Source organism: Candidatus Pantoea deserta, from assembly GCF_003813865.1.
In the GTDB taxonomy this organism is placed as follows: domain Bacteria; phylum Pseudomonadota; class Gammaproteobacteria; order Enterobacterales; family Enterobacteriaceae; genus Pantoea; species Pantoea deserta.
On sequence record NZ_RMVG01000010.1, the window covers coordinates 1 to 55800 of the forward strand.

The 55800-nt window shown below is 58.4% G+C and carries 59 protein-coding genes, 1 tRNA gene and 2 pseudogenes; 39 read left to right on the forward strand and 23 right to left on the reverse strand.

The genetic code is table 11. The features are described from left to right. Nucleotides 1-81: 81 nt before the first annotated feature. Nucleotides 82-1485, forward strand: a complete 1404-nt coding sequence (locus BBB56_RS13370) for an aminotransferase-like domain-containing protein (RefSeq protein ID WP_123801447.1) — start codon at nt 82-84, stop codon at nt 1483-1485. Here BBB56_RS13370 and BBB56_RS13375 read toward each other — a convergent pair. The 11 genes from BBB56_RS13375 to BBB56_RS13425 all read right to left on the reverse strand — a co-directional run bounded on the left by BBB56_RS13375 (nt 1482) and on the right by BBB56_RS13425 (nt 8891). Continuing rightward, complete coding sequence (locus BBB56_RS13375; protein ID WP_123801448.1) at nt 1482-1964, reverse strand: YlaC family protein; 483 nt, start codon at nt 1962-1964, stop codon at nt 1482-1484. The genes BBB56_RS13370 and BBB56_RS13375 overlap by 4 nt on opposite strands. 131 nt (nt 1965-2095) lie before the next feature. Continuing rightward, entirely contained in the window at nt 2096-3070 is a 975-nt protein-coding gene (locus tag BBB56_RS13380) for a glutathione S-transferase family protein (protein WP_123801449.1), read from the reverse strand. 75 nt (nt 3071-3145) lie between these two features. Then, nucleotides 3146-3559: a DoxX family protein gene (locus tag BBB56_RS13385; protein WP_123801591.1), complete on the reverse strand. Its 414-nt coding sequence runs from the start codon at nt 3557-3559 to the stop codon at nt 3146-3148. A 205-nt stretch (nt 3560-3764) separates the two neighbouring features. Continuing rightward, on the reverse strand, nt 3765-4052 hold the full coding sequence (locus tag BBB56_RS13390; RefSeq protein ID WP_123801450.1) for a YqjK-like family protein: 288 nt from the start codon (nt 4050-4052) through the stop codon (nt 3765-3767). Continuing rightward, on the reverse strand, nt 4049-4447 hold the full coding sequence (locus BBB56_RS13395) for a phage holin family protein (RefSeq protein ID WP_174580918.1): 399 nt from the start codon (nt 4445-4447) through the stop codon (nt 4049-4051). The genes BBB56_RS13390 and BBB56_RS13395 overlap by 4 nt, the downstream gene beginning before the upstream one ends. 2 nt (nt 4448-4449) lie before the next feature. Further along, on the reverse strand, nt 4450-4755 hold the full coding sequence (locus BBB56_RS13400) for an ElaB/YgaM/YqjD family protein (RefSeq protein WP_123801451.1): 306 nt from the start codon (nt 4753-4755) through the stop codon (nt 4450-4452). A gap of 36 nt (nt 4756-4791) precedes the next feature. Then, a complete protein-coding gene (locus tag BBB56_RS13405; RefSeq protein ID WP_123801452.1) occupies nt 4792-5166 on the reverse strand; it encodes a DUF1090 domain-containing protein in 375 nt (124 codons plus the stop codon). 178 nt (nt 5167-5344) lie between these two features. Beyond that, the gene (gene mzrA, locus BBB56_RS13410) at nt 5345-5707 is read right to left on the reverse strand and encodes an EnvZ/OmpR regulon moderator MzrA (protein ID WP_199756242.1); all 363 of its coding nucleotides are present in this window, start codon (nt 5705-5707) and stop codon (nt 5345-5347) included. Then, nucleotides 5704-6381, reverse strand: coding sequence for a DedA family protein (locus tag BBB56_RS13415; RefSeq protein ID WP_123801453.1), 678 nt, complete (start codon nt 6379-6381; stop codon nt 5704-5706). The genes mzrA and BBB56_RS13415 overlap by 4 nt, the downstream gene beginning before the upstream one ends. A 322-nt stretch (nt 6382-6703) precedes the next feature. After that, nucleotides 6704-7477, reverse strand: coding sequence for a transcriptional regulator ExuR (gene exuR, locus BBB56_RS13420; RefSeq protein ID WP_123801454.1), 774 nt, complete (start codon nt 7475-7477; stop codon nt 6704-6706). 109 nt (nt 7478-7586) lie between these two features. Next, on the reverse strand, nt 7587-8891 hold the full coding sequence (locus BBB56_RS13425; RefSeq protein WP_123801593.1) for an MFS transporter: 1305 nt from the start codon (nt 8889-8891) through the stop codon (nt 7587-7589). Nucleotides 8892-9265: 374 nt separating this feature from the next. Here BBB56_RS13425 and uxaC point away from each other — a divergent pair, with 374 nt between their 5' ends. The 3 genes from uxaC to BBB56_RS13440 are packed head-to-tail and all read left to right on the forward strand — an operon-like array spanning nt 9266 to nt 13627. Beyond that, nucleotides 9266-10681 carry a glucuronate isomerase gene (gene uxaC / locus BBB56_RS13430; protein WP_123801455.1) on the forward strand — a complete coding sequence of 472 codons (1416 nt, stop codon included), beginning with the start codon at nt 9266-9268 and terminating at the stop codon, nt 10679-10681. Between the two features lie 2 nt (nt 10682-10683). Further along, on the forward strand, nt 10684-12132 hold the full coding sequence (locus tag BBB56_RS13435; protein ID WP_123801456.1) for a tagaturonate reductase: 1449 nt from the start codon (nt 10684-10686) through the stop codon (nt 12130-12132). Nucleotides 12133-12136: 4 nt separating this feature from the next. Then, a complete protein-coding gene (locus tag BBB56_RS13440) occupies nt 12137-13627 on the forward strand; it encodes a UxaA family hydrolase (RefSeq protein WP_123801457.1) in 1491 nt (496 codons plus the stop codon). 254 nt (nt 13628-13881) lie between these two features. Here the strand turns inward: BBB56_RS13440 and sstT are convergent, their stop codons facing one another. The 3 genes from sstT to BBB56_RS13455 all read right to left on the reverse strand — a co-directional run bounded on the left by sstT (nt 13882) and on the right by BBB56_RS13455 (nt 17562). Further along, nucleotides 13882-15114, reverse strand: coding sequence for a serine/threonine transporter SstT (gene sstT / locus BBB56_RS13445; RefSeq protein ID WP_123801458.1), 1233 nt, complete (start codon nt 15112-15114; stop codon nt 13882-13884). Between the two features lie 235 nt (nt 15115-15349). Then, nucleotides 15350-16321 (reverse strand): TerC family protein, encoded by a 972-nt coding sequence (locus BBB56_RS13450; protein WP_123801459.1) that lies wholly within the window; start codon nt 16319-16321, stop codon nt 15350-15352. Between the two features lie 254 nt (nt 16322-16575). After that, on the reverse strand, nt 16576-17562 hold the full coding sequence (locus BBB56_RS13455; RefSeq protein ID WP_123801460.1) for a Gfo/Idh/MocA family protein: 987 nt from the start codon (nt 17560-17562) through the stop codon (nt 16576-16578). Nucleotides 17563-17709: 147 nt separating this feature from the next. Between BBB56_RS13455 and BBB56_RS13460 the strand changes: the two genes are divergently transcribed. Next, nucleotides 17710-19398, forward strand: coding sequence for a chloride channel protein (locus tag BBB56_RS13460; protein ID WP_123801461.1), 1689 nt, complete (start codon nt 17710-17712; stop codon nt 19396-19398). On the opposite strand, the gene BBB56_RS13465 is transcribed toward BBB56_RS13460, so the two are convergent. Further along, nucleotides 19395-19898: a M48 metallopeptidase family protein gene (locus BBB56_RS13465; protein ID WP_123801462.1), complete on the reverse strand. Its 504-nt coding sequence runs from the start codon at nt 19896-19898 to the stop codon at nt 19395-19397. The two genes, BBB56_RS13460 and BBB56_RS13465, sit on opposite strands and share 4 nt — an antisense overlap. 81 nt (nt 19899-19979) lie before the next feature. Between BBB56_RS13465 and rlmG the strand changes: the two genes are divergently transcribed. Next, a complete protein-coding gene (rlmG, locus tag BBB56_RS13470; protein WP_123801463.1) occupies nt 19980-21098 on the forward strand; it encodes a 23S rRNA (guanine(1835)-N(2))-methyltransferase RlmG in 1119 nt (372 codons plus the stop codon). On the opposite strand, the gene BBB56_RS13475 is transcribed toward rlmG, so the two are convergent. Both BBB56_RS13475 and BBB56_RS13480 read right to left on the reverse strand, forming a co-directional pair. Next, complete coding sequence (locus tag BBB56_RS13475) at nt 21099-23114, reverse strand: NADPH-dependent 2,4-dienoyl-CoA reductase (protein WP_233593035.1); 2016 nt, start codon at nt 23112-23114, stop codon at nt 21099-21101. It abuts the gene before it with no gap. Nucleotides 23115-23213: 99 nt separating this feature from the next. Continuing rightward, entirely contained in the window at nt 23214-23927 is a 714-nt protein-coding gene (locus BBB56_RS13480; protein WP_123801464.1) for a purine nucleoside phosphorylase YfiH/LACC1 family protein, read from the reverse strand. 100 nt (nt 23928-24027) lie between these two features. Here BBB56_RS13480 and BBB56_RS13485 point away from each other — a divergent pair, with 100 nt between their 5' ends. The 4 genes from BBB56_RS13485 (at nt 24028) to BBB56_RS13500 (ending at nt 29423) form a co-directional block, all read left to right on the forward strand. Next, complete coding sequence (locus BBB56_RS13485) at nt 24028-24837, forward strand: 5'-nucleotidase, lipoprotein e(P4) family (RefSeq protein WP_123801465.1); 810 nt, start codon at nt 24028-24030, stop codon at nt 24835-24837. A 575-nt stretch (nt 24838-25412) separates the two neighbouring features. Then, nucleotides 25413-26033, forward strand: a complete 621-nt coding sequence (locus BBB56_RS13490; RefSeq protein WP_123801466.1) for a carbonic anhydrase — start codon at nt 25413-25415, stop codon at nt 26031-26033. 2 nt (nt 26034-26035) lie between these two features. Next, nucleotides 26036-27505 carry a SulP family inorganic anion transporter gene (locus BBB56_RS13495; RefSeq protein ID WP_123801594.1) on the forward strand — a complete coding sequence of 490 codons (1470 nt, stop codon included), beginning with the start codon at nt 26036-26038 and terminating at the stop codon, nt 27503-27505. A 493-nt stretch (nt 27506-27998) separates the two neighbouring features. Continuing rightward, nucleotides 27999-29423, forward strand: coding sequence for a GGDEF domain-containing protein (locus BBB56_RS13500; protein WP_123801467.1), 1425 nt, complete (start codon nt 27999-28001; stop codon nt 29421-29423). Between the two features lie 20 nt (nt 29424-29443). Here BBB56_RS13500 and ddlA read toward each other — a convergent pair whose 3' ends face one another. The 3 genes from ddlA to BBB56_RS13515 form a co-directional block, all read right to left on the reverse strand. After that, the gene (ddlA, locus tag BBB56_RS13505) at nt 29444-30538 is read right to left on the reverse strand and encodes a D-alanine--D-alanine ligase (protein ID WP_123801468.1); all 1095 of its coding nucleotides are present in this window, start codon (nt 30536-30538) and stop codon (nt 29444-29446) included. Nucleotides 30539-30614: 76 nt separating this feature from the next. After that, a complete protein-coding gene (locus tag BBB56_RS13510; RefSeq protein WP_123801469.1) occupies nt 30615-30950 on the reverse strand; it encodes a hypothetical protein in 336 nt (111 codons plus the stop codon). Nucleotides 30951-30988: 38 nt separating this feature from the next. Beyond that, nucleotides 30989-31603, reverse strand: a complete 615-nt coding sequence (locus BBB56_RS13515; RefSeq protein WP_123801470.1) for a phage repressor protein CI — start codon at nt 31601-31603, stop codon at nt 30989-30991. Between the two features lie 329 nt (nt 31604-31932). Here BBB56_RS13515 and BBB56_RS13520 point away from each other — a divergent pair, with 329 nt between their 5' ends. The 26 genes and pseudogenes from BBB56_RS13520 to BBB56_RS13635 all read left to right on the forward strand — a co-directional run bounded on the left by BBB56_RS13520 (nt 31933) and on the right by BBB56_RS13635 (nt 48582). Next, on the forward strand, nt 31933-32253 hold the full coding sequence (locus BBB56_RS13520; RefSeq protein ID WP_233593036.1) for a hypothetical protein: 321 nt from the start codon (nt 31933-31935) through the stop codon (nt 32251-32253). A gap of 70 nt (nt 32254-32323) precedes the next feature. Beyond that, entirely contained in the window at nt 32324-32542 is a 219-nt protein-coding gene (locus tag BBB56_RS13525; protein ID WP_123801471.1) for a DUF2732 family protein, read from the forward strand. Beyond that, nucleotides 32542-32766 (forward strand): TraR/DksA C4-type zinc finger protein, encoded by a 225-nt coding sequence (locus tag BBB56_RS13530; RefSeq protein ID WP_123801472.1) that lies wholly within the window; start codon nt 32542-32544, stop codon nt 32764-32766. The genes BBB56_RS13525 and BBB56_RS13530 overlap by 1 nt, the downstream gene beginning before the upstream one ends. After that, a complete protein-coding gene (locus BBB56_RS13535) occupies nt 32766-34751 on the forward strand; it encodes a replication endonuclease (RefSeq protein WP_123801473.1) in 1986 nt (661 codons plus the stop codon). Before BBB56_RS13530 ends, BBB56_RS13535 begins: the two co-directional genes overlap by 1 nt. Before the next feature lie 166 nt (nt 34752-34917). Continuing rightward, nucleotides 34918-35109: a hypothetical protein gene (locus BBB56_RS13540; protein ID WP_123801474.1), complete on the forward strand. Its 192-nt coding sequence runs from the start codon at nt 34918-34920 to the stop codon at nt 35107-35109. Nucleotides 35110-35462: 353 nt separating this feature from the next. Then, nucleotides 35463-35666, forward strand: a complete 204-nt coding sequence (locus BBB56_RS13545; protein ID WP_123801475.1) for a tail protein X — start codon at nt 35463-35465, stop codon at nt 35664-35666. 2 nt (nt 35667-35668) lie between these two features. After that, nucleotides 35669-35878, forward strand: coding sequence for an HP1 family phage holin (locus tag BBB56_RS13550; RefSeq protein ID WP_123801476.1), 210 nt, complete (start codon nt 35669-35671; stop codon nt 35876-35878). Continuing rightward, nucleotides 35875-36384, forward strand: a complete 510-nt coding sequence (locus BBB56_RS13555; RefSeq protein ID WP_123801477.1) for a lysozyme — start codon at nt 35875-35877, stop codon at nt 36382-36384. The genes BBB56_RS13550 and BBB56_RS13555 overlap by 4 nt, the downstream gene beginning before the upstream one ends. Next, a pseudogene (locus BBB56_RS13560) lies at nt 36384-36731 on the forward strand (Rz-like lysis system protein LysB); the annotation flags it as partial. The gene BBB56_RS13555 and the pseudogene BBB56_RS13560, both read left to right, overlap by 1 nt. Then, the gene (gene lysC / locus BBB56_RS23780; RefSeq protein WP_233593037.1) at nt 36652-36972 is read left to right on the forward strand and encodes an Rz1-like lysis system protein LysC; all 321 of its coding nucleotides are present in this window, start codon (nt 36652-36654) and stop codon (nt 36970-36972) included. The pseudogene BBB56_RS13560 and the gene lysC, both read left to right, overlap by 80 nt. After that, entirely contained in the window at nt 36902-37360 is a 459-nt protein-coding gene (locus tag BBB56_RS13565) for a phage tail protein (RefSeq protein ID WP_233593038.1), read from the forward strand. The genes lysC and BBB56_RS13565 overlap by 71 nt, the downstream gene beginning before the upstream one ends. 71 nt (nt 37361-37431) lie before the next feature. Then, nucleotides 37432-38022, forward strand: a complete 591-nt coding sequence (locus BBB56_RS13570) for a phage baseplate assembly protein V (RefSeq protein WP_123801479.1) — start codon at nt 37432-37434, stop codon at nt 38020-38022. Continuing rightward, the gene (locus BBB56_RS13575; RefSeq protein ID WP_370661861.1) at nt 38022-38369 is read left to right on the forward strand and encodes a GPW/gp25 family protein; all 348 of its coding nucleotides are present in this window, start codon (nt 38022-38024) and stop codon (nt 38367-38369) included. The genes BBB56_RS13570 and BBB56_RS13575 overlap by 1 nt, the downstream gene beginning before the upstream one ends. 4 nt (nt 38370-38373) lie before the next feature. Next, complete coding sequence (locus tag BBB56_RS13580) at nt 38374-39282, forward strand: baseplate assembly protein (protein ID WP_123801481.1); 909 nt, start codon at nt 38374-38376, stop codon at nt 39280-39282. After that, on the forward strand, nt 39275-39883 hold the full coding sequence (locus BBB56_RS13585) for a phage tail protein I (protein WP_123801482.1): 609 nt from the start codon (nt 39275-39277) through the stop codon (nt 39881-39883). The genes BBB56_RS13580 and BBB56_RS13585 overlap by 8 nt, the downstream gene beginning before the upstream one ends. Further along, complete coding sequence (locus tag BBB56_RS24005) at nt 39880-41193, forward strand: phage tail protein (RefSeq protein ID WP_370661862.1); 1314 nt, start codon at nt 39880-39882, stop codon at nt 41191-41193. The genes BBB56_RS13585 and BBB56_RS24005 overlap by 4 nt, the downstream gene beginning before the upstream one ends. Nucleotides 41194-41197: 4 nt before the next feature. Continuing rightward, nucleotides 41198-41458: a hypothetical protein gene (locus BBB56_RS13595; protein ID WP_123801483.1), complete on the forward strand. Its 261-nt coding sequence runs from the start codon at nt 41198-41200 to the stop codon at nt 41456-41458. Nucleotides 41459-41560: 102 nt separating this feature from the next. Continuing rightward, a pseudogene (locus tag BBB56_RS24010) lies at nt 41561-41861 on the forward strand (recombinase family protein); the annotation flags it as partial. Between the two features lie 152 nt (nt 41862-42013). Then, nucleotides 42014-43183: a phage tail sheath protein gene (locus tag BBB56_RS13600; RefSeq protein ID WP_123801484.1), complete on the forward strand. Its 1170-nt coding sequence runs from the start codon at nt 42014-42016 to the stop codon at nt 43181-43183. 12 nt (nt 43184-43195) lie between these two features. Further along, nucleotides 43196-43705 (forward strand): phage major tail tube protein, encoded by a 510-nt coding sequence (locus BBB56_RS13605; protein WP_123801485.1) that lies wholly within the window; start codon nt 43196-43198, stop codon nt 43703-43705. A 55-nt stretch (nt 43706-43760) separates the two neighbouring features. Then, nucleotides 43761-44057, forward strand: coding sequence for a phage tail assembly protein (locus tag BBB56_RS13610; RefSeq protein ID WP_123801486.1), 297 nt, complete (start codon nt 43761-43763; stop codon nt 44055-44057). 14 nt (nt 44058-44071) lie between these two features. Further along, nucleotides 44072-44194 carry a GpE family phage tail protein gene (locus BBB56_RS13615; protein ID WP_123801487.1) on the forward strand — a complete coding sequence of 41 codons (123 nt, stop codon included), beginning with the start codon at nt 44072-44074 and terminating at the stop codon, nt 44192-44194. Next, nucleotides 44187-46649: a phage tail tape measure protein gene (locus tag BBB56_RS13620; RefSeq protein WP_123801488.1), complete on the forward strand. Its 2463-nt coding sequence runs from the start codon at nt 44187-44189 to the stop codon at nt 46647-46649. The genes BBB56_RS13615 and BBB56_RS13620 overlap by 8 nt, the downstream gene beginning before the upstream one ends. Next, nucleotides 46646-47152 (forward strand): phage tail protein, encoded by a 507-nt coding sequence (locus BBB56_RS13625; RefSeq protein ID WP_123801489.1) that lies wholly within the window; start codon nt 46646-46648, stop codon nt 47150-47152. Before BBB56_RS13620 ends, BBB56_RS13625 begins: the two co-directional genes overlap by 4 nt. 53 nt (nt 47153-47205) lie before the next feature. Further along, nucleotides 47206-48291, forward strand: a complete 1086-nt coding sequence (locus BBB56_RS13630; protein WP_123801597.1) for a phage late control D family protein — start codon at nt 47206-47208, stop codon at nt 48289-48291. 75 nt (nt 48292-48366) lie between these two features. After that, nucleotides 48367-48582, forward strand: a complete 216-nt coding sequence (locus BBB56_RS13635) for an ogr/Delta-like zinc finger family protein (protein WP_123801490.1) — start codon at nt 48367-48369, stop codon at nt 48580-48582. A gap of 1713 nt (nt 48583-50295) precedes the next feature. Here the strand turns inward: BBB56_RS13635 and BBB56_RS13640 are convergent. Both BBB56_RS13640 and BBB56_RS13645 read right to left on the reverse strand, forming a co-directional pair. Next, nucleotides 50296-50371, reverse strand: a tRNA-Ile gene (locus BBB56_RS13640). Between the two features lie 208 nt (nt 50372-50579). Beyond that, nucleotides 50580-51392, reverse strand: a complete 813-nt coding sequence (locus tag BBB56_RS13645) for an SDR family NAD(P)-dependent oxidoreductase (RefSeq protein ID WP_123801491.1) — start codon at nt 51390-51392, stop codon at nt 50580-50582. Nucleotides 51393-51524: 132 nt separating this feature from the next. Between BBB56_RS13645 and BBB56_RS13650 the strand changes: the two genes are divergently transcribed. The 3 genes from BBB56_RS13650 to BBB56_RS13660 all read left to right on the forward strand — a co-directional run bounded on the left by BBB56_RS13650 (nt 51525) and on the right by BBB56_RS13660 (nt 53471). Then, nucleotides 51525-52115 carry a TetR/AcrR family transcriptional regulator gene (locus BBB56_RS13650; RefSeq protein WP_123801492.1) on the forward strand — a complete coding sequence of 197 codons (591 nt, stop codon included), beginning with the start codon at nt 51525-51527 and terminating at the stop codon, nt 52113-52115. Further along, entirely contained in the window at nt 52112-52630 is a 519-nt protein-coding gene (mug, locus tag BBB56_RS13655; RefSeq protein ID WP_123801493.1) for a G/U mismatch-specific DNA glycosylase, read from the forward strand. Before BBB56_RS13650 ends, mug begins: the two co-directional genes overlap by 4 nt. Before the next feature lie 91 nt (nt 52631-52721). Further along, complete coding sequence (locus BBB56_RS13660; RefSeq protein WP_123801494.1) at nt 52722-53471, forward strand: substrate-binding domain-containing protein; 750 nt, start codon at nt 52722-52724, stop codon at nt 53469-53471. A 163-nt stretch (nt 53472-53634) separates the two neighbouring features. Here the strand turns inward: BBB56_RS13660 and rpoD are convergent, their stop codons facing one another. Next, nucleotides 53635-55479 carry an RNA polymerase sigma factor RpoD gene (rpoD, locus tag BBB56_RS13665; RefSeq protein WP_123801495.1) on the reverse strand — a complete coding sequence of 615 codons (1845 nt, stop codon included), beginning with the start codon at nt 55477-55479 and terminating at the stop codon, nt 53635-53637. Between the last annotated feature and the right edge of the window lie 321 nt (nt 55480-55800).

Genomic DNA, 55800 nt, shown 5'->3' on the forward strand with positions numbered 1-55800 from the left:
CGGCTTATCGGTCAGTTTCGACTTTTCAGGTAGAGACCCCGCCCATGCTACACTGCGCTCCGGCAATAAAAGGAGCAGCCCGTGGCGAAATACCAGCAACTGACGGATGAAATTCAGCAGCAGATTGAAGCAGGAATCTGGCCGCCCGGCACTAAACTGCCGTCGCTGCGTCAGCAGGTGCAGCAGCAGGGAGTGAGCCTGATGACGGTGATGCACGCCTATGAGGTGCTGGAGAGTCAGGGCTGGATCGTTTCGCGGCCTCAGTCCGGCTATTACGTCGCGCCGCGCGCGCTGCAAACCGCTCCCGCGCAGGTCGCACTCAGCGAGCAGGTCGATATTAATAACTTCGTATTTGATGTGCTCCAGGCGATCCGCGATCCTGGCATCCTGCCTTTCGGTTCCGCCTTCCCCGATCCTGAACTTTTCCCCCAGCGTCAGCTGATGCGCTCGCTGACCAACGTCTCCCATCAGCTCACGCCGCTCGATGCGCTCAGCAATCTTCCCCCCGGCAACGCGGCGCTGCGGCAGATGCTGGCGCAGCGCTATGCGCGGCAGGGCATCACGCTGTCGCCGGATGAAATTGTCATCACCAACGGCGCGCTGGAGGCGCTCAACCTGAGTCTGCAAGCGGTGACAGAGCCAGGCGACTACGTGGTGATTGAACAGCCGACATTTTATGGCGCGCTACAGGCGATCGAACGGCTGAAGCTGAAGGCGCTGGCGGTGCCGAGCGACGCGCAGCAGGGCATTGATATGCAGCAGCTTGAGGAGACGCTTCAGCGCTGGCCGGTTAAAGCCTGCTGGCTGATGACGACGCTGCAAAATCCGCTCGGCGTCACGCTGTCGCCCGCGCGCAAGGCGCAGCTGGTGGCGCTGCTGGCGCGCTATCAGGTGCCGCTAATCGAGGATGACGTCTATGCCGAGCTTTGGGCGGGCGACGAACCGCCTCATCCGGCGAAATACTGGGATCGTCAGGGCAATGTGCTGCACTGCGGCTCGTTTTCCAAGTGCCTGGTGGCCGGTTTTCGCGTCGGCTGGGTCGCGGCAGGGCAGCACGCGCAGCGCATCCAGCGCCTGCAACTGATGAGCACGCTCTCCACCAGCGCGCCGATGCAGCTGGCGCTGGCGGACTTCCTTGCCACGCGTCGATACGATACCCATCTGAAAAAGTTGCGCCAGACGCTGGCGCAGCGCAAAGCCTGGGTTCATCAGGCGCTACGCGGCAGCCTGCCGCGCGGCGCAAGCGTTGAGGATTTGCCTGGCGGCTACTTTTTATGGGTGAGACTGCCGCAGGGCTATGACACTACCCTGCTTTATCAGCAGGCGTTGCAGCAGGGGATCAGTATTGCGCCGGGACGGCTGTTTTCTGCGGGCGAGGAGTTTACCCACTGCTTCCGAATCAACGCCGCCTGGGCGTGGGATACCCGCGCCGCAGCGGCGATAGAGACGCTGGGAAGGCTGATCGCCGACCAGCGGACGGATTAAACCCGCGCCGCCTGCTGATGGCCCCAGGTCAAATAGTAAATATCGTAAAAATCCACTTCGCCTTTCTGCTGTAGCAGGCGGTGAATGCCGCTTTTTACCTGCTCAGGCGCATCAGGCAGGCTGAGGATCTTTTTCACGCCGCCTTCCGACACCGGCTGAACGTAATACCACTCGCCGTTGTAGCAGACGCGCAGATCCAGCGCGTCAATGTCTTCGAAGCGGTACTTTGGATTGATGTCCAGCAGCATCAAAAAACTCATCAGCAGCACAAAAATCGTGGCGAACCAGAAGGCGGGCCAGCCCAGCATCTCCGTCGAGAAGATCAGCGCCACGCACAGCGCGTAGCAGAGATACATGATCGCCCAGAGTCCGGGATGGGTTTTCAGAAAAGAGAAGCTAAAACGCGGCCGATTGTCGCGGCGTTCCTCGCGGTTAAGCGTAGCGATTTCATCGATTAAGATTTGTTTAATGGCGTCCATTGTTCACCTCACCGTCACTTTTCTGCTCAGTAGAACAGATCGCAGCGAGGCAGAGGAGACACAGAAAGGCACAGAATTTTTATAACAGTTGGCAAGCAGGCGCCGTCCCGCACTGCGGGCGGCGCGCAGACTTAACCGCGTCCGTGGGGTTCATCCCAGTTAAACGCCGGACCCAGCGAGATTACGCCGTTCGGGTTGATGGTTTTATGACTGCCGTAATAGTGATGGCGAATATGGGGCAGATTCACCGTATCGGCAACGCCCGGCATCTGATAAATGTCGCGCAGAAAGCCGCTCAGATTGAGGTAGTCGCCTATGCGGTGGCGGTCGCATTTGAAATGGGTTACGTACACCGGATCGAAGCGGATCAACGTGGTCCAGAGACGCAGATCCGCCTCGGTCAGCCGATCGCCGGTCAGATAGCGATGCTGTCCCAGAATCTGCTCCAGCCGCGACAGCGAATGAAACAGCGCGGTAACCGATTCATCATAGGCCGCCTGCGACGTCGCGAAGCCTGACTTGTAGACGCCATTATTGACCGTGTCGTAAATCCAGCCGTTCAGCTCGTCGATTTTCTCGCGCAGCGCTGGCGGGTAGTAATCCCCGGCGCGCGCGCCTACGGCATCAAATGCGCTGTTAAACATGCGGATAATGTCCGCTGATTCGTTGCTGACGATGGTGTTCTGCTGTTTGTCCCACAAGACCGGCACGGTAACGCGCCCGGTATAGTGCGGATCGGCGTGCAGATAGAGCTGATAGAGAAACTCATTCTGATAAAGTTTATCGCCGGTGGCGTCAGGAAACTCATCGTCAAAGGTCCAGCCGTTTTCCAGCATTAACGGATGCACGACCGAGACGTCAATCATCGACTCCAGCCCTTTAAGCTTACGCATCAGCAGGGTGCGATGCGCCCAGGGACAGGCGAGGGAAACATAGAGGTGATAGCGGTCGCGCTCGGCGGTAAAGCCCGCCTTGCCGGTCGGACCGGCGCTGCCGTCCGCCGTCACCCAGTTGCGCCAGACGGCTTCAGTGCGCTTGAAGCGTCCGCCGGTTGATTTGGTATCGTACCAGGTGTCGTGCCAGACACCCTCGATCAATTGGCCCATATCGCCTCCAGTGCAAACAGGGCGAGGAGTATCCTCGCCCTGCTAAGTATATGTGGCATTACGCCAGATGTGTGTTTAGCGCAGTGCGGCGGCAGGCTGCGTTTTCTTGCGCAGCAGACGATCGATGCTGTACGCGCCCGGACCCACCAGGCCCAGCACCAGGAAACCGCCCGCGATAGAGAGGTTTTTCATAAACATCAGCTGGTTAACGCCTTCCGCGAAGTTGCTGTGAAACAGGAACGCCGTCAGAATGGTGAAAGCGGCGGTGAACAGCGCGGTGAAGCGGGTCAGGAAGCCAAACAGAATCGCCAGGCCGCCGCCCAGCTCCAGCAGGATCACCAGCGGCAGCATAAAGCCGGGCACGCCCATGGCTTCCATATACTGCTGCGTACCGGCGTAGCCGGTGAGTTTGCCCCAGCCCGCAGTGATAAACAGGACTGGCATCAGAATACGCGCCAGCAGCAGACCAGCATCTTCGAATTTTTTCATCATTTACTCCAGCTAATTTTTAGGCAGGCAGCAGCGCCCTGGTTTGATAATTCCCGGCGAAAGGCGGCATTGCCGTTCGCTGAGCTGATAGCTGGAGATGATAGTCGCGCAGTGAAAAGGTTGTAAGCGAGATATTCTGTAGGTGTTATTCAGGAAAATTGATAAAGAGAATCCGGCGCTTTCGCGCCGGCTGAAATCAGAGGAATTAGCGCGGCGGCAGGGCCGCTTTGACCATGCGCCAGGTGCTCCAGACGCCGAAGCCGCGCTTAAGCAGGCGCATAAATTTGTTCGGGCTGCGCACTGACCAGATAGCCAGCGCGCTGCTGCCGATAGCCAGATAGCGCCGCATGCTGAGGAACGTCAGCCAGCCGCGGTCGTAATGCGCCGTGCTTTGCAGAAAATCACGGCGGCCTGCGCTGAGATCCAGCCGCTGCTGCTGTATGTCGCTCAGCAGCGCATGAATGCGCGCTTCACGTTCCTGTTTGCTGCTCATGCGCGATCGTCCTCCAGCAGCTTACGGTCGGTCTCCAGCTCTTTGCGCGTATGGTGCAGCAGCGTAGACTGACGCGATTTGCGCAGGCTCCACAGACCAAAAATTATCGCCAGAAGAAAGAGCACCCCAGTCGTAATACCAATCGCCATCAGACGATACTGCGCATCGACGGCCCAGATAATCAGCACCATCAGGCTCATTAGCCCAAATGCGGTAAACAGCATGGTCAGGCCAACCATCAGCAGCAGCTGAATCAGATTCGCCTTTTCCGCTTCCAGCTCGACCACCGCCAGACGTACGCGGGTCTCGACCATGCTGACCAGCGTCGTGACAATGCGCTGACCAATGTTGATGACCCCTTTGCCGGGGCCGTGGCTCTGCTGTGAATCCGCCATAATTAACGCCGTGAAATCAGGATGCCGATCGCCACGCCAATTGCCGCACCGATACCTACGCCATGCCAGGGATTTTCACGCACGTAGCCGTCTGCTTTCTGCGCGGCTTCACGCGTGGTTTGCGCCAGGTACTCGCCGGAATCGCCCAGCTTTTCACGCGAGCTGTCCAGCGCCACGCGCGCTTTCTTACGCAGCTTATCGAGTTCGCCTTTGGACTTGTCCGTTGTGCTGCTCAGCACCTCTTCCAGGGTGTCCGCCAGGTTTTTCAGTTCAGCACGCAAATGTTCTGATGAAGTGTCTTTAGACATGTAATGTTCCTTTTAGCTTCAGTGATTAGGTCCGGATTAATAAGGCTCCGCCTGTAACTTTTTCAGCTCCTGGCGTGCTTCTTCCATTTTACGTTCACGTTTGGCGATTTTGTCCTTGTCGTCGCCTTCCTGACGCTCCTCTTTCAGCTCGCGTTCACGCTCAGCGACTTTTTTCTGCTGCGCTTTGATACGCGCCTGATGGGCGGCTTTCAGTTGGTTATCGCTACAGTTAGCGCGTACTTCGGTTAGCGCGCGCTCCAGGCCGTTAACGCGACGTTGATTGTTATGCTGCTGCGCCATCGCAATTTCATGCTGAATATCCTGCTCTTTTTGCTGACAGAGCGACTCCGCCGCCATCAGTGAGCCCGAAAGAGAAAACAGCGCGAGGCCAAAAAATAAGTGATGTTTCATCAGGCTTGTTACCTTCCTTTGTTGCTGACCTGCCATGACCTGACAGCGTCATCTCCTGGCATATCAGCTCGCTGAGCCATCTGTTAAGCATAGACAGCGACCGTAAAAAGTTCAAAGAACACGAGGGGATACAGATTATTCCGTCGCCGCCTCGTCAGGACGAGAGGGCGACGGGCGATCAGGAGATATTAAGCGTGGCGAGAGAAGCGGAGGCTGAATCAGGCTGCCGGGCGACGACAAAGCCGTCAGGCAGCAGGCGGCGCAGCACTTTTTGCGCGGCGAGGCTCTGCTCTTCGTTTTCGAAATGGATAATCAGCGCATCGCCTGACGGCGTTATGCTTTTGATACGCACACCCTGCGCCGTCAGCTGCTGGTAAAGATAAAACCCATCCGGCAGCGGCCCGCCGGCGTGGGAAACGCGGATCTGCACCACGCTGTCATGGCGCAGCAGCGTCGGCATAATGCAGATCGCCAGCAGCAGCAGCGTGGCGATCGCCAGCCAGGGAAGCATGCGACGCGGCACGGGACTGGAAATTTTCATGATTCGCCCTTGCCGCTTTGATTTGCCTGACGCTTGCGCCACAGCACCAGCAGCGAGCCGAACAGGCCGAATACCAGCAGCACCAGCGGCAGCAGCATCAGGCAGAACATCAGTTCGTCTTCGTAGCGGCGAAAAAGCGGGGTTTTGCCCAGCGCAAAGCCAAGCACGGTCAGAATCAGCACCCAGAGCAACGCGCTTATCCAGTTAAAGAACTGGAAGCGGGCGTTGCTCAGGCCCGACAGCCCGGCTATGGTCGGCAGCAGCGTGCGCACGAAGGCGATAAAGCGCCCAATCAGCAGCGCTGAAAGCCCGTGGCGGTGAAACAGACTGTGGGCGCGCGCATGGTACTGCGCGGGAAGGTGCGAAAGCCACTTTTGCACCGTAGGCGTATTACCGAGCCAGCGACCCTGAATATAGCTTACCCAACAGCCCAGGCTGGCGCCGGTGGTCAGTACCAGAATGGTAAGGGGAAAGCTCATGGTGCCTTTGGCGATCAGCACGCCAACCAAAATCAACAGGCTATCGCCTGGCAGAAACGCCGCGGGAAGCAGGCCATTTTCCAGAAAAAGGATCATGAACAACACGCCATAAATGGCCCACACCAGCGTCGGATCGGAAAGGGTTTCATAATCCTGTTGCCACAGGGCTTGCAGCAACGCATGCAAAATATCCATCAATCATTCCTGAACATCATTGTTTAACGCGTCTCAAAGGACATAAGCGCAGACCGGCATTTGGTTATCATTTTTGGGCGCGCAGTCTGTGCAGGACTTTCCGGATCCTTCCAGAATTGATTGTTAAATCAGCAACTTTTTAAACCCTGTCGCAAAGGGTAAGAAAGGGGCGATAACTGTAACAAAAATCACGGGTGCGAGACAGGAGAATGTGCCCGCCGCACAGGAGTTTTACCTTTTGACACGGCCCGTCAAAAGGAGCTTTACACGACCTGACACTATTGCAGATTAACTGACCTTGCTGCGCAAAAAGGCAGCGGAATCAAGATGAATGGCCTGAACCGTCCGGCAGGATAACGGGGTTTTCAGCAAACATGTAACGATCCACATTAAATTCAAAGTCATCGGCGGTCGCGTTGAACAACATCTGCTTAGTATTTTCCAGATGTTGCCACATCGCCAGTTTACAGGCGGCAGGATCTTTGCGCATAAGCGCCTTGAGGATTTGGTCATGGTCATCGCACCAGCTGAGGATACTGCGCTGGTCGATATGCTCGTGAAGTTTGAGCCAGTAGGGGTTATGCAGGCGATGAAGCCACATCTTTTCGACAATCGCGGCCAGCGCGCTGTTTTGCGTGGACTGGGCGATGCGGACATGAAACTGCATGTCCCACTGCGAGTCGCGGAAGTGGTCTTCCTGACGCGCTTTTTCCTGAATGGCCATCAGGTCAATAATATCCTGACGCGTCACCTGGGTGGCGGCAAACTCGGCGACGTTACTTTCAATCAGCTGGCGCGCCTGAAGCAGCTCAAAAGGCCCAAAGCTGGCGAACTCCAGCTGGCTGGAGGTGGTGACGCGGTTTTGCTGCTGACTGGCGATAACGTGGATACCGGACCCTTTGCGCACCTCAACGTAACCCTCGACTTCCAGCATAATGATCGCTTCACGCACCACCGTGCGGCTCACGTTCATCTCTTCGGCGATCAGGCGCTCCGCAGGCAGCTTATCGCCCACAGGATAAAGCCCTGTTTCAATCCGATTTTTCAGATCGCTGGCCAGCTGCTGGTAGAGTCGACGAGGTTCGGTCAGTTCCATAGCGCATTCTCGTATCATAAATAAAGTTGTTATACCACTTTGCGCCGGTGGAAGAAACGATCCGCCGCCTTAATGACGCCGGATCGTTGAGGTAAAACAAAAAGCTGGCCTAGCTGCGCGCTGTTGCCGCCTGCGGCACCGTGACCTCTTTTTCCAGTTCGGCAACCGGCTTATTGCGCAGCACCGTCCAGATCACCACCGCGCCCAGCAGATCAAACACGGCCAGCGCCGCGAACAGCGGGCTAAAGCCCAGCGTATCGGCCAGCGCGCCGACCACCAGCGCGAACATGGTGCTGGCGGTCCAGGCCGCCATGCCGGTCAGGCCGTTGGCCGTCGCCACTTCGTTACGACCAAACACATCGGAAGAAAGGGTGATCAGCGCGCCGGACAGCGCCTGGTGAGCGAAGCCGCCAACGCACAGCAGCGCGATAGCCACATACGGGCTGGTAAACAGACCGATGGTGCCGGGACCAATCATCAGTACCGCGCCCATGGTCACCACCAGCTTGCGGGAAACAATCAGATTCACGCCAAACCAGCGCTGAAACAGCGGCGGCAGATAACCGCCCAGGATACAGCCGAGATCGGCGAACAGCATCGGCATCCAGGCGAACAGCGCAATCTCTTTCAGGTTAAAGCCGTACACCTTAAACATAAACAGCGGGATCCAGGCGTTAAAGGTGCCCCACGCCGGCTCAGCGAGGAAACGCGGCAGCGCGATGCCCCAGAACTGGCGGTTGCGCAGGATCTGGCGCGCGGACATTTTCCTGGTGTTGCCGGTCTGATGCTGCGCTTCCTGACCAGAAATAATGTAGTGGCGCTCTTCGTCGCTGAGTTTGGTCTGCTGTTTCGGATGCTTATAGAAAATAAGCCAGCAGATCGCCCACATCAGGCTCAACACGCCGGTAATAATAAACGCCATCTGCCAGCTGTGCGCCACAATGGCCCATACCACCAGCGGCGGCGCCAGCATCGCGCCGATAGAGGAGCCGACGTTGAAGTAGCCGACGGCCACGGAGCGTTCCTTCGCCGGGAACCATTCGCTGCTGGCTTTCAGGCCGGCCGGGATCATCGCCGCTTCCGCTGCGCCCACCGCGCCGCGCGCCAGCGCAAAGCCGCCCCAGCTGCCCGCCATTGCCGTTGCGGCGCAGAAAATCGCCCACAGCACGGCAAATACCGCATAGCCGATTTTGGTGCCGAGCAGATCCAGCACATAACCGGCGACCGGTTGCATCACGGTATAGCAGGCGGAGTAGGCCGCCACGATGTAGGAGTACTGTTGGGTGGTGATATGTAAATCGGTTTGTAGCGTCGGGGCGGCGACGGCGATGGTATTGCGGGTGAGATAACCCAGCACGGTGCCCAGCGTCACCAGCCCGATCATATACCAGCGTAGCCCTTTAATCTTACGCATCATTAACCTCTTCCAGTTCTGTCTGCGGTCTTGCCGCTGTTGTTATCTGGAGCGGGACCACCGTGATTCGACTCGCCTCACGCCCGCAGGCCGCCAAAAGCGACCTTTGTGTTTACCTTGCCATTACGGGTCGAGAGCGTAACTTGTTATACAACTTTAAAAGTTGAGAGCCATCACAAAAGCCCCTTTTGCAATGTGGGATACTTTAAATCTGCGTCAGGACAGCCATTTAGCACGCTACAGAGAGTGAAAAGTCCATAGCTGACAGTAATTGCTGCCAGTTATGTGAGCGGGATCTCAAAGAATTATGTGGTTGGCTAAAATTGGTATGATAACTTTGAGCGCATTAAGGCTCTATCCAAGAGGAAGCACGTATGTCGCGTTTTATGACCGAGGATTTTTTGCTGGATACGGAATTTGCCCGCCGCCTGTATCACGACTATGCGAAGGATCAGCCGATTTTCGACTATCACTGTCATCTTCCCCCGCAGCAGATTGCCGAAAATTACCGCTTTACCAATCTCTATGACATCTGGCTGAAAGGCGATCACTATAAATGGCGCGCCATGCGCGCTAACGGCGTGCCGGAAGCCTTCTGCACCGGCGACGCCAGCGACCGCGACAAATTCAACGCCTGGGCGCGCACTGTGCCGCATACCATCGGCAATCCGCTCTATCACTGGACGCACCTTGAGCTGCGTCGCCCGTTCGGCATCACCGACACCTTGCTCTCTGAGAAAACCGCCGACGCTATCTGGGAGCGCTGCAACGCGCTGCTGGCGCAGGATGACTTTACCGCGCGCGGCATTATGCAGCAGATGAACGTGAAGATGGTCGGCACCACCGACGATCCGCTGGATGACCTGCAACATCACCGCGCGCTGGCGCAAGACACCAGCTTTAGCGTCAGGGTGCTGCCCAGCTGGCGACCGGATAAAGCCTTTAATATCGAAGCGGAAAGCTTTCTGCCGTGGATTGAGAAGCTGGAGTCGCTGACCGACATCAGCGTGCGCCGCTTTGATGACCTGCGCAGCGCGCTCAGCAAACGTCTCGACTACTTTGCCGATCACGGCTGTAAGGTGTCGGATCACGCGCTGGACGTGGTGCTCTACGCCGAAGCGGACGACGCGACGCTCGATGCGATTCTGGCCAGGCGTCGCGCGGGCGGCGCGCCGGACGCGCAGGCTGTCGCGCAGTTTAAAACCGCCGTGCTGGTGTGGCTCGGCAGTGAATACGCTCGTCGCGGCTGGGTGCAGCAGTACCATATCGGCGCGCTGCGCAATACCAACCGCCGCCAGTTCGAGCTGCTAGGCCCGGACGTCGGCTTCGACTCTATCAACGATCAGCCGCTGGCGGAACCGCTGGCGAAGCTGCTGGGCGCGCAGAATCTGCATAACGCGCTGCCGAAAACCATTCTTTACTGCCTGAACCCGCGTGACAACGAAGTGCTGGCCACCATGGCGGGCAATTTCCAGGGCGAGGGCGAGGCGGGCAAAATGCAGTTCGGCTCTGCCTGGTGGTTTAACGATCAGCTTGACGGGATGCAGCGTCAGATGACTCAGCTGGCGCAGATCGGCCTGCTCAGCCGCTTTGTCGGCATGCTGACCGACAGCCGCAGCTTCCTCTCCTACACGCGCCACGAATATTTTCGTCGTCTGCTGTGTCAGATGATGGGCCGCTGGGTAGAGAACGGCGAAGCGCCGGGGGATGAGGCGCTGCTGGGGCAGATGGTGCAAAACATCTGCTTCAACAATGCGCGCGACTACTTCGGCATCGAGCTGGGAGCCTGATAATGCAGCGGCTAAACCGTCACGACTTTCCCGGCGCGATCTACAGCGAGCGCGTGATCCAGTTCGGCGAAGGCAACTTTCTGCGCGCCTTTATCGACTGGCAGCTCGACTGGCTGAACCAACACCAGGGTACCGACGCGGGCGTCGTCGTGGTACGGCCGCGCAATCGCGCCGTCAGTGACAGTCTGAATCAGCAGGACGGACTGTACACCACGCTGATCCGCGGTCTGAACGAGCAGGGCGAGCGCGTCAGCGAAACGCGCCTGATCCGCAGCCTGAACCGTGAGATCCAGCCGTATACCCAGCATGAAGACTTTCTGGCGCTGGCGCGCGCGCCGCAGATGCGTTTTGTCTTCTCCAATACCACCGAGGCGGGCATCGCCTTTGCTGAAGGCGATCGACTTGAGGATGCTCCCGCTTCCAGCTTTCCCGGCAAACTGACGCAGCTGTTATGGGCGCGCTTTACGCATTTCAGCGGGGCCAGCGACAAAGGCTGGCTGATCGTGCCCTGCGAGCTGATCGACCATAACGGCGAGGCGCTGCGTGAGCTGGTGCTGCGCTATGCGCAACACTGGCGGCTGCCGGACGCGTTTGCCGCCTGGGTGACGCAGCACTGCGCGTTCTACAACACGCTGGTGGATCGCATCGTGACCGGCTTTCCGCAGGAGAGCGAGGCGCTAACGGCCCAGCTCGGCTACGACGACCATTTTCTGGTGGCGGGCGAGGTTTACTATCAGTTTATCCTGCAAGGGCCGCGCGCGCTGTTTGACGAGCTGAAGCTGGACGCGCTGGCGCCGCAGGTGCGTCAGGTGGATGACATTGCGCCCTGGAAGGCGCAGAAAGTGGCCATCCTCAACGGCGCGCATACCGCAATGGTGCCGGTGGCGTTCCAGGCAGGTCTGGAGAGCGTCGGCGAGGCGATGGAGGACAAGGCCATTGCCGGTTTTGTCGATCGGCTGCTGCGCGAGGAGATTATTCCCACGCTGGACCTGCCGCGCAGCGAGCTGCACGCCTTTGCCGATGCGGTACAGCGCCGTTTCCGCAACCCCTTTATTCGCCACGCGCTGCTCTCTATCGCGCTCAACGGCATGACCAAGTTTCGTACCCGTCTGTTAACGCCGCTGCTGGCCGCTCACGCGCAGAACGGCGTCTGGCCGCCGCGCCTGACCTTTGCGCTGGCGGCGCTGATCGCCTTCTATCGCGGCGCAGAGGCGGAGAAAAGCTGGCCGCTACAGGATGATGCGCACTGGCTGACGCGCTTTGACAAAAACTGGCAGGCGCTTAATGCCGACCAGATTACGCCGCAGCAGCTGGTGCACGACGTATTAAGCGACGCGCCGCACTGGGGCGAAGATTTGACCCGGCAGCCGCAGCTGGTGGCCGAGGTCAGCCGACACCTGCAAAACATTCTCGCCCACGGTATGCGTGAGGCGTTGAGCACACTGGGATAACGCTATGCAAGACGCGATTCGAATTCACTCTCTGGATAATGTCGCCGTGGCGCTGCGCGATTTAGATGCCGGGCACACTGTCGATTTGCAACAGGTGGCGGTGCCGCTGCAGCAGGCGGTCACGCGCGGCCATAAGTTCGCGCTGCGCCCCCTCGCCGAGGGCGAACTGGTGATTAAGTACGGACTGCCGATCGGCCACGCGACTCAGCCGATCGCCGCAGGAGAGGTGATTCACTCCAGCAACGCCCGCACCAACCTGAGCGATCTGGACGAATATGATTATCAGCCGGAATTTGTCGAGGTGCCGCCGCAGGCGGGCGATCGCGAGATCCAGATTTATCGCCGCGCCAGTGGCGAGGTCGGTATCCGCAACGAGCTGTGGATCCTGCCGACCGTCGGCTGCGTTAACGGCATTGCGCGTCAGATCCTGCAACGCTTTCTGAAAGAGACCGATAACGCGGCGGGCACCGACGGCGCGTTTCTTTTTAGCCACACCTTTGGCTGTTCGCAGCTAGGACAGGACCATGAAAACACCCGCACCATGCTGCAAAATATGGTGCGTCATCCCAACGCAGGCGCGGTGCTGGTTATCGGACTCGGCTGCGAAAATAATCAGGTCGATGCCTTTCGGGAAACCCTGGGGCTGCCGGAGAGCGACCGTATCCAGTTTATGGTTTGCCAGCAGCACGACGACGAAGTCGAGGCGGGGCTGGAGCATCTGCGCGCCCTGTACGAGGCGATGCGCCATGACCAGCGCCAGCCCGGCAAACTAAGCGAGCTGAAGTTTGGTCTGGAGTGCGGCGGTTCCGACGGTTTTTCCGGGATCACCGCTAACCCGCTGCTGGGCCGTTTTTCCGATCAGATGATCGCTAACGGCGGCACGACGGTGCTGACCGAAGTGCCGGAGATGTTTGGCGCAGAGCGCATCCTGATGAGCCGCTGCCGCGATGAGGCGACCTTCGACAAAACCGTGGCAATGATTAATGACTTTAAACGCTATTTTATCGACCACCAGCAGCCGATCTATGAGAACCCGTCGCCGGGCAACAAGGCCGGGGGCATTACCACGCTGGAAGAGAAGTCGCTGGGCTGTACGCAGAAAGCCGGCTCCAGCCAGGTGGTAGACGTGCTCAGGTATGGCGAGCGGCTGAAAACGCCGGGGCTGAATCTGCTGAGCGCGCCGGGTAACGACGCGGTCGCCACCAGCGCGCTGGCGGGGGCGGGCTGCCATATGGTGCTGTTCAGCACCGGACGCGGCACCCCTTACGGCGGCTTTGTGCCGACGGTGAAGCTGGCAACCAACTCGCCGCTGGCGGAGAAGAAGCCGCACTGGATCGACTTCAACGCCGGTCGCCTGCTGGAGGGGATGAGCATGGAGGCGCTGCTGGCGGATTTTGTCGACACTATCGTGGCGATTGCTAACGGCGAACTCACCAACAACGAGAAGAATGATTTCCGCGAGCTGGCGATCTTTAAAAGCGGCGTAACGTTATAGCTCTAAGAATAACAATGGCGACCCGGAGGTCGCCATTGTTGTCTGCTAGCGTTGTGCCACTTCGCGAGTGGCAGAGTCCGATCGCAGGTCGCTTAACGCCTCTCAGCCCGGCCAGCCCGCGCCTCATTCCTGAGGGGGGCCGGATCCGGGCAACGCTGTGCGTGGTTCAACACGCCTCGGCGTTTCCCGGCGCGGGCCGCCTTGCTCTTCAGACGCTGCCGCCTGCTCGCCGGGCTATTAAGCCGGCTGAAAGATCACGCCCGGCTGGTTTCGCGCTCGGCTTCCGCCTGGCAAACCGCGGCGGTAAACAGAATATCGGTTGAGGAGTTGAGCGCCGTTTCGGCGGAGTCCTGCAACACGCTGATAATAAAACCGGCTGCCACCACCTGCATCGCCAGATCGTTAGGAATACCGAACATATTGCAGGCAACCGGGATCAGCAGCAGCGAACCGCCCGCCACGCCCGATGCGCCGCAGGCGCACAGCGACGCCACCAGACTCAGCAGAATCGCGGTCGACACGTCAACGTGAATGCCAAGCGTATTCACCGCCGCCAGCGTCAGCACGGTAATGGTAATGGAGGCGCCCGCCATGCTGATGGTCGCGCCCAGCGGAATCGACACGGAATAGGTGTCTTCGTCCAGGTTCAGGCGTTTCGCCAGCGCCATATTCACGGGAATATTGGCGGCTGAACTGCGGGTAAAGAAGGCGGTCACGCCGCTCTCGCGCAGGCAGGTAAACACCAGCGGATAGGGATTGCGGCGAATTTTGCTGTACACCAGCAGCGGGTTGACCACCAGCGCCATCAGCGCCATACAGCCCAGCAGCAGCGCCAGCAAATGCGCGTACTGCCACAGCGCGCCGAAGCCGGTTGACGCCAGGATCGAGGCCACCAGACCAAAAATACCCACTGGCGCGCAGCGGATCACGCAGCGCACCAGCCAGGTGACGGCGTTTGAGGCGTCATTCAGCAGGTCGCGCGTCCCCTGCGAGCTGTGACGGAACGCGAGACCCAGACCAATGGCCCATACCAGAATGCCGATATAGTTTGCTTCCATCAGCGCCGTGACGGGATTCGCCACCATCTTCATCAGCAGGCCGCGCATCACCTCGGTAATGCCTGATGGCGGCGTGATTTCCGTGGCGCCAATCGCCAGCGTCAGCGTCTGCGGCATCAGATGGCTAAATACCACGGCGATTACCGCAGCGAAAAAGGTACTCAGCAGATAGAGCGCGATAATCGGTTTGATACTGGTCTTTTGCCCCTGCTGGTGGTTAGCGATCGAGGCGATCACCAGCACGAGCACCAGCAGCGGGGCGACGGCCTTCAGCGCGCTGACAAAGAGTTCGCCCAGCAGGCCGACGGCCAGCGCGGCATCTTTTGAGACCCACGCCAGCGCCACACCGGCCACCAGCCCTACCATGATTTGTTTTACCAGGCTGCCTGCAAGTAGCGCGCCCAGACGACCGGAAAGAGAGTTCTGCATAGTTGTTCTTTACGTTGTAGCGGGATGTGGCTTCAGAGGGCGTCGATTAACGCGCCTGAAGCGGTTTGCCTGGCGGAGTATAAGGAAAAGATCGGACGAGGAAAGAGATAATTCTGACTGCGCAAAACGCATCGCCTTTCAGTTATGCTGCATGAAGGAAATGTGACAGAGCGATGAAATGTCGCACCCCCGACTGGCAAAATAAAACAGGGGCATTGTCTGCCCCTGTAGCGGATTATTGTGAGATCTTTTTCTGGTCGCTTTTGCGGTTTACCCAGGCGTTGATCAACAGCGTAGAGCCAAGAATCGCACCCACCACGCTCAGCGAGATCGCCACGGGGATATGGTAAAACTCGACGATCAGCATCTTAATGCCGATAAACACCAGCACGATCGCCAGGCCATATTTGAGCATGGAAAAGCGCTCGGCGACGTTGGCCAGCAGGAAGTACATGGCGCGCAGGCCGAGGATGGCAAACAGGTTAGACGTCAGCACAATAAAGGGATCGGTAGTGACGGCGAAGATAGCCGGAATACTGTCGACCGCGAAGATGACGTCGCTCAGCTCGACCATGATCAGCACCAGCAGCAGCGGCGTAGCAAACAACACGCCGTTTTTACGGGTAAAGAACTTCTCGCCATCCAGATCGTCGGTCATGCGCAGGTGCTTGCGCAGCCAGCGCACCACCGGCTTATCGCCAACCGCATTTTCATCGTCCTCTTTGGCAAACGCCATTTTCAGGCCGGTCAGCAGCAGGAAGGCGCCGAACAGATAGAGGATCCAGCTAAACTGCGTGACCAGCCAGCTGCCCGCGAAGATCATAATGGTACGCAGCACAATAGCGCCCAGCACGCCGTAAATCAGCACGCGGCGCTGCAACGCAGCGGGAATAGAGAAGTAGCTGAACAGCATCAGCCAGACGAAGACGTTATCGACCGCCAGTGCTTTCTCCAGCACATAACCGGTTAAAAACGCCAGGGTTTGCGACGTGGCGACCTCGCGCCCGGCGCTGCCGTCGAGATACCACCAGAAAGCGGCGCTGAACAGCAGCGACACCGACACCCAAATCAACGACCAGACGGCCGCCTGTTTAAAACTCATGGTCTGCGCGCCGCGACGTCCCTGTAAAAACAGATCGATCGCCAGCATGATCAGTACCACTACCGCAAAGCTGCCCCAGAGAAGAGGCGTTCCTACAGTCTGCATAGCGTTTCCTGCCCTGAAATAAAAAAACGGCTGAAATCAGAAGACGTCAGCCGCTTTACAGGGTGTAAGCAAACCTCGCCTTCCGGCAAGGTCTCACTTACAACGCAGAATCAGATTCCGGGTTGCCTGACGACCGGATGCTTACGCATCGTAATGACGATCGTGCAGCTTACAAGTTACTCCCCTTTGCTGGCAGCTAACATACGGGTTGTGCCAGCAAGAGGCAAGAGCGAGCCATTCATATTTAGACATATTTACACAGCCTGCGCGTCAGCCGGGAACACCACGCCGGTCTGACGCCGGATGTCAGTCAACAGCGCCGCGGTGATGCGCGAAATCTCCAGTCCCGGATGTTCGACCTGGCGCTGGCGCACCAGCTGCACGAAGGTCTGGGCTTCATACAGCATGGTATTGATATGCTGCGGCTGACTGAGATCCTGGCTGCCGCCGTCGCGCGGCATCAGGGTGACCGACTGCATCTCCGCCAGTTTCTCGATGGTTAATGAACCGGCTTCGCCCTGAATTTCGCTGGGAATGCGCGAGTCGCTGACTTTGGAATGCAGCAGGGTAACGTCGAAATCGCCGTAGTCGAGCAGCACGCTGCCGTGGCCGTCAACGCCGCTGGGCAGCAGCGTCGCGCTGGCTTTCACCCCCTGCGGCGCGCCCCATAACGCCACCGCCGTCGCCAGACAGTAGTAGCCGATGTCCATGACAGAGCCGTTTGACCAGCGCGGATTAAAGGTGTTGGGATTTTCGCCGTCGAGGTAGCGCTGATAGCGCGACGAGTACTGGCAATAGCTAAACAGCGCCTTGCGCAGCGGGCCGATGGCGGGCAGCGCCTGCTGGAGTCGGGCAAAGTTGGGCAGGCTGGCGGTTTTAAAGGCTTCGAACAGGATCACCTGGTGCTGCCGGGCGCAGGCGATCATTTTTTCAGCCTCGCGCAGATGCGAGGCGAGCGGCTTTTCGCAGATCACATGCTTGCCGTGCGACATAAACAGCAGCGCCTGCTCGCAGTGCAGGGCATTGGGGCTGGCGAGATAGACGGCGTCAATGTCGTCACTGGCCGCCAGCGCCTCCAGCGAGGTGAAGAGGTGATGACAGGGATAGTCGCTGGCGAAGGCTTCCGCCTGCTGCTGCGAACGCGAATAGATGGCGTTCAGGCGCAGATGGCCGGTTTCGTGCGCGGCATCGATAAACTGGCGCGTTATCCAGTTGGTTCCCACAATAGCAAAACGGATCACGTCGGCTCTCCTGCGGCAAATAAGCGGCAGAGTAGCATGCCGGGCAGGGGGCGCAAGCAGCACAGCGGCAGGGAAATTTGATCCTGCGATCCGCCTTCCAATATAGTGATGGCGCAACGGCGTCGGATTAAAAAGTGGGGAAAGCGCTTGAAAGGAAGTAAACACGCTCTGAACTGGACGACGCTGCTGGTCGCGATTCCGGTAGGCCTGGCGGCCTCGCTGGTGACGCTGGCGTTTCGCGGCGTCATCGATCTGATTAACCGCCTGCTGTTCAGCAGCGACAGTGAAATCACCGTGGCGATGCACGCCTGGCCGTGGATCTTCTGGCCGCTGCTGGTGGGGGCAGGCGGCGTGCTGGCGGGATTTTTCCTGCGCTACGCGGTCAGTATTGAAAAACAGCAGACGGTAAAGACCGACTATCTGGAGGTCATCAACGCGCGGCTCGACGCGGTGCCTACCCGCACCTCGCTGTTTCGCGCGCTCTCGTCCATCGCCAGCATCGGTTCAGGCGCCTCTATTGGTAAAGAGGGACCGATGGTGCAGCTCTCCGCGCTGTGCGGCAGCGTGCTGGGCCGCTGGATGCCCGCCTCGCTCAATCTCAAAAACAGCGACGTGGTGGCGATGGCCGCGGCCGCGGGCCTGTCGTCGGTCTATCACGCGCCGCTGGCGTCCGCCATTTTCGTCGCGGAGATCGCCTTTGGCATTTCGGCGCTACAGCGCCTGATCCCGCTGGTGATCTCATCGTCGGTGGCGGTGATGACCATGTGGTCGCTCGGCTTCCGCAATGCGCTTTATCCGCTGGCGGACGCCAGCTTTCAGATGGACGTCAGCAGCTTGCTGGCCACCGTCGTCATCGGCCTGGCTGCCGGGCTGGCCGGCTGGCTGCTGATTAAGCTGATCGCGCGCAGCAAGGCGCTGTTCAGCCATATCTCTTCGCTGCCGCTGCGGCTGGGGGCCGGCGGCCTGGCGGTCGGGCTGCTGGCGCTGATCTCTACCGACATCCTGGGTAACGGCTACGAAGTGATCGTGAAAATCATGGCGGGCGACTACCTGCTGCCGGGCCTGCTGCTGCTGCTGCTGCTGAAAACCCTGGCGACGACGCTGTCGGTGGGATCGAATGCGGTAGGCGGCCTGTTTACGCCGTCGCTGCTGACCGGCGCGCTGCTCGGCGTGGCGCTGGCGACGCTGGGCGCAGCGCTGCATCTGCCGCTCGGCAACGTGCTGCTGTATGCGGCCATCGGCATGGCAGCAATGCTGGCGGCGGTCAGCCAGGCCCCGCTGATGGCGATACTGATGGTGCTGGAGATGACCCTTAACAGCTCGCTGCTGTTTCCGGTGACGATCGCGGCGGTGCTGGCGTCGATGGTGGTCTACCGGTTGCAGTCCGCCAGCACCTATCCGGTGGTCGGCAATCACTTTAACCGCTCAGAAGCCAAATACGATTTCGACAATATGCGCGTGGCGGAGCTGATTATTCCTGGCGCGGCGCTACAGCCGCAGGAGACGGTGGGGCAGGCGCTGGCGGTCAGCTCGCTGAAGCGCGAGCGCTATGTGTACGTCATCAATGCGGCGGGCGCGTTTCTCGGCGTGGTCTCCATCCACGATATTGCGCGCAAGGTGCTGGCGCAGGAGATTACGCTGCACTCGCCGGTCGCCGCCGTGATGGATGACAACTTCCCGTTTGTCTATCAGAACCAGAGCATGCGCGAAGGCTGGGAAGCCTTTGCCCGCGTAACGCTGGAGCGTCTGCCGGTGCTGAATAATCCGCAGGAGAAACGCTTCCTCGGCGCGCTGACTAAAACCAGCCTGATCCAGAAGGCGCAGGAGTTTCTCTAGGCCGCGTTGCCGCGCATCGCCTGGTCTGTCATCCACAGCCGGGCGTCAAACTCCAGCTGATGATAGTCCGGCTCCATATGGCAGCAGAGCTGATAAAAGGCTTTGTCGTGCTCTTTCTCTTTGAGATGCGCCAGCTCGTGCACCACAATCATGCGCAGAAAAGGCTCCGGGGCGAGGCGGAAAAAGGTTGAAACGCGGATCTCCGCTTTGGCCTTGAGGTTGCCGCCCTGAACGCGCGAAATGGCCGTATGCAGGCCAAGCGCATGCTTCATCACCTTGATTTTATTATCCCAGATCACTTTGCTGATCGGCGGCGCGTTGCGCATATAGCGGTTTTTCAGCGCCAGGGTGTAATCGTAGAGCGCTTTATCGCTGACAATATCGTGCGTATCGGGATAGCGCTCCTGCAAGAACGCGCCGAGCTTTTCATGGTCAATCAGCGTCTGAACCTGCTGAAGGATGTTCTCAGGATAACCCTGTAGATAGATGAGTGAGGACATTAGGGATTCCCGGCGAAAGACAGTATACTGCGCCCCCCTTTTGGGGCGTAAAACAGCCAGATTGTACCAGCCGGAGATTTCATGAGCCAACTTGAACTAGTCGATCGCACCCTGATCCTGCATCGTTTCCCGCAAATGCGTGAAGAGAGTCCGCTTCAGGCATGGGATGCCGCTGATGAGTATCTGCTGCAACAGACGCTGCCGGAAGGGCCGGTTCTGGTGTTCAACGACAGCTTCGGCGCGCTGACCTGCGCGCTTAATCCGCGCCCGGTATGGCACGTCAGCGACTCCTGGCTGAGCCAGCAGGCTACGCAGCAGAACCTGCGGCTCAATGCGCTGGACGACGGCGAAGTGCGCTTTCTCAGCAGCCTGGATGCGCTGCCTGCCGCCCCCGCCGCCGTGCTGATCAAAGTGCCGAAAACGCTGGCGTTGCTGGAGCAGCAGCTGCGCGCCCTGCGCGAGGTAGTCACCGCCGATACGGTGATTCTGGCGGCGGCGCGCGCCAAAGAGATCCATAACTCCACGCTTCAACTGTTTGAGAAGATCCTTGGCGAAACCCGTACCTCGCTGGCGTGGAAAAAAGCGCGGCTGATCTATACCCACTTCAGCGCGCCCGCGCTGGCGCCGCAGGCGCAGACCACCGTCTGGCCGCTGGATGACACCCCATATCAGATCCATAACCATGCCAACGTTTTTTCTCGCACCTCGCTGGATATTGGCGCGCGCTTTTTTATGCAGCACCTGCCGGAAAATATTGAGGGCGAGATCGTCGACCTCGGCTGCGGCAATGGCGTCAGTGGACTGATGGCGCTGGAGAGCAATCCGCAGGCGGAAGTGCACTTCCTTGACGAATCTTATATGGCGGTGGCGTCGAGCCAGCTTAACGTTGAGGTGAACCGTCCGCAGGATCTGGCACGCTGTCAGTTTCGCGTCAACAACGTGCTGAGCGGTTATCCTTCAGATCGCCTGCACGCCGTGCTGTGCAACCCGCCGTTCCATCAGCAGCACGCGGTCACCGATCACCTGGCGTGGCAGATGTTCCGCGATGCCAAACGCTGTCTGCAATATGGCGGCGAGCTGCGCATCGTCGGCAACCGCCATCTCGACTATCACCATAAGCTGAAAAAGCTGTTCGGCAACTGCACGCTGGTGGCCTCAAATCAGAAGTTTGTGGTGCTGCGCGCGGTGAAGATGCGCTAATCACAGTGTAAGCGCCAGCTGCGTGGCCTGCGCGATAGCGCGCCGCGCATCCAGCTCCAGCGCAACATCGGCGCCGCCGATCAGCCTCACAGACTTGCCGCGCGCCCGCAGCGCGGCTTCCAGCTCCCGCTGCGGCTCCTGCCCGGCGCAGATAACCACATTATCTACCGGCAAAACCTCTACAGCGCCGTCGCGACGCAGATGTAATCCCTCATCATCAATCGCCAGATACTCCACGCCGCCCCACATCCGTACGCCGCGCGACTGCAAGGTGGCGCGATGGATCCAGCCGGTAGTTTTACCCAGCGCCGCGCCCGGTTTGCCCGGCTTGCGCTGTAGCAGCCAGATCGCGCGCGCGGCCAGCAAGGGCTGGGCGGGCTGAAGGCCGCCGCGCTGCGACAGCGTCAGGTCAATGCCCCACTCGCGGCAAAAACTTTCAATGTCACTGGCTTCCGCTGGCTGCGACAGGTACATGGCGGTGTCAAAGCCAATGCCGCCCGCGCCGATAATCGCCACGCGCCTGCCGACCGCTTTTTTGTCGCGTAGAACGTCGAGATAGCTAAGCACGCTGGGATGGTCGATGCCCGGAATAGCCGGCGTGCGCGGCTGGATGCCGGTTGCCAGCACCACCTCGTCTGCCTCATCCAGCATCTGCGGCGTGACGCGACAGCCGGTGCGAATCACCACGCCGGCGGCGGCGAGCTGGTGGTTAAAATAGCGCAGGGTTTCGCTGAACTCCGCTTTGCCTGGGATCTGACGGGCAATGTTAAACTGGCCGCCTGTGACGTCATCCGCTTCATAAAGCGTGACCCGATGGCCGCGCTGCGCAGCCTGAAGCGCGCACGCCATGCCCGCCGGACCGGCGCCCACCACGGCAATCCGCTTTGGCGTCGCGCACGGCGTGACCGGCATCAGGGTTTCGTGGCAGGCGCGCGGATTGACCAGGCAGGAGGTGACTTTGCCGACAAAGATCCGATCCAGACAGGCCTGGTTGCAGGCGATACAGGTGTTGATGCTCTCCGGCGCGCCGCGCCGCGCTTTACTGACGAAGGCGGCATCCGCAAGAAAGGGGCGCGCCAGCGACACCATATCTGCGCAGCCGCTCTGCAACAGCTGTTCAGCGACCTGCGGATGGTTAATGCGGTTGGTGGCGATCACCGGGGTGGTGACATGCTGACGCAGCCGCCGGGCAACCCAGCCAAAAGCGGCGCGCGGCACCGACGTGGCAATGGTGGGGATACGCGCTTCGTGCCAGCCGATGCCGGTATTAAACAGGGTCACGCCGCACGCCTCTAATTCCGCAGCCAGCGCCAGCGTCTCGTCGAGCGAGCTGCCGCCCTCGACCAGATCGAGCATCGACAGACGAAAAATAACGATAAAGTCGCGGCCCACCGCCTGACGCACCGCGCGCGTGACCGCGACGGCGAAGGCGCGGCGGCGCGGCGCGTCGCCGCCCCAGCGATCGCTGCGCTGATTGGTGCGCGCCGCCAGAAACTGATTAATCAGATAGCCTTCAGAACCCATAATCTCAACGCCGTCATAGCCGGACAGCTGCGCCAGCCGCGCACAGCGGGCAAAATTGTCGATGGTTTGCCTGATCATCTGCTCATCCATCGCCTGCGGCTGAAAAGGATTTATGGGCGCCTGAATCGCGGAGGGCGCGACCAGATCTTTCTGGTAGCTGTAGCGGCCGGTATGCAGAATTTGCAGCGCGATTTTACCGCCTTCGGCGTGGACAGCGTCGGTAATCTGACGGTGCCAGCCGCACTGGTCGGGCGACGTCAGCATGGCGCCATGCGCCATCGCCACGCCCTGCGCGTCAGGCGCAACGCCGCCGGTGACAATCAGCGCCACCCCTTCGCGCGCGCGTTCGCCATAAAAAGCGGCGAGACGCTGAGCGCCATCGGGATGCTCTTCCAGCCCGGTGTGCATCGAACCCATCAAAAAACGGTTGCGCAGCCGGGTAAATCCCAGATCGAGCGGAGCAAACAGGGCAGGGTAGGCATAACTGTTCAAGGCGGCATCACTTAGCTGAAGTGGTCGGATGAGTGTAATGTAGCCGCCGTGATGTTAAACAAAAGTGAAAATTTGTCGGGCTGTGAGGCGCATCAACTTTCAGCTGCCGCGACGGCGTATCCATGAGTAGCGCGACTGATAGCCGCTGTTGAAATGGGTGTTGCGCCGATAGCTGGAGCCGGGTTCCGCCATACAGTAGGTGCAGTAGCCGACATTTTCGATGCTGGCCGACGGCACCCCTGCCTGAATCAGCTTCTCTGTCGCCAGCTGCGGCAGATTGAACCAGATACCATTTTGCGTAGCGTTCGCCTGCGGCCTGACGGCCAGCGAATTGCGCGGCTGCTCACGGTGCCAGCAGTGCGTCAGCGAGCCAGACAGGCTCTGCGCGATCGGCGTCAGCATCTCCTCGCTCAGCTCATAACAGCAGGGCGCGATGGCCGGACCGATAGCGACACAGAGATGCGCTGGCGTGGTTCCGGTTTCGCATAGCCGTTCAACGGCACGCTCCAGCACGCCAGCCAGCGTGCCTTTCAGGCCCGCATGGACGGCGGCCACGCGGCGATGCTGTCTGTCCGCGATCAGCACCGGCAGACAGTCAGCGGTGTAGACCGCTACCGGACGCACGCCCAGGCCGATCACGCCGTCTGACTCGCAGCGCTTTGGCGGCACATTAGAGTCGTCATGCACCACCGTCGCGCTGTGGCGCTGATGGCCGTAAGCGGCATCATCGGGCGGCGCTTCGCCCGCAGGCTGAAAGGCATACTCAACCCACTCCAGCGCATCAAGCAACGTAGAACGTACGCGGATACCCATATGAAACTCCTGTGAGACCTTTGGCTGATGACAGCTTACGTTAACTGCTACATTTTGACAGTGCTACCGCTTATCACTTCCCGGCCTTGAGGATAACAGAATGAAAATGACCGTAACGCTGCTCAGCAGCGGCCTGCTGGCGCTGGCGCTGACCGGCTGCGCCTCTCAGCCCGCGCGCGAGGCGCAGCAGCAGCTTGGGCAGCAGTCGGTGCTGGCCGTTAACTGGTTTCAGCAGTCCGGCGAATACCAGGCGCTGACCTGGCAGGCGTTTAACGCCGCGCAGCTCGCCTTTGATGCCGCCCCGTCGCTGACCGGCAAGCCGAAGGCGGTAATCGTCGATCTGGATGAAACCATGCTCGACAACAGCGCCTACAGCGCCTGGCAGGCGAAAAACGGCCAGCCGTTTAGCGCGCAGAGCTGGTCAGCCTGGACACGGGCGCAGCAGGCGCTGGCCGTACCGGGCGCAGTGGACTTCGCACACTATGTTACGTCGCACGGCGGCACGCTGTTTTACGTCTCGAACCGCGATCAAAAGGACTATGAGGCCACGGCTGCCAATATGAAGCAGCTTGGTTTTCCGCAGGTGACGCCGCAGACCATGCGTCTCAGCACCGACAGCTCAAACAAGCAGGCGCGCTTCGACGCTATTCAGGCTGCAGGCTATAACGTGGTGCTCTACGTAGGCGACAACCTGAATGATTTTGGCGGCGCAACCTGGCATCAGGGCAATGCGCAGCGTCGCGCCTTTGTCAGTCAGAACCATCAGCGCTTCGGCACCCGCTTTATTGTGCTGCCCAATCCGCTTTACGGCGACTGGGAGAGCGGAATGGCAGAAAATTACAATAAGCTGACGCCGCAGCAGCAGCTCTCCACGCGTGAGGCGCAGCTACGGGCCTGGAGCGGAAAGTAATTTATTCACTGAAAGAGCCTCTGACGAGGCTCTTTTTTTATGCGGGTTATTTACGTTTATAAGTAATTATTTTGCTGCGAACTAATTTTATTATCTCTTACTTTTAAATACGCGGTTATTAAGCCGGATACACTGCCTTTTTTCCTGCCAGCCAGTTTTTCTCACTATTGATTAACGAAGCAATTCGGAATTTTCCGCATAAAAGTGCCGGTAATGAATAAGGGTGGCCGAAAAGAGATAAAAGGCAAATTGTCATTTTTTGTCAGTCTTTATGGCGCATAAAAAAGATGGTTATTTTAAGTTATTGATTATTAATGTTTACAATCTAAACTTATTTATCGTAAGACAAAGCGGGAATAAGATAAGTTTACGCGAAATTTACCTGGGTTGAATAATCTCTTACAAATAACGGGCGGGACTGGCGGGAAATAAAATTACGGGTGCGCAATGACTCATAAACGTCTATAACCATTTTCTGTGAGCAGTCGCGTTATTTTGCTGATCGTTAACGCCTGACCGTGAGCCGGTTCACTGTCTGCTGCGCATCAATACGCCACTCCCGGTTTTTGAGAGAGATGATTGTGACGACACTGAAACCTTTATTAGCGAAAAATCGTAGCTGGGCGCTCCAGCGTCGCGAACGTAATCCTGACTATTTTGAAAAATATCTCTATCAACAAAAGCCGCATTCACTCTGGATTGGCTGTTCGGACAGCCGCGTGCCGGCGGAAGTGCTGACCGGCTCGCATCCCGGCGAACTCTTTGTGCATCGCAATATCGCCAATATGGTGGTCGAGGGTGACGATAACCTGATGAGCGTGTTGCAGTACGCGATCTTTTATCTGGGCGTCAGGCGCATCGTGCTGTGCGGCCACTACGGCTGCGGCGGCGTTCAGGCGGCGCTCAGCCTGCCGCAAAGCCCACTGGCTCAGGAAGAGTCGGCGCTGGCGCGCCGTATTGCCGCGCTGCGTCAGGCGCTGGGCGCGGATCTGCCTGACGCGCAGGCGGATAACGCGCTCAACCGGATGGTGGAAGTCAATGTCCTGGCGCAGTTCTCTCATCTGGTCGCCACCGCGCCGGTACGCGACGCCTGGCGCGCGGGTCAGGCGCTGGATCTTTTCGGCTGCGTTTACGATCTTCAGTCCGGCCACCTCAAAGAGTTAATCCAGCAAACAGCAGAGGAAGTTTCGTCATGAATGTGAAAACGCTTCGTCAGGATATTCCCGCCGGTCTGGTGGTTTTTCTGGTGGCGCTGCCGCTCTGTCTGGGCATTGCGCAGGCGAGCGGGCTGCCGCCTTTCGCCGGACTGCTGACCGGCGTGATCGGCGGCCTGTTGGTCACGGCCTTAAGTCCGTCTCGCTTTGCCGTCAGCGGACCGGCTGCCGGACTGGTTACTATTGTCGTGGCCTCGATTGAGACGCTTGGCAGCTTTAGCGCCTTTCTGACCGCGCTGGTGCTGGCCGGCCTGATGCAGTGTGGCCTCGGTCTGATGCGCGCCGGGCGGTTTATTTCTCTGGTGCCCGGCAGCGTGATTAAGGGGATGCTGGCGGCCATCGGCATTCTGCTGATCATCCAGCAAATTCCGGTAGCCTTTGGTATTGAGGGCGACGCCGGGCTGGCCGGATTCGCCAGCGGCGCAACCGCCTTCTCTTTGCCTGCAATACTGGTGGCCGCCGCCAGCCTGCTGATTTTGTGGCTATGGACCACGCCGCTGGTGAAAAAAATAAGCGCGCTGGCCTGGATTCCAGGTCCGCTGATTGCGGTGCTGTTCGGCTGCGCGGCGACGGTAGCCGGCGGACGTCTGATGCCGGAGACGGCCAGCGAGCTGACGCGCATTGCGCTGCCGGCGTTCGACAGCCTCTCCGCGCTGGCGGCGGAGCTGGAAAGCCCGGCATGGACGGCGTGGCAAAACCCCTCTGTCTGGATGGTGGCGGTGACGCTGGCGCTGGTCGCCAGTCTGGAGACGCTGCTAAGCCAGGAGGCGCTGAAAAAACTGCGTCCGCAAAACCCGCCGCCGTCGCCTGACCGCGAGATGTTCGCGCAGGGGATCGGCAATCTCAGCGCGGGTCTGCTGGGCGCGATGCCCATTACCGCAGTGATTGTGCGTAGCTCCGTCAACGTCAGCACCGGCGCGCAGACCAAACTCTCTATTCTCATCCACGGCGTGCTGCTGCTGATTTGCGGGCTGTGGTTTAGCGACCTGCTGAACGCCATTCCGCTGGCCAGCCTGGCTGCAGTGCTGCTGTATACCGGCTATAAGCTGGCCACGCCGCAGTTGTTTGTTGAGCAGTTCCGCATGGGCGCGCAACAGTTTGTGCCGTTTCTGGCTACTATCGGCGGCATCATTGTGTTCGGGATGCTGGCGGGTATCGGTATCGGTCTGGTCACGCAGGTTGTTTTCAGTCTCTATAAAAGTCATCGCAACGCGCTGCGGCTGACGCGTTATGACGATCACTATGTGCTGCGCTTCCAGCAAAATCTGACCTTTATGCACAACCCTAAATTGCAGGGACTGCTGGCAGAGATCCCGGAAAACAGCGTCGTGATTGTGGATCACGACAATGCGGAGTATCTGGATCCAGACGTGAAGGCGGTGCTAAAAGATTTTGGCGACAATGCCGACAAGCGCGGTATTCGCCTGAGCCAGTGGCCGGTCGCGGTGAAGTAAAGAGGATTCGCCTGCCGGTCAGAATAGAGGCAGGCGGCAGGGCGGCGGTTACCGCGGCAAACGCAGACAGCCTGGCTGGCGCAGGCGGCGCGTCCGGCGAGTTGACCTGTAAGCCGGGAACCTTGCCCGCGCCAGGGGCGCGATTTCACCGCTGGCCACTCCGGTTCAGGGTTCCCAGACATCCTTGCTCGCGCACGGCCGCGCCTTATCGCGGAGCCAGCGCTGCTGCTGATTTATGCTGGTTGCCTGACGCTTTGTTCGTCACTCCCGCTTACCCGCCGCCTGAAATCGGATATCTCGGATAGCCGATTTTTTTATTTAAGGCATAATTGCCGCGCCAAAAGCCAGGCGAGGCGGCTCAGCTCGCGAGTAGAGCTGCACACTCCCCTTTATTCGCCGGATTGTCCGGGTCGCGAACAGGCTTTAATAACTGGCGGCGATCGTCCGGGACGGGCAGGGAGCGAAGAATTTTCAGGCTACAGGGTTCACACCTATGCGCGTTAAGCTATTTGCAGAGTATCAGACTAAAACCAATGCTCTCTCGCTGTTTTTAATCACGCTGCTGTTCTGCTTTTTAGGCAGCCATTTGCGCATTCCCGCCGAGCTTTCGCTGTTCTGGCCGGTGAACGCCATTGTCGCCGCCGTTATCGTCCGCCATCCCTGGCTTCATCGTATCCGCTACTATCTTGCCTGTTTCGCCGCCATGGTGGTGAACGATACGGTTTTCTCCGGCTGGGCCTGGCCTGCCGTCACGCTGAATATCGCTAACCTGCTGTTTATCATCATTTCCGTTTCTATGCTGGTAAAGCACTACCTGCGGGATTCGGATCGCAGGCAGATCAACAATGCGCTGCGCATCTTTCCGGCCTGCCTGCTGGCCGCCTTTGCCTGCGCCAGCTGGGGCGCGCTGGCGCAGGACGTCGGCTTCAACGCCAGCTTTGCGACGGCATGGGCCGACTGGTTCAGCGAACAGTTCTCGACCGGCCTGATGCTGCTGCCGTTTTTACTGACGCGCAACTGGCGCAGCTTCTCGTTCGGCGAGCTGCTGTCGCCGGGCAAATGGGTGCCGCTGCTGAGCGTCGGGGTGTCGCTGGTGGTGGGGGCCATGATCGGCGGCGCGGGCAGTCTGACATTCCCGGTTCCGGCGCTGATCTGGTGCGCTATCGTGCTGCCGATACCGGTCACCAGCCTGGCGATCCTGCTGACCGGTATTACGGAAATTGTGCTGGTGTCGCACGGGGTAATGAACATCCAGGGCAATGACAATTTGCTGTCGCTGAGCCATCTCACCTCGGCGCGGCTTGGCGTGGCCACTATCGCCATCAGCCCGCTGATTGTCGCGGTCAGTATGGATGCGGTGCGCCAGCTTAATCAGCGGCTGGCGCTGCGTGCGAACTACGATTTCCTGACCCAGCTGCTGTCACGCTCCGGACTGTATGAGAGCCTGAAAGACGAACCTTTTTCCTCTCAGCGCAGCGTTGGCGTGATCCTGCTGGACGTCGATTACTTCAAAACCATCAACGACAACTTCGGCCATGACGCGGGTGACGGCGTACTGGAGGAGATCGCGCTGCGGATGAAAAAAGTGGCAGGCAAGCAGGGACGTATTTGCCGCTTCGGCGGCGAAGAGTTCGCCATCGTGCTGTTTGACGCCCGCCCTGAGCAGCTGTATCAGCTGGCCGAAGCGGTGCGTCAGTCGATAGCGAAAGAGAAGTTCTGGCTACAGGGCAATACCGTTACGGTAACCGTCAGTTCAGGGCTGGCGCAGGGGACGGCGGGAGAAGAGCGCGACTGGCACAGCGTTATCAACCAGCTGATCTCCGCTGCGGATAAAAATCTCTATCTTTCCAAGCGCAACGGCCGCAATCAGACATCGCCCAGCTTTCGGACGCTGAGGCTGGCCAGCGACGTGGCGTAGCCGCCACGTCGCTCCGGCGGTTACACGCTGCTTTTTAGCTGACTGGCCTGCTGATGGCGCTCCAGCGCCAGCTCGATCAGGCGGGTAATCAGATCCTGATAGCTTAAGCCTGCTGCCTGCCACAGCTTGGGGTACATGCTGATATTGGTAAAGCCCGGCAGCGTATTGACTTCATTAACGATGATTTCGCCTGCGTCCGTCAGGAAGACGTCCACGCGCGCCATGCCGGCGCACTCCAGCGCCTGAAACGCCGCGATCGCCACGGCACGGATCGCCTCGCTGGTCGCCGCGTCAATCGCCGCTGGCACCTGCGTCTGCGCGCCGGTTTCGCTGATATATTTGGTCTCGTACGAATAGAAGCTGTCATGCACCACGACTTCACCGCACGGGCTGGCCTGCGGCTCGTCGTTGCCCAGCACCGCGCATTCGATTTCCCGGCCCTTAATACCTTTTTCAATCAGCACCTTGCGATCAAAAGTAAAGGCCAGATCCAGCGCACGGTCGAATGCCTCTGCGCTCTCGACTTTGCTGACGCCTACGGAAGAGCCTTGATTGGCGGGCTTGATAAACAGCGGCAGGCCCAGCTGCGCAATAACCTCCGACGCCTCTATCTGCGACCGCTGCGCCTGGGTGACGCTAAGCCAGGGCGCAACCTGCAATCCGGCATCGCGCAGCAGACGCTTGGTGATGTCTTTATCCATGCTCACCGCAGAACCGAGCACGCCGGAGCCGACAAAGGGCAGCGCCGCCATGCGCAGCAGCCCTTGCAGCGAGCCATCTTCGCCGAGCGTGCCGTGCACGATAGGGAAAATAACGTCGAGCTGCGACAGCGCATGGCCGCTCTGGCGGGCAATGACCTGCCGCTGCGTCTCGCCCGGTACCAGCGCCACGCTTTCGCCCGCCTGATTCAGCGCGATGCGCGACGGGTCCTGCGCATTGATCAAAAAGTCAGACGCGTTATTAAGATGCCACTGACCCTGTTTATCAATACCTAACAGCACCGGCTCGAAACGTGTTTTATCGATCGCATCCAGGATGTTTTTAGCTGACTGTAACGATACTTCGTGCTCGGCCGATTTGCCGCCGAACACAATGCCTACCCGCAGTTTTGTCATTAGAACTTGCCCGAAAGATGTTGCGAAACCCACAAGATAACACGCGGATTTCGCGCTGTAACGGCATCGCGTATGCTCAGTCGAGCGCGGCGGAGAGAAGGCTGCGACAGTGGGCGGCGTCGGCGCTGACCTGCGCTTTTTGTTCGGCGCTCAGGCTTTGCCAGGCGTCAGCCACATGCTCGCCGAGACGCGGCTGAAAGTGGATTTTTTGTAGCGCATAGTCAGAGTTGCCGCCTTCGATCACGGTGCGCATATCGGCCACGAAGCGGCTGCTGTCGTCATGGTGAATAGAGCAGAATACTGAGACGTAGTAGGCCTCGTCCTCTTTGCTGTAGTGCGGCGCAAGCCAGTACCAGGCGGCGGCGGCAAGGACGATAAGCAGAGGGAAAATAATTTTAAGTCTGGAAGTCATAGCGGTTAAATCAACTCGCGGAGGCAGCATCGCTGCTTTTAGATTAACGTCATTACGACGATGCCCGTGGCTGAAATCTCATTCAGCGCACATTCAAACTCAGCGTCGCTGCCGCTGACCCTGACGCGACCGCCAGGCAGGCGAGACAGATTGCGCAGGCTGGCCATACCCTCAATATCCAGCAGCCATTTGCCGTCTACCACAGCCTTGTAGCTGCGGTTGATGATGTACTGCTGTTCGCCTTCAATCACCGCCAGCAGATGACTGTTGGGCGCGACCTTGTCCAGAAACAGTTTGCTTTCCAGAGTCACAAAATCGACAGGTCTGAGTTCACCATTTGTTAATTTTACCCGTTCAATCTCGGCGAGGTTCTTCATCGAGTGACTTTCGCCGCCTTTTTCGGCCGCCATCGCCTGCACCGCGCTGGGCGGATTGCCCTGGCCATAAAGGATCCAGTTGAGTTCAGCATCGGTGTCGATAAGGCACTGCACCACCAGATCGGCGGGGAAAGCGTCTCTTTTATAACGCATTGCCAGATTACTGGAGGAGAGACCGACGTGCTCAGCGTACTGCGATTTCTGTTTAAACCCATAGGCCTGAATCAGCCTGTCGAGGATAGCTCCGCCGCTCCCTTTAAAATTAGTGACTAACATTTTTGAGCTTCCTCTTGTGTTACTAACATATTTGAATTAGCATCACTGCGTAGTGAATGTCATCGCATATGACTGACATTAGGTTAACTGGAGATGATGCCCTATGAGACCCGATATTACAAATGTCATAGCTGCACGCCTTTTATTGCGAGCAGGCGACCAGCCTGCCGTTCTGGCGCTTTTTTTCAGGGCGCGCGGGGCCTTACAGGCTTGCCGCGCCGCCTGGGCCGCGCAGGCCAGACCGCAAAACCCAAGGCTTCTCAGGCCGGTCGGCGCGGCAGGCTGGCGCGCTTCGGTTTCTGTTAATTTATGTCGAGTCTGATTCACTTATGATGAAGTGCCACTCTGAACCCATCGCCGCTATGACCTTTGATGAATTTCGCAGAAGCTGGCGGCAGCTGCGCAGCAATAGCCGTAATCCGGCGCTGATTGCCTTCAACCGGCAAAGCGACGAATTTAAGTTTTGCGTGCTGACGCTGGCGAACCGGGAACAACCCGGCAGCTTCCGACTTCAGGAGGTCGGCAATCCGTTTGAATCCTTTGATGAGGCACGGCGCAAGCTGATTATTGCCGCCATGAACAAAATGGTGCGCTGGGGCAGGCTGTTACCTCGGCCCTTTTCCGACGCAGACCGCTACCTGTCTGAATAACTGATATTCATTGCAAATCAATGACGTAAACCCGTCGGGCTTCTCTTTGCCCAAATTCAGGAGAGATGAAATGAAACACCTTGATGTTGATAGTGAAAATGATGCGCTGAACGTGCTGGTAGCCGCGGTGCGCAACGACGAGCGTAAAGACCGCGCGCGGGCGGTGGCCGACCGTCTGACCGCCATTGCCTGCTGTATCCGCCGCCAGGAGCTTAACGGCGTGGAGTCCGCCGAACTGATTCGCCGCGAAGCAGAGCGCTACCGCGACGAGTCGCAGGAGCTGCACTGATGGTCGATATCATGGACAGAGAGCAGCAGCGTCAGGCCGAGCAGCTGGCGCTGGACATTGCCGCCGTGACGCAGCGGCCCAAATGCGTCAGCGCTTTTTTCTGCCAGGAGTGTGACAGCGCGATTCCAGAGGCGCGCCGTCGCGCGCTTAGCGGCGTGTCCCGCTGCGTCGCCTGTCAGGAGATCGCCGAGCTGCGCGCCCGCCACTATCAGAGCGGCAGATAATGCCGCGCTACTTCTGGCCGTGGAATGCGCCGCGTCAGGCCATCGCTTCCCCTTATCCCACCTGGGCTGAAATGCAGCAGCACAGCCGCCGGATGGCGGCGGTGTCGCAGGCGTGGACGGCGCTGGCGCAGCAGCCTGCGCTGGTGCAGCGCGCCATCCGGCAGCGCCACGCCCGGCTGGAGAGTCAGCGAGGCGCGGCCAGCGCCGCGAGCTATCTGACGACAACCTTTGCCGGGCGCCTGCTGCCGCGCATTGAGCGGGTCAGCGCGCAGTATCGGCTGGGCGCGATGCGGCGCGGCACTGCGGCGTGGCTGAGCGGCCAGGCCGAACAGGAAAGAGGCGCGGCGGCGGCGGCAGGCACGCTGTGGGAGCTAATGCGGCGTTTTAATCAACTGCCGGATATGTCGCGCGCCGACGTTGATATGCTGGCGGGAGACATCGCCAGTTTTATCTTTGCCGAACTGGTGCAGCTGCACGCGCAGAACAGCGGCGAATCAGACTGGCGCTATAGCCATCGCCTCTACCTGACCGCCGCAACCATTACCAGAGAATTTCGCCAGACGCCGCCGCTGTGGCAGACGGTCACCACGCGTCTCTTCGCGCCGGAAGATGTCACGCCCGCCATTATGCGTATGCAGGCAGAAACATGGTGGAAAGGGCGGCTGCGCCGTATCGCCGCCGAGTGGCGCGAGCATGTGCAGATTGCATTAATACACGTCAGTAAAAACAACTCGCCTTACGCCAGCCGCGCGGCCCTTGCCGAGTGGCGCGAGCAGAAGCGCCGCACCCGTGATTTTTTACAGAGCATGGAGCTGGAGGACGAAGAGGGCAACCGCATCAGCCTGATCGACAAGCATGACGGCAGCGTCGCTAACCCCGCCATTCGCCGCTGCGAGCTAATGACGCGCATTCGCGGTTTTGAAACTATCTGCAACGAGATGGGATATGTCGGCGAGTTTTGCACGCTGACTGCCCCGGCGCGCTATCACGCCACGCTCAGCAGCGGTCAGCCCAACCCGAAATGGGACGGTGCCAGCCCGGCTGAGACGCAGCGCTATCTCTGCCGACTCTGGCAGAAGGTGCGCGCCAGACTGCATCGCGAGCAGATCCGCCTGTTCGGCATCCGCGTCGCTGAACCACACCATGACGGCACGCCGCACTGGCATCTGCTGCTTTTTATGCGTCCACAGCAGGCCGCGCGGGTGCGCCAGATCCTGACGGAATACGCCTGCCAGCAAGACAGCGAAGAGCTGACCAGCGAAAAAGCGCGCAAGGCTCGCTTTCACACCACCGCGATTGACCCGCAAAAGGGCAGCGCCACTGGCTATATCGCCAAATACATTGCCAAAAATATTGACGGCTACGCGCTGGACGGCGAGCAAGACCATGAGAGCGGCGCAAACCTGCGCGACTGCGCGGCTGCGGTCTCTGCCTGGGCGGGACGCTGGCATATCCGTCAGTTTCAGTTTGTCGGCGGCGCGCCGGTCACCGTCTGGCGCGAACTCCGCCGTCTCACCGAGGCGCAAGAGGCGCGCAAGCTAAGCAGAGAGCTAACCGAGGCGCGCGAGGCGGCAGACAATGGCGACTGGGCTGCCTACATTAACGCGCAGGGCGGTCCGTTCGTTCGTCGGGATGAGCTGGCAGTGCGCATCTGGTATCAGGATGCGGAGGAGTGCAATCGCTGGGGCGAAGAGATTACCCGCATTAAAGGCGTTTACCTTCCGGACGCAGGTAAAGAGAAACCGCTGCTGACCCGCCTGGTGGCCTGGAAAGTCGTGCCGAAGCGTAAAGCCGAGGCTGAGGAGGCTAAACAGAGCGCCGCCTCTTGGAGTTCTGTCATTAACTGTACGCCGTTGACAGAGGCGCAGCCAGCGGGTTCGCCAGGCGTATTAGCGCGGTTAACTCATTGTGTCGATCGGCTGGCTAAAAAAAACGCAAAAGCACTTTTCCAGGGCCATTCGCACCGGCAAAACGCGCCGCCCTGAAGGGTTTTTTCCGTCATTATTACTGATTTGGCTTAAGGCAGGGCTCGGTAAAAAATCCGCTATATCAATAGCCTAAACGGTCGGCATTCGACGCGTAATTTTCTTTATATCAGATTGCATGCTGTGCTACTGTATAGATATACAGTTATAAGATGGGGGAGGGAAAGTGGATAGTGACTTACAAGAACAGGTAATGCTTGAGCGCGTAGAGCTTATTGCACGTCTGACCACTGAAGGGGTGTGCAGGGAGCGCGACCGGGAAGTGGCCCTCGCTTTAATCGCCGAGATAGCCGGTGACAGGATGATAAAAAACAAGGAATTTGCCGTTTCGTTTTCTGCGATACCCACCAATAAATAACAATGCAGGTATGGCAATGCGAAGCGATTGTCTGACTGATAACAAACAGCAGATTCCAGACCTTCCTCTTTGATGTTGATGCCGTCTGATCACGGCGTCCTGAGCAAAAACGGCACCCTTCGGGGTGCCGTTTTTTTTGCGCTTCCCTTTCTCTGTTTGCCCATATTCCAGCGGGCGAGCGCGCGTTGAGCCGCGACGCCGCAGCAAGGAGACTGGCTGGGTCGGATGAGGCCCAGGCGGCACCGAATTCCGCCGCGAAGCAGGCTCCATCCGGCGTCTGCCGACACCGGCTCCAACGGAGGAAAAACAACAGTGACGCACTATTTAAGCGGATGTGACGCGGGGTTATCGCCATGAACATCTACGCGCTCCAGGGCGATACGGTCGATGAGATCTGCTATCGCTACTACGGCCGCACGCAGCAGGCGGTCGAACAGGTTTACGCCGCCAATCCCGGACTTGCCGATCGCGGCGCCGTTCTGCCGCACGGCTATGCCGTGACGCTGCCCGATCTGCCGGACGCGGCAACAGGCGAAACCCTGAATCTGTGGGACTGACGATGGAGAAAACCAGCTCGCTGATTAACTACCTGGTCAGCCTGTTTCTGATGTGGCTGGGCCGTCACACCATCCAGGACATCGCCTTTCTGGTGGGTTCCGGCGTGGCGGTCATCACCCTGATGGTCAACGTGGCGACCTTTTTCATCAACTGGCACTACCGCCGCAAAACCTACGAGCTTCAGCGCCAGCATTCGGGGAGGCAGACGTGAGTCAGACCGCTAAACGCTGCGCGGTGGTCGCCGTGCTGGCGCTCGCCGCGCTGCTGCCGCAGTTTCATACGCTGAAAATTTCCTCCGCCGGTCTGCAACTGCTGGCCGACGCCGAGGGCTGCCGCACCTCGCCTTATCAATGCAGCGCCGGCGTCTGGACCAACGGCATAGGCCATACGGCGGGCGTAACGCCGCAGAGCAGGGTCAGCGAGCGCCAGGCGGCGGTGAATCTGGTCGACGATCTGATCCGCGTCGAACGCGAGCTTTCCGCCTGCGTGCCGGTGGCGATGCCTTCGCCGATCTGGGACGCGCTGGCGAGCTTCGCCTTTAACGTCGGCACTGGCGCCGCCTGCCGCTCAACGCTGGCGAACTACCTCAATCAACAGCGCTGGCGCGCCGCCTGCGACCAGCTGCCGCGCTGGATTTACGTTAACGGCGTGAAAAACGCCGGGCTGATACAGCGGCGCGAGCGGGAGCGCGCCTGGTGCCTGCGAGGCGTCCCATGATGCGCCTCTGCGTCGCGCTGCTGACGTTGCTGCTGCTGGCGCTCGGCGTTAGCTGCTGGCGCGGCGCGCAGGCTCGCGAGCAACTGCGCGAGGCGCAGCGCGCCAACGCCGCGCTCATCGCCGATCTCGCCAGCCGCGAGCGGATTATTGCCCGTCTGAACCAGCAGGCGCAGGAAAACAGCGCGCGTGAGGCGCGGCTGCGTCAGCAACAGAGCGAGGCCAGCCGCCTCGCCCTCAACCGTGAAGCACAGATAGCGAGAGAAACCCATGACAGTCAGTCGTTACGCGCGTGGTCTGCCGCCGCTCTGCCTGATGATCTTATCCGGCTGCACCGCCGTCCCGCCTTCGACAACGCCCGTGATTATCTGGACTGGCTGTCCGCGCGTGAACAGCTGTCCGCTGCCGGGCAACCGCCTGCAAACGCAGGGGGATCTGGCGGCTGATAACCGTCAGTTAGAGGCTGCGCTCGCGTCCTGCGGGTTGCAGATTGAAATGATTAAAGCGTGTCAGGAGCAACATGATGCAGAAACCTCAACAGCTACGCGCGGCGCTGCTTGGCAGCGTGCCGCTGCTACAGCAAAACCCTGAACGGCTCACCATGGTCATCGCCGCCGGAACCGTGGTCGCGACCAGTGCGCCGTCGCTCTCTTATGAGTATCGCTACCGGCTTGAACTTACCCTGGCCGATATTCAGCAGGAGATTGAGACCGTTATCGTGCCGCTGCTTGCCTGGCTGCGCGACAACCAGCCGGAAATGATGGGCAACGTTGACAAGCGACGCAGCGATTTTACCTTCGCGTCCGACGCCTCCGGCGCGCTCAGCATCGGCCTGCAACTGAGCGAGCGCGTACTGGTTGCCCAGACGGACGACGCCCTGCAGGTCACTTTTCCCGGCGAGCCGACGCCGCCCGCCAGCGACTACGCGCCGCTACAGCTCTGGGTGCACGGCGAGCTGGTCAGCGAGTGGCGGCGCTAAAGCTGTCCTGTCATCCCTCAGCGGACGGCATCGCGTTGCTGGCCGCATGCACCAGAGGTAACACTAGCGACATGAACGAACATATCAGCGAAATCCTGCGTCTGCTGCGCAACCTTATCCGCATTGGCACCGTCTCGGCGGTGGACCTTCAGCGTGGGCGCTGCCGCGTACGCAGCGGCGATAACGAAACCGGCTGGCTGTCGTGGCTCAGCGCCCGCGCCGGTCGAAGCCGCGTCTGGAGCGCGCCGTCGGTGGGCGAACAGGTGCTGGTGCTGAGCCTGGGCGGCGAGCTGAACACCGGCTTTATCCTGCCGGGTATTTTTTCCGACAGCCATCCCGCGCCGTCTTCTTCGGCTGACGCGCTGCACTGGTCCTTTCCTGACGGCGCGGTTGTCGAGTATGAACCGCAGAACGGCGCGCTGAAGGCGAGCGGCATTCAAACCGCCACCATTCAGGCGGCGTCCAGCATCCTGTTTGACGCGCCGCTGGTGGAGTGCACCACGAAGCTGAAAACCGCCACGCTGGAGGTAACCGGCGGCGGCGCGCTACAGGGCGATGTGACCCACAGCGGCGGCCGCTTTAGCTCGAACGGCATTGTGGTGGATGCGCATCAGCATGGCGGGGTGAAATCGGGTGGCGATCTGTCAGGAGGACCGCAGTGATGAGCGAGAAGTATACAGGTATGAACCGCGACAGCGGGACGGCGCTGACGGACCTTGAGCATATCCGCCAGTCGGTGCGCGATATTTTGACCACGCCGCTCGGCTCCCGCGTGATGCGCCGCCGTTACGGCTCGCTGCTGTCGGCGCTGATCGATCAGCCGCAGAACCCGGCGCTGCGCCTGCAAATTATGTCCGCCTGCTACATGGCGCTTTTGCAGTGGGAACCGCGCATCCAGCTGAGCGCTATCCGCTATGAAGCATCGTATGACGGCGGTATGACGGTAGAGCTTACCGGCAGCCGCAGCGATACGACGCAAGAATTTTCCCTGACCATTCCCGTGAGCTGAACCTATGGCAACCATTGACCTGAGCCAGCTGCCTGCGCCCGACGTGGTGGAGGCGCTGGATTATGAAACCTTGCTGGCCGAGCGCAAGGCGACGCTGATCTCTCTTTATCCGGCCGAGCAGCAGGCGGCCATTACCCGCACGCTGGCGCTGGAGTCGGAGCCGCTGGTGAAGCTGCTTCAGGAGAACGCCTATCGCGAACTGATTCTCCGGCAGCGCATCAACGAGGCGGCAAAAGCCACTATGGTGGCCTGGGCGACCGGTAGCGATCTCGACCAGCTGGGCGCCAACAATGGCGTAACCCGACTGACGCTGAGCGCGGCGGATAACAGCACCTTGCCGCCGACAGCGGCGCTGATGGAGAGCGACGATAACTTCCGCATGCGCATCGCTGCCGCCTTTGAAGGGCTGAGCGTGGCGGGGCCGAGCGGCGCCTATGAGTATCACGCCAAAAGCGCCGACGGGCGCGTGGCTGACGTCTCCGCAACCAGTCCGGCGCCGGCAGAGGTGGTGATTACCGTCCTGAGCCGCGACGGCGACGGCAGCGCGCCGGCCGATCTGCTGACGATCGTGGCTGACGCGCTCAACGATGAAGATGTGCGTCCGGTCGCCGATCGCGTCCGGGTACAGACCGCGACGATCGTCCCTTATCGCGTCGACGCGACGCTCTTTCTCTATCCCGGCCCGGAAGCGGAGCCGATCCGCGCCGCGGCCGAAGCGAAGCTGCTCGCCTTTATCAACGCCCAGTCCCGCCTGGGACGCGATATTCGCCAGTCGGCGCTGTACGCCGCGCTGCATGTGGAAGGCGTGCAGCGCGTTGAACTGGCGCAGCCGACGGAAGACGTGGTGCTGGATAAAACCCAGGCCGCGTACTGTAGCGGCTACAGCATAACGGTGGGAGGTTCCGATGAGTGATCGGCTGCTGCCGACCGGCTCTTCGCCATTGGAGGTCGCCGCCGCCCAGGCATGCGCCGACATCGAGACGATGCCGGTCCCGCTGCGCCAGCTGTGGAACGCCCAGACCTGCCCGGTCGCGCTGCTGCCTTATCTCGCCTGGGCCTGGTCGGTCGACCGCTGGGATTCCGGCTGGAGTGAGGCGACCAAACGCAACGTTGTGGCGTCCTCAGAGTATGTGCACCGGCATAAAGGCACCCTGGGTTCGCTGCGGCGCATCGTAGAGCCGCTCGGCTATCTGATCCGCATTACCGAGTGGTGGCAAACCGGCGAAACGCCCGGCACGTTCCGCCTCGACGTCGGGGTGCTGGATACCGGCATTACCGAGGCGATGTACAACGAGCTGGAGCGGCTGATTGCCGATGCAAAGCCGTGCAGCCGCCATTTGACGGGACTCTCTGTCAACCTGGACTCCAGCGGCACGCTGCCGGTAGCGGCGGCCAGCTACAGCGGCGACGAGCTAACGGTTTATCCCTATACCCCTGAAATCATCACCGTGAACGGGCCGGGCTATACCGGCACAGCGGTACATTTAATTGACCTGACGGAAGTGCGCACATGACAACCAAATACTATGCCCTGCTGACCAATCAGGGCGCGGCAAAGCTGGCCAACGCCACGGCGCTCGGCACTAAGCTGCAAATCACGGAAATGGCGGTAGGCGACGGCGGCGGCGCGCTGCCGACGCCGGATGCCTCGCAGACAAAGCTTATCGGCGAGAAACGCCGCGCGGCGCTTAATTCCTTAAGCATCGACGCAGCCAACAGCAGCCAGATTATCGCCGAGCAGATTATTCCTGAGAATGAAGGCGGCTTCTGGATCCGCGAGATCGGCCTGTTTGACGCCGACGGCGTGATGATTGCCGTCGCCAACTGCGCGGAGACCTACAAGCCGCAGTTGCAGGAGGGCAGCGGCCGCACGCAGACGGTGCGCATGATTATTATCGTCAACAGCGCGGCGGCCGTGACGCTGAAAATCGACCCGTCGGTGGTGCTGGCGACGCGTCAGTATGTGGACGATGGGGTGATTGAGGCAAAGCAGTATGCGGATAAAGCGCTGGCTGACCACGTCGCGGCGGCGAATCCTCATCAGCAGTATCTGCAAATCGCCAATGCGCTGGCGGAGATTAAGAGTGCGGGGAAGGCGGCGGAGGTTCTACAAAACCTTGGTTTTGAAGATGCTGCCACAAGTCTTGTCAATACCATCAAAGGAATCTCACGATTTACAGCCAGCGGCTCATTCACTGTACCGGCTGGCATTACTACTGTGTGGTTATCAGGTTGTGGCGGCGGTGGCGGCGGCGGTGGCGGTGGCGGCGGCTATTCAGGATCGGCATCCAGTGGCGGCGGTGGCGGTTCTGGAGGAAATGCCGGGCAATCAGTATTTCGATATCCAGTAACGGTAACTCCCGGTGCAACTTACGCCATTACGATTGGCGCAGGAGGCACAGCCGGTACTTACGGCGCGGTAAATACTGATGGTATAGCAGGAGGATCTGGTGGTTCGACTACTTTTGGTTCTCTTCTGACTTTAACTGGCGGCTCTTACGGAAACAGTGGGAAAAGTTCCAGCAACTCTTTTGCCGGTGGCATTTCACCTTCTGGCGGTGGGGCTATAGGAAGTGACGGCGGTGATGGCAGCTCATCTGTGTCGACAGGCGGCAATGGCGGGGCAGGCGGAAGCGGGCCTTTCGGCGGCGGAGGCGGCGGCGGTCGAGCTGGTAAGAATGCAGGATCGTTGGCTGGTGCAGGCCACCCCGGATATGGTTACGGTACGGGCGGCGGTGGCGGTGGCGGCGGATACGGAAACGTAGCGGCTGTGGGTGGTAATGCTGGTGCTGGTTCAGCTGGCTTTATGCTTGTGGAGTGGTAATTAAATGTCCAAATCAACTTTTGCTCTTATTCCAGCTGGAAAAACGGTGGTTGAAAACCTTATTGTAGCGTCCAGGGATTATACCCGGGATGGCTATGACCTGGTCGAAATTAAATCGGGTGTTTATTGTTCCCCCGGTATGTTTTACGACTCATCGACGGGATTATTTTTTCAGGATGATGGCTTCTCAACTATCTATCCGACTGACAGTAGCTTGTTATTGGATCAAGGCATTGCCTCGGCTGACGCAGAGTTAACCAGCTAAGTCGAATTTCAGTTACGGAATAAATAAAGCCGCTTCTGCGGCTTTATTTATTAATGCGTTGTGAGAAATTAACTAAATTCATACGCAACCACAAAGCCGTCCCTGTTTAAGCTGTTGCTTGAGCCATTTGATGCTTCCGCCGACACCACGTTTAATGTCTGTGCGGATTGTGACCAAATTTTTAGAAGGCTATATGATCGGAAAAGTGGCAAGCCGGTCTGGCCTCAGTCAGGCCCTTGAATGCACTAATAAAGGCGATACGCTGGTTGTTTGAAAACTAAATCGGCCAGGCCACAGCATAAAGTATCTCAGTGCGCTGATTTCCGAACTGCACGATCGTGGCGCGCATTTCAGTTCACTAACGGACAATGGCGATACCAGCAGCACAAAGAGGCGCTTATTTGCTCTCCTGACGGTTATGGCAGTCGCTGAAAAAGCCTCAAATCCTTCCCTGCGCAAAGCCGCTGTCCGCTCAGCCCCCAGCAAACGCCAACCGCATGATTTCTCTCAGCTGACCTGACAATCTGAGCGCACCCTCAACACGGAGTGCATCAGATGTCTGATTATCATCACGGTGTACGCGTTGTCGAAATCAATGACGGCACGCGCACCATTTCTACTGTATCCACCGCCGTCGTCGGCCTGGTCTGCACCGCAGACGACGCAGACGCAACGGCTTTCCCACTCAACACCCCGGTGTTGCTGACTAACGTGCAGGCCGCTATCGCTAAAGCCGGCAGCAAAGGCACGCTGGCGGCGTCGCTCCAGGCTATTGCCGACCAGTCGAAGCCTGTGACCGTCGTGGTTCGCGTTGCCGAAGGCGAGACGCCTGAAGAAACCATCTCCAACCTCATCGGCACCACCGATGAAAACGGCCAGTACACCGGCATGAAGGCGCTGCTGACCGCGCAGACGCAGCTTGACGTTAAGCCGCGTATCCTCGGCGTGCCGGGACTGGACTCGCAGGAAGTGGCCACCGCGCTGGCGAGCATCGCTCAGCAGCTGCGCGCCTTCGCTTACGTCTCGGCCTGGGACTGTAAAACCATTAGCGATGCCATGAAATATCGCAAAAATTTCAGCCAGCGCGAGCTAATGGTGATCTGGCCTGACTTTATCGCCTGGAACACCGCGACCAACGCTGCCGAAACTGCTTACGCCACGGCGCGCGCGCTCGGCCTGCGCGCCAAAATCGACAACGACACCGGCTGGCATAAAACCCTGTCGAACGTTGGCGTCAACGGCGTCACCGGGATCTCTTCATCCGTCTTCTGGGATCTGCAACAGAGCGGCACCGACGCGGATCTGCTGAACGAAGCCTGTGTCACCACGCTGATCCGTAAAGACGGCTTCCGCTTCTGGGGTAACCGCACCTGTAGCGACGATCCGCTGTTTGTGTTTGAAAACTATACCCGTACCGCGCAGGTGCTGGCCGACACCATGGCCGAAGCGCACATGTGGGCGAACGACAAGCCGCTGACGCCGGTGCTGGTACGCGAAATCGTGGCGGGCATTAACGCCAAATTCCGCGAACTGGTGAATGCCGGTTATCTGCTGGGCGCATCCTGCTGGTATGACGAAAGCGCTAATGATGTCGCCAGTCTGAAGGCGGGCAAGCTCGCCATCGACTACGACTACACGCCTGTGCCGCCGCTGGAAGATCTGACCCTGCGCCAGCGCATCACCGATACCTATCTGGCGAACTTCGCCGCATCCGTTAACAGCTGAGGAGCCGGATAAATGGCACTACCCCGTAAACTGAAAGGGCTGAACCTTTTCAATGATTCAAACAGCTATCAGGGCGTCGTCTCTTCCGTCACCCTGCCGAAACTCTCCCGTAAGCTGGACGCCTATCGCGGCGGCGGCATGAACGGCGCCGCCTTTATCGACCACGGTCTGGATGACGATGCGCTCGATATGGAGTGGACCATCGCCGGCATGGACGATCTGGTGCTGGCGCAGTGGGGCGGTTCTGCCGTACCGCTGCGTTTTACCGGCTCTTACCAGCGTGACGATACCGGCGAAGAGATCGCGGTGGAGATTGAGGTGCGAGGCCGTCATCAGGCATTCGACTTTGGCGAAGCCAAACAGGGCGAAGACACCGAAACCAAAATCACCACTAAAAACACCTACTTCAAACTCACCTGGAACGGTAAAGAGCTGATTGAAATCGATACCGTCAACATGGTGGAGAAGGTAAACGGCACCGATCGACTTGAACAGCGCCGCAAAAACCTCGGCCTGGCCTGACCCTGATGCCAGCGCGCGGCGCTGGCTTTTTACCCTCTGAAACGCGGAGAGAAATATGGAACAGAATGAAAATGTCGTTGAGCTTGAAACCCCGCTGAAGCGAGGTGACGCAGAGATCGCGCAGGTTGAGCTGATTAAGCCGAGCGCTGGCTCGCTGCGCGGCGTGCGCCTCGCCGATCTCGCCTCTTCCGACGTGGATGCGCTGCTGACGGTGCTGCCGCGTATCACGCTGCCTGCGCTGACCAAAGCGGAATGCAACAGCCTCGACCCGGTGGATCTGATTGCGCTGGGCGGCAAGGTGATTGGTTTTTTGCAATCGAAGTCGGCAGCGTCGAATGGCCTGGCGGACTAACAGTCAACGATTTGATGGCTGACATCGCCGCCATTTTTCACTGGCCCCCTTCTGAAATGAACGATCTGCCGCTGGCCGAGCTCCTCGACTGGCGGCATAAAGCCCTGATCCGCAGCGGAGCAAAGACGGATGAGTGAAGACCTCAAACTACAGGCGCTGCTGAAAGCGGTTAATCAGGCGCTGCGCCCGCTACAGCGCCTCCAGAACGAAACGCAATCAGTCAGCGATTCTCTTGCCGACATGCGCCGTAACCTGGCGGCGTTACAGGCGCAGTCGGCGAAAATCGACGCTTTTCGCGTGACCAGTCGCCAGCTGAACGACACGCAGCAGAAGCTAAAAGAGGCGAAAACGGCCACGGCGGCGCTGGCGCAGACAATGCGCAGCAGCGGCCAGCCAACCGCGGCGCAGAGCCGCGCGCTGGAGAAGGCGCGCCAGTACAGCGTCGCGTTGCAGAGCCAGACGCAAAGCCTGCGTCTTTCCATGCAGCAGCAGCGCGCGAGCCTGAACGATGCGGGCATCTCTACGCGTAATCTGAGCAGCGAGCAGCGGCGCCTGAAAACCACGGCGGCACAGACCAGCCAGAATCTTGACGGCCAGCAACAGCGGTTGCAGCGGCTTAATCAGCAGCAGGAACGCCAGCAGCAGATGACGGAGCGCTATCGTAAAGGTCAGGCGCTGGCGGGTAAAATTCGCAGCGCTGGCGCAGCCGGTCTTAACGTGGCGAAAAGCAGTTTTGCCGCCGGCGCGGCGCTGCTGCGTCCCGGTTACGATCTGGCGCGCACCGATGCCGTTTTGCGGGCCAGAACCGGCCTGAAGGCCGATTCGCCGCAGGCGGTTGCGCTGGAGAAGCAGGCGCGCAGCCTCAGCGTGCAGACGGGCATCTCTGCGCCGGATATTGCCCAGACGCAGCTCGACATCGCCCGCGCCGGCGGGTCGGTTGACGACATCCGCGCCGCGACGCCGGTCGCGCTCAATATGGCGCAGGTTAATCATCAGTCAGCGGAAGATAATGCAGGTCTGCTGATGGACACCAAAGAGGCATTTGGTCTTAACAGCGGCGACATCGCACATCTGGGCGATGTGCTGAACGCCACGCTCGACCGGACCGGCATGAAGTTTGAAGCGCTGAGCAGCGCGATGAATAGCGTTGCTCCGGAGGCTAAACGCGCAGGCGTCAGCGTTGAGCAGACCTCTGCCATGCTGGGACTGCTGGCGAAAAAACATATCACCGGCGCAGCGGCGGGCGAAGACGTCGGCGCGATCGTCACGCGGCTGAGGATGCCTGACGCCGAACGCCGCCTCGCTGCGCTTGGCGTACAGACCCGCGATAAAAACGGCGACACGCGGGAGATATTGCCGCTGTTGCAGGATATGCAGGCCGCGTTCGCTAAAAAGGGAATGGGCGCTGCGGAGCAGGCCGACGTGCTGAAAAAAATCGTTGGTGATAAGGCGGCTGTGTCGGCCTCGCTGCTGACGCAGGGCGCGGCCAGCGGCGAGCTGGGCAGCCTGACTACGTCAGTTCAAGGGTCCGACGGCGGCACGGCGCGTATGGCGCTGGCGCAGCAGGATAGCCTTAGCGGGGATATGCAGAAGCTGGACGCTGCAAAGGCGGCTATCGGCGTCGATCTCTACGCGCCGCTCGACGCCACGCTGCGCACGCTGACTCAGGATGTGACGCAGTTCCTACAGGTGATGGATGGGTGGTTGCAGGCTAACCCGGCGCTGGCCAGCGGTATCGCCACGGCGGCAGCGGTCGCGCTGACTTTTGTCGGCGTGCTGGGCGCTATTGGCGCGACAGTCTGGCCGGTGGTCAGCGGCATCAGCGCCATTATGGCTGGGGTTGAGATACTCGGCGGACTGTTCACCCTGGCAGGCGGCGCTATCGTGAGCGCCATCGGCGCCATTAGTTTGCCGGTAGTGGCTGTCGTTGCGGCCATCGTTGCCGGCGCGCTGTTAATCCGTCAGTACTGGGAGCCGATCAGCGCCTTTATCAGCGGCGTTGCGGAGGGATTTTCTGCCGCAATGGGACCGATAAGCGCAGCCTTTGCCCCGCTGCAGCCGGTATTCGCCTGGGTCACAGATAAAATCAAGGCCGTATGGAACGGCTTTACGCAGCTGCTGGCGCCGATCACATGGACGCAGGAGCAGCTGGGGGCCGCCGGGGATATGGGGAAAAACTTCGGCAATATGCTGGCCGCAGCGCTAAAACTCCCCAGTCATGCGCTCGATCAGCTGATCAACGGCATCGACTGGGTACTGAAAAAACTCGGCATCGTCAGTAATAAAAGCAACGAGCTGAAAGCCGATTTACCTTCGGACACCGCCTCTGACGGAAGCGGCGCCGCGATCGCCGCCAGCGGACTGCAAGCTAAGGTATCGACCGGCAACGGGTCTTACCAGCCGGTATTGGTTTCAGCCGCAGGCGGCGGCGCGGTGCAGCAAAACGCTTACACCAACAATATCACCGTGAATGCGTCGTCCGGTATGGATGCCCACGAGATGGGGCGGGTCATTCAGCAACATTTAGCGCAGCAGCAGTTTGAGAAGCAAAACCGGCAGCGCAGCGCCATGAGGGGAGGGTTTAATCCATGATGATGATTTACGGCATGCTGCCGTTTATGCGGCAAACGCTGCCTTATAATAAGCTGGAGCATAGCAGCGGCTGGAAATGGGCCAGCAGCAACCGCGTCGGCAGGCGCGCGGCCGTGCAGTTTACCGGTAAAGACTCTGAAAACATTACTCTGAGCGGCGAGCTGCGCCCGGAAATTACCGGCGGCCCGCTCAAGGTGCTGGCGTTTCAGCTGCTGGCCGACGAAGGGCGCGCCTGGCCGCTCATTGGCGGCGATGGCACTATCTATGGCATGTATGTCATCAACAAATTTACAACCACACACACCGACTTCTACGCTGACGGCAGCGCGCGCATGATTGCTTTTAACCTCAGCCTGCTGCGTGTTGACGAGTCGCTGGTTTCAATGTTCGGCGATCTTGCCGCCCAGGGCGACGCGCTATGGGCGAAGGCGAAAACCGTGGCGGGTAATGTCGCGTCGGGTATTAACAGCGCGATTTCAACGGCGGGAGGCTTATCTCAGTGAGCGATGCTGGCACCTTAGCGATTAAGGCGGGAAGCCGGGCGGCACCCGATTTTATGCTGTGGATCGGCAGCAAAGACGTTACTCCTAATCTGCGCGACAGGCTGATTTCCCTGACGCTCACCGATAACCGCGGTTTCGAAGCCGACACGCTGGATATAACCCTGGATGACAGCGACGGCCTGTTGCAGTTGCCGCAGCGCGGGACCGTGGTGTCGCTGTTTCTGGGGTGGGTTAGCCAGTTGCATAATAAAGGGGACTATACGGTCGATCAGGTGCGTCACAGCGGCGCGCCCGATGTACTGAATATCGTCGCGCGCAGCGTCGATTTTCGCGGTGAGATAAACAAAGCGCGTGACGTCTCTTACCACAACGTCACGTTGGGCAGCATCGTGACGCAGATAGCCCAGCGCTGCGGCCTGATTTTGCAGATGGCGGAGGGGTTTGCGGACATCAAGGTTGATCATATCGACCAGACTCATGAAACAGACCCCGCCTTTGTTACCCGGCTGGCTACCGACTATGGCGCGGTTGCCGTAATCAAAGCGGGACGTCTGCTGTTTTTGCGGCCCGGCAGCGGCGAGTTAGCCAGCGGCCAGGCAATCCCTGCCGTAATGCTGACGCGCAAGGATGGCGATCAACACAGTTTTACCCTCGCCGATCGCACCTTCTATACAGGGGTACAGGCGAAATGGCACTCAAACCAGGAGGCAAAAACGCATGTTGTGCAGATGCAGCGCAAGGCAAAGGCAACCAACGCCGATGCTGTTCCCCATCCTGATGCGAAAAGCGCGCCGCAGTTAACGGATCAGCAGCAAGAGGATTATCTGTCCGGTGAGGAAAGTAATCTGCTGGTGCTGCCGGATATTTTCAGCAGTAAAGAGGCGGCAATTCAGGCGGCGCAGGCGAAATGGAGTGAGATACAGCGCGGCGCGGTTCACTTTACCTTTCAGCTGGCGGCAGGACGCGCCGATCTCTATCCTGAAACGCCGGTCAGGGTCAGCGGCTTTAAGGCTGTGATTGACGCCAGCGCCTGGTTGATCAGCAAGGTTACGCATAACCTGGATGCTAAGGGAGGGTTTACGACCAGGCTGGAGTTAGAGAATGACATCACAGACGTCGAGTGTGAGCTTGTTGACTAACTAATAGTTAATTAATTTGCTTTTTGTGAGTTTATGGCGCGATAATGAGTCGGTCAATTACGGAGGAACTCACAAATGATGCATTGCCCATTGTGTCAGAGCGCTGCCCATACGCGCAGTAGCCGTTACATCTCAAACGAAACCAAAGAGCGTTATAACCAGTGTCAGAACATTAATTGCAGCTGTACTTTCAAGACGCACGAGAGCGTGACCGGCATGATTGTGACGCCGGGTAAAATCGAGAAGGTTGCGATAGCGAAAAAGTCGTCTGAGGCTGGCGCCCGTGCCTGAGCCTGAGCGCCTGTAAGTAGTGAAGCCCGCGTCAGCGGGTTTTTTTATGGCGGCAGCGCCGCCTCTTGGAGTTCTGTCATTAACTGTACGTTAGCTATTGATTGAAAAGCTGGTTATTGATTGAACTGATACAGCGTTATAGCCTCGTCTTCATACAACTGGACATCATGCAGTAACAATTTATTGATTATTTTTAGAACCTCGCGTGCCTCATCTATCCAGCAGCCTTAACACTCCCAGGCAGGCTGATCTGGTCATATCTGGAATACTTTCTGTTAAGCGGACACAGATTGAATATGCTCTAAAGTATTGGCAGGCCTGCTTGCATTATTTCATCACTTTCAATAGCCAGTCTGGAAAAATAAGCATGCAAATACGCCGGGGTAAGTTGCTATTTGCGTATTAAAGTAAAAAATTCAGATGCGATGATACAATCATGCTCAAAATGCTTAGCTTGTATGCTGGTAATTCTTTACATGCTACTCTGACCGACCCATAGTAAGTAGGGGCAGCTATTTCAATGTTATCTTTTGAAGCTTAAGGATTAAGCAAATGTTAATAAATGGAAAGTTTGTAATTAGCAACGCAGATTATTCACCCTCTGACTTTCCCAGAGCAAGGACCTTTCGGATTTCCTCAGCTGAGAGAGCATTCTAAAAAATGCCGCTTGTAGAGCATGACTAAGCAAGGGAACGATGCCGCCGAGGCGCTACCTGATGGTCGGCCGGTCATTATGAGGATCGCTTTCCAGACTGAATACTTCCGGCAGAGATGTTATTACCGCGTTTTTTCGGTGCTCCGTTTAATCAGGATGGATAGTTAGCCTTATTGTCTGGTAGCTGTGGGTGGTTCCATAATAGCGTATGGGTAAATACCTGTGTGGAAGAATGTCAGGCGGCATTCAGGAAGAATAATCAGGGGGCATATAATCATTGCATATTATTCAGAATGAAAGTCCATGCGTAACGCATTAATTATACTTCAAACACCCTTGAGACAGGTATGAAAATATACTTGCATATGGTCAGATGAGGTTATAGAAATGATTAAGATTTTAGTGAAGTTTGTTAAGGTGATTTACTTCTGTATTCTACTGTTGGCAGCCGGTAGGTTAATCAGGTATTTTTATTACGACATAATAAGCCCGCGTGTCGCGTCAGGATTAGCTGATTTTATTTTTACTACCTCATATCCTGAGCAGATTGGGGATGTATATCTTTATTCTAATGCTTTTTTTACTGTTTTATTAACTATTTGCGCATATGTTTTTCCTAAAAGGTTCTTGCGATTTTTTTTGAAAAAAGCGCAAGGTTAACACCGTAGTATTATCCTGATTCCAGCTGTGAGGATAAAGAGCCTTGCTCTAAATAGTGTAAGCTGCTTCTGTCTTAGATAAGTGAGACCGCTTCCATAGAATTATATTATCGCTGTTTTCGCGGCAGGCATGGCGAGATTAACTCCGGCGGGTTTTTATACCGTTGGCGGCCATAATGACTTGTAATGCCGGGGTTATTGATTCGCTTGCGAAATATTTTAATGGTTTTTACGCCTGATTTTTCTGATTGCAATTGATGCCAGGCAGGAGCGCATTGCTTGTAGGGGGATTACAAAGGATAAGGGAATAACTATAACTTCGAAATATTAGTTTCTTCTGAGGGGACGGCTTTTAAGGAGGATCTAAAAAAATTTGATTATTGCGGCTGATAAAAAATTTGGTGGCCCCTGCTGGGTTTGAACCAGCGACCAAGCGATTATGAGTCGCCTGCTCTAACCACTGAGCTAAGGGGCCAGCGGAGCGGGGATTATAATGTATCTGTTTGGCGCAATCCAGCACTCACTCGCCAGATGCTGAAAAAACACCCAGCGCATGAGTGCTTGATTACACTGAACATTTCCAAAACACAGGGTCTGTTTTGACACTTTTTACGCGGGCAGCGCGAACAGGTAAATTCGCTCTGACCCGCCAGTCTTATCCCGCAGTCCGCAACTGCGCCTGCTTAGCCTTGTGCATCGGCCTCAGAATGCCGATAGCGCGACGCAGGCTGGTTCAGCGACAAATAGGGCACCATAGTACCGCGCGCGCGATCGTAATCCTGCCACAGCGCAATGTCCTCCAGCGCTGGAATCGTCACCGCTTCGCCCGCATCCAGCCCGGCCAGCGCGGCATCCACCATATCTTCTACTTCCATCACCATATGCGTCGGGATCTCCTCGATGGACTTACCAGAGCGGTCGAATATTTCAGTGCGCGTTGCGCCAGGCAGAACGGCCTGCACCTGCACGCCACTGTTTGCCAGCTCGCGTTGCATTGAGCGGGTCAGCGTCAGCACAAAAGATTTGCTGCCGTTATAGGCGCCGTTAAACATCTCATGCATCAGTCCGAGCACCGAGGCGACATTAATAATCACACCCCGTCTACGAGCGCGAAATGCGTTGCCGGCTGCATGGGCGAGCCGGGTAGGGGCAAGGATATTTAGCGCCAGCATGGCCTGAATGCGAGCGCTATCGGCATCAAGAAACTCCCCATCCACGCTCATCCCGGCGTTATTCGCCAGTAGCGTAATCGCCGCGTTGTTTTGTAGCTCTTGCTCGACGCGTTGCAGATCCTCTGCGTTAGTCAAATCGGCGCGCAGAATGCGTACCTCAATAGCGTGCTGCTGCTGTAGCGACTGCGCCAGCGTCTCCAGCCTCGCCCGATCGCGCGCCACCATTATCAGATCGTACCCGCGTGCTGCCAGACGTCGTGCGTATGTCGCGCCGATACCGCTTGATGCGCCAGTAATTAAAGCAAAGCCCTGCGATGATGACATGGTAAACCTCGTTTGCATGATGGTCGTCATATGTGTGCTTAATATGACGACCATCATACGTGTCGTCAAGATACAATATGATGGTCGTAATAATCACTATGAATGGCAGAACGTATCAGCGGGAATAAAGCAATGGATAAACAAAGCCATAAAGCGCGTACGCGTCAGCGCATACTGGATGAAGCAGCGCGAGTGATGCGTGAGTGCGGCACCGAGGGGATTGGTGTTGCCGCCTTAATGAAGCGGGCAGGGCTGACTCACGGCGGCTTCTACGCGCATTTTGACTCGCGTGAGGCGCTGGTGCAGGCGGTTATCAGTGAAATGTTCGCTGACTCGGCACAGCGTATGCAGCCACTCTGGCAGCAGTCCGATCCGGCCCAGCGGCTGCGAACCTTGATTAACTACTATCTCTCCGAGGCGCATCGCGACGCGCCTGCTGAAGGCTGTCCGGTGCCTGCGCTGGTCAGCGAAGTAGGCCATCTGCCGGAAGAGGCGAAAGTGGTGTTTGCCCAGGGCGTCGCGTCGCTGCTGCAACGGCTAAGGGATCTGCTGGCTGAGCTGGGACATGGCGACAGCGAGGCGTTAGCCAGCAGTCTGCTGGCGGAAATGGTCGGCGCGCTGGCGCTGGCGCGCGCCTGCCCGGATAAAACCCGTTCCGACGCGATGCTGGCGCACAGTCGTCAGCTGCTGAAACAGCGCACCGGTCTTGAGGATGCCGCATGAGCGAACACAACATTACCGATATTATCGCGTCCGACCTTGAAGTGCTGTTCTGCGGTATCAATCCCGGTCACTCCACGGCGCATAAGGGCTATCACTTCGCGCACCCTGGAAACCGCTTCTGGAAGGTACTGCACCTTGCTGGCTTTACTCATCAGCAGCTTAAACCTGAAGAGGAAAAACGGCTGCTGGAAACGGGCTGCGGCATTACCATGCTGGTCGAACGTCCCACCGTGCAGGCGAATCAGCTGGCCGCCGAGGAGCTGCGCGACGGCGGTGCCAGGCTGACGGATAAAGTGCTCAATTACCAGCCGCGCGTGCTGGCCATCCTGGGTAAAGATGCCTTTAAGCGCGCCTTTAATCAGCGCAAGGTTGAGTGGGGCATGCAGGGGATCTTTATGGGCAAAACCCAGGTGTGGGTGCTGCCGAACCCCAGCGGCTTAAACCGCGCCTCGCTGGATGAAATCGTCGAGTCTTATCGGCAACTTCATGATGCGTTACAGAAAAATAACATTTAAAACGTGAGCAGGCTCGGCTAACTGCGGGATGGTGATTGTTCCCTGCCCGGTTCCTGGCTAAACCAGGGGCTGGACTAAAAAGGGGAGTGGAATGAAAAAGTACCTGATTATGCTGGCGGCGCTGCTATTTGCCGCGCCGGGCTGGAGCGAAGCGCTGCGGGTGTTTTGTTCGGGCGGAATGTATCCCGTGGTAGAGAGCCTGAAGGGCGATTATGAGAAGAGCAGTGGTAATCAGCTGACGCTGGAAGCCGCGCCGTCAATGGGCGATACCCCGCAGGCGATCCCAAACCGTTTGAAGCGTCACGATGATGCTGACGTGCTGGTGATGGTCGATTACGCTATCGAGCCGCTGGGGCAACAGGTGAAACACGATACGCATCAGGTACTGGCGCATTCCTATATCGCGATGGCGGTGAAACAGGGCAGGCCCGCGCCGGACATCAGCAGCGTTGCGAAATTTAAGCAGGTACTGACCGAAGCCTCCACAATAGCCGTCTCAGACAGCGCCAGCGGACGCTACATCCGCAGCGAGATGCTGAAAAAGCTGCATCTCGGCGAGCAGACGGCGAAAAAGGTGGTGGTGATCCCCGCGACGCCGGTAGGCGAAGCGGTTGCGCAGGGCAAAGCGCCAATCGGTTTTCAGCAGAACAGCGAGCTTAAGGCAGTGAAGGGAATTACCATTGTTGGTTTGATCCCGCCAGCGGTGCAGCAGGACACGCTGTATGGCGCCGTCGTAACGACGTCAAGCAAACAGCCGCAGGCCGCGGAGTCGTTTATTCATTACCTGCAAAGCGATCAGGCGAAGGCGGTTATGCGCGATAAGGGGCTGACGCCGCTTTAACGAGCGCGTGACGTGATGAAAAAAGCAGGCGGTATGGCTGAACGCGTGCGCAGAGCGGGCAGGGCGAGAGATTAGCGCTGCTGGGACGAGCGCATAAGGAATCGCGCTATTCAGCGCCCATAAAAAAACCCCGGCAAGCCGGGGTTTTTTCACGCGCATCGACTTAATCGTCGAGGAAGCTGCGCAGCACTTCCGAACGGCTCGGATGGCGCAGTTTACGCAGCGCTTTCGCTTCGATCTGACGAATACGCTCACGCGTAACGTCGAACTGTTTGCCCACCTCTTCCAGCGTATGGTCGGTGTTCATATCGATACCGAAACGCATGCGCAGGACTTTCGCTTCACGCGCAGTCAGACCTGCCAGCACGTCATGCGTGGCGGAGCGCAGGCTCTCAGAGGTCGCAGAGTCCAGCGGCAGCTCCAGCGTGGTGTCTTCGATAAAGTCGCCCAGATGCGAATCTTCATCATCACCAATCGGCGTCTCCATTGAGATCGGCTCTTTAGCGATTTTCAACACCTTACGGATCTTGTCTTCCGGCATCAGCATCCGCTCGGCCAGCTCTTCCGGCGTTGGCTCGCGGCCCATCTCCTGAAGCATCTGGCGCGAAATACGATTGAGCTTGTTGATGGTCTCAATCATATGCACCGGAATACGGATGGTACGCGCCTGGTCGGCGATAGAGCGGGTGATAGCCTGACGGATCCACCATGTCGCATAGGTTGAGAACTTGTAACCACGACGGTATTCAAACTTATCAACCGCTTTCATCAGGCCGATGTTACCTTCCTGAATCAGGTCGAGGAACTGCAAGCCGCGGTTGGTGTATTTCTTCGCAATAGAAATAACCAGACGCAGGTTCGCTTCCACCATCTCTTTCTTCGCACGACGCGCTTTGGCTTCGCCGATAGACATGCGACGGTTGATGTCTTTTACCTGCTCGATGGTCAGGCCGGTCTCTTCTTCGATCTGATGCAGCTTTTGCAGGCAACGCATCACATCTTCTTCAACTTCTTTCAGCTTCTCTGACCAGGGTTTATTCATGGCCAGCGCCGCTTTGAACCAGCTTTCACTGGTTTCATTGCCGGTAAACAGCGTGATGAAGTTCTTTTTCGGCATCTTACACAGTTCAACACACAGCTTCATGATGATGCGCTCTTGTGTACGCACGCGCTCCATCATTTCGCGCATATTGTTTACCAGGTAATCGAATTGCTTCGGCACCAGGCGGAACTGTTTAAAGACGTCCGAGAGGTTCTGAATCTCTGCGACGGCGTCGGCATGGCTGCGACCTTTGCTCTTGATAACAAGGCGGGTCGTTTCATACTGGGTGCGCAGCTCTACGAATTTCTCGCGCGCCAGTTCCGGGTCGATAGAGTTATCGTCGTCGGAATTGTCGTCTTCGCTCTCTTCGTCTTCATCTTCGTCGTCGTCGCGGTCTTCTTCAGACAGCTCAGAGCCGACGTGAGTAGCGGTAGGGGCCAGATCTTCTTCAGCGTTTGGATCGACAAAGCCAGTGATCAGATCGGAGAGGCGAGATTCGCCTGCTTCGACTTTGTCATACTGCTCCAGCAGATAGGTAATGGCTTCCGGATATTCCGCAACCGAACATTGTACCTGGTTGATACCGTCTTCGATGCGCTTGGCAATATCGATTTCGCCTTCGCGCGTCAGCAGCTCAACGGTACCCATTTCACGCATATACATGCGCACCGGATCGGTAGTACGTCCAATTTCAGATTCAACGCTGGATAACACCTGAGCGGCAGCTTCCGCGGCATCTTCGTCAGTATCGGCGCTGTTTTCGTTCAACATCAAATCATCGGCATCAGGGGCTTCTTCAACCACCTGGATACCCATATCGTTAATCATCTGGATGATGTCTTCGATCTGATCGGAGTCGACGATATCTTCCGGCAGATGGTCATTGACCTCAGCATAGGTCAGATAGCCTTGCTCCTTACCACGGGTGACAAGCAGCTTGAGCTGTGACTGCGGGTTTTGCTCCATAAGACGGTATCCACACTTCTGTTAATTAGATTGGTGTTGGTCGGCAGCGAGCCAACTATAACAGTGAAGGCGTTGTATTATTGCCGCTGCCTTCGTCGCGGCCAGGGCTTATGCCCATCGTCTATCGGCACTTAAGCCGCTTTAAATGTGTTCCGGGCCTGGCTTACTCGCCATTTTCATCCCCGGCAGTGCTCGCACTCCTCACGTAGTTCAGTACGCTCCGGGTGCTGCGCGCTACTGCTAAATCTGTTTCGTTTCCGGCTTCGCTTATCCCGTCGTGAAGCCACAGCTTGCGGCGGCGCGCCCCAGAAACGAATGGGC

Bases quoted from the DNA above. Each gene is read 5' to 3' on its own strand.
- BBB56_RS13375 (WP_123801448.1), bottom strand. From the start codon at position 1,964: ATGGACGCCATTAAACAAATCTTAATCGATGAAATCGCTACGCTTAAC.
- BBB56_RS13380 (WP_123801449.1), bottom strand. From the start codon at position 3,070: ATGGGCCAATTGATCGAGGGTGTCTGGCACGACACCTGGTACGATACC.
- BBB56_RS13385 (WP_123801591.1), bottom strand. From the start codon at position 3,559: ATGAAAAAATTCGAAGATGCTGGTCTGCTGCTGGCGCGTATTCTGATG.
- BBB56_RS13390 (WP_123801450.1), bottom strand. From the start codon at position 4,052: ATGAGCAGCAAACAGGAACGTGAAGCGCGCATTCATGCGCTGCTGAGC.
- BBB56_RS13395 (WP_174580918.1), bottom strand. From the start codon at position 4,447: ATGGCGGATTCACAGCAGAGCCACGGCCCCGGCAAAGGGGTCATCAAC.
- BBB56_RS13400 (WP_123801451.1), bottom strand. From the start codon at position 4,755: ATGTCTAAAGACACTTCATCAGAACATTTGCGTGCTGAACTGAAAAAC.
- BBB56_RS13405 (WP_123801452.1), bottom strand. From the start codon at position 5,166: ATGAAACATCACTTATTTTTTGGCCTCGCGCTGTTTTCTCTTTCGGGC.
- mzrA (WP_199756242.1), bottom strand. From the start codon at position 5,707: ATGAAAATTTCCAGTCCCGTGCCGCGTCGCATGCTTCCCTGGCTGGCG.
- BBB56_RS13415 (WP_123801453.1), bottom strand. From the start codon at position 6,381: ATGGATATTTTGCATGCGTTGCTGCAAGCCCTGTGGCAACAGGATTAT.
- exuR (WP_123801454.1), bottom strand. From the start codon at position 7,477: ATGGAACTGACCGAACCTCGTCGACTCTACCAGCAGCTGGCCAGCGAT.
- BBB56_RS13425 (WP_123801593.1), bottom strand. From the start codon at position 8,891: ATGCGTAAGATTAAAGGGCTACGCTGGTATATGATCGGGCTGGTGACG.
- uxaC (WP_123801455.1), top strand. From the start codon at position 9,266: ATGTCGCGTTTTATGACCGAGGATTTTTTGCTGGATACGGAATTTGCC.
- BBB56_RS13435 (WP_123801456.1), top strand. From the start codon at position 10,684: ATGCAGCGGCTAAACCGTCACGACTTTCCCGGCGCGATCTACAGCGAG.
- BBB56_RS13440 (WP_123801457.1), top strand. From the start codon at position 12,137: ATGCAAGACGCGATTCGAATTCACTCTCTGGATAATGTCGCCGTGGCG.
- sstT (WP_123801458.1), bottom strand. From the start codon at position 15,114: ATGCAGAACTCTCTTTCCGGTCGTCTGGGCGCGCTACTTGCAGGCAGC.
- BBB56_RS13450 (WP_123801459.1), bottom strand. From the start codon at position 16,321: ATGCAGACTGTAGGAACGCCTCTTCTCTGGGGCAGCTTTGCGGTAGTG.
- BBB56_RS13465 (WP_123801462.1), bottom strand. From the start codon at position 19,898: ATGTCCTCACTCATCTATCTACAGGGTTATCCTGAGAACATCCTTCAG.
- rlmG (WP_123801463.1), top strand. From the start codon at position 19,980: ATGAGCCAACTTGAACTAGTCGATCGCACCCTGATCCTGCATCGTTTC.
- BBB56_RS13480 (WP_123801464.1), bottom strand. From the start codon at position 23,927: ATGGGTATCCGCGTACGTTCTACGTTGCTTGATGCGCTGGAGTGGGTT.
- BBB56_RS13485 (WP_123801465.1), top strand. From the start codon at position 24,028: ATGAAAATGACCGTAACGCTGCTCAGCAGCGGCCTGCTGGCGCTGGCG.
- BBB56_RS13490 (WP_123801466.1), top strand. From the start codon at position 25,413: ATGATTGTGACGACACTGAAACCTTTATTAGCGAAAAATCGTAGCTGG.
- BBB56_RS13500 (WP_123801467.1), top strand. From the start codon at position 27,999: ATGCGCGTTAAGCTATTTGCAGAGTATCAGACTAAAACCAATGCTCTC.
- ddlA (WP_123801468.1), bottom strand. From the start codon at position 30,538: ATGACAAAACTGCGGGTAGGCATTGTGTTCGGCGGCAAATCGGCCGAG.
- BBB56_RS13510 (WP_123801469.1), bottom strand. From the start codon at position 30,950: ATGACTTCCAGACTTAAAATTATTTTCCCTCTGCTTATCGTCCTTGCC.
- BBB56_RS13515 (WP_123801470.1), bottom strand. From the start codon at position 31,603: ATGTTAGTCACTAATTTTAAAGGGAGCGGCGGAGCTATCCTCGACAGG.
- BBB56_RS13520 (WP_233593036.1), top strand. From the start codon at position 31,933: ATGATGAAGTGCCACTCTGAACCCATCGCCGCTATGACCTTTGATGAA.
- BBB56_RS13525 (WP_123801471.1), top strand. From the start codon at position 32,324: ATGAAACACCTTGATGTTGATAGTGAAAATGATGCGCTGAACGTGCTG.
- BBB56_RS13530 (WP_123801472.1), top strand. From the start codon at position 32,542: ATGGTCGATATCATGGACAGAGAGCAGCAGCGTCAGGCCGAGCAGCTG.
- BBB56_RS13535 (WP_123801473.1), top strand. From the start codon at position 32,766: ATGCCGCGCTACTTCTGGCCGTGGAATGCGCCGCGTCAGGCCATCGCT.
- BBB56_RS13545 (WP_123801475.1), top strand. From the start codon at position 35,463: ATGAACATCTACGCGCTCCAGGGCGATACGGTCGATGAGATCTGCTAT.
- BBB56_RS13550 (WP_123801476.1), top strand. From the start codon at position 35,669: ATGGAGAAAACCAGCTCGCTGATTAACTACCTGGTCAGCCTGTTTCTG.
- lysC (WP_233593037.1), top strand. From the start codon at position 36,652: ATGACAGTCAGTCGTTACGCGCGTGGTCTGCCGCCGCTCTGCCTGATG.
- BBB56_RS13565 (WP_233593038.1), top strand. From the start codon at position 36,902: ATGATGCAGAAACCTCAACAGCTACGCGCGGCGCTGCTTGGCAGCGTG.
- BBB56_RS13570 (WP_123801479.1), top strand. From the start codon at position 37,432: ATGAACGAACATATCAGCGAAATCCTGCGTCTGCTGCGCAACCTTATC.
- BBB56_RS13575 (WP_370661861.1), top strand. From the start codon at position 38,022: ATGAGCGAGAAGTATACAGGTATGAACCGCGACAGCGGGACGGCGCTG.
- BBB56_RS13580 (WP_123801481.1), top strand. From the start codon at position 38,374: ATGGCAACCATTGACCTGAGCCAGCTGCCTGCGCCCGACGTGGTGGAG.
- BBB56_RS13585 (WP_123801482.1), top strand. From the start codon at position 39,275: ATGAGTGATCGGCTGCTGCCGACCGGCTCTTCGCCATTGGAGGTCGCC.
- BBB56_RS24005 (WP_370661862.1), top strand. From the start codon at position 39,880: ATGACAACCAAATACTATGCCCTGCTGACCAATCAGGGCGCGGCAAAG.
- BBB56_RS13595 (WP_123801483.1), top strand. From the start codon at position 41,198: ATGTCCAAATCAACTTTTGCTCTTATTCCAGCTGGAAAAACGGTGGTT.
- BBB56_RS13600 (WP_123801484.1), top strand. From the start codon at position 42,014: ATGTCTGATTATCATCACGGTGTACGCGTTGTCGAAATCAATGACGGC.
- BBB56_RS13605 (WP_123801485.1), top strand. From the start codon at position 43,196: ATGGCACTACCCCGTAAACTGAAAGGGCTGAACCTTTTCAATGATTCA.
- BBB56_RS13610 (WP_123801486.1), top strand. From the start codon at position 43,761: ATGGAACAGAATGAAAATGTCGTTGAGCTTGAAACCCCGCTGAAGCGA.
- BBB56_RS13615 (WP_123801487.1), top strand. From the start codon at position 44,072: ATGGCTGACATCGCCGCCATTTTTCACTGGCCCCCTTCTGAAATGAAC.
- BBB56_RS13620 (WP_123801488.1), top strand. From the start codon at position 44,187: ATGAGTGAAGACCTCAAACTACAGGCGCTGCTGAAAGCGGTTAATCAG.
- BBB56_RS13625 (WP_123801489.1), top strand. From the start codon at position 46,646: ATGATGATGATTTACGGCATGCTGCCGTTTATGCGGCAAACGCTGCCT.
- BBB56_RS13630 (WP_123801597.1), top strand. From the start codon at position 47,206: ATGCTGTGGATCGGCAGCAAAGACGTTACTCCTAATCTGCGCGACAGG.
- BBB56_RS13635 (WP_123801490.1), top strand. From the start codon at position 48,367: ATGATGCATTGCCCATTGTGTCAGAGCGCTGCCCATACGCGCAGTAGC.
- BBB56_RS13645 (WP_123801491.1), bottom strand. From the start codon at position 51,392: ATGTCATCATCGCAGGGCTTTGCTTTAATTACTGGCGCATCAAGCGGT.
- BBB56_RS13650 (WP_123801492.1), top strand. From the start codon at position 51,525: ATGGATAAACAAAGCCATAAAGCGCGTACGCGTCAGCGCATACTGGAT.
- mug (WP_123801493.1), top strand. From the start codon at position 52,112: ATGAGCGAACACAACATTACCGATATTATCGCGTCCGACCTTGAAGTG.
- BBB56_RS13660 (WP_123801494.1), top strand. From the start codon at position 52,722: ATGAAAAAGTACCTGATTATGCTGGCGGCGCTGCTATTTGCCGCGCCG.
- rpoD (WP_123801495.1), bottom strand. From the start codon at position 55,479: ATGGAGCAAAACCCGCAGTCACAGCTCAAGCTGCTTGTCACCCGTGGT.